The following is a 56,558-nucleotide window of genomic DNA, read 5'->3' as shown; positions in this document are numbered from 1 at the left end:
ACTCATCACCATGCCGAATTATTGCAGTATTATTTGGACGAATTTTGCTATCGTTTTAATCGCAATAAGATGAAGGCAGAAATCTTCGATCATTTGTTGAAGCGAATGGTTCGCCATAGGCCGCGGACCTATTTAGATATTATCCACTAAATAACTAATTATATGGGAATCCCACCCCACCTCTAATCTCAACTCCCTTTAGAAATTTAATTTGCAACCTTTTTTATAACTAAAGGATGATAGGAATCTTTCAATCTTTTTAAATTTAAGATAAATTCTGGATTGCCTATTTAGGATATAGTTATTTGTTATTGAATGATGAACTCCCTACTTATTAATTACTCCATTCTCCACCATCATGAAGGTTGGAAAATGATTAATACTGTTGATAATGGTGAAAGATATTATTTCTGTATTCTAGAAATTTTAATTAATTCAATGCTTAGACTGCCCGATACTGATGATCTCAATTGAGTCCTTAATCAAGTATTATATAATCTGGATTTTTACAAGGAAGGATATTGTTTTATTATCAAAATGTCCTTTTGTTAAACAGATAAAAATCATAAAGTTATCCTGCTAAATTTGCCTAATTGCTACCTAAAAGGTTTTTAATATCTTCTATAAGATAATCCATCTCTAATGATAGAGTTCCATTGTATATACCTCGAATCCGACGACGATCATCCACTAAAACAAAATGCTCAGTATGTAAAAATTCACTGCTGTCTTTACTGTAACCTAATTGTTGTTCAGCGAAATAACTAGTTCTAGCCAAATTATAAATATCGGATTTTGATCCTGTTAGAAAATGCCAATTCTCGTTATTAATATTTTCGTTCTCTTTATATTTCTTTAAAACACTTGGACTATCCCGCCAGGGCATAACAGAATAGGATAATAATACCACATTGGTACTGTCCTTAAAAGCATGACTAATTTTTTTCATATTTGACGTCATATCAGGACATATGCTTATACATGAAGTAAAAATAAAATTAGCAATATGGACTTTCCCTTCAATGTCCTTTTCATTAATGGTTGCACTATCTTGGTTTAAGAAGGAAAAATCACTAATCCGATGAGTTATCGAATCTTCAATCTCTTCAGGATTAGAAATAAAGTGCGGTGTAAAGTCTGCACTATTGTAGTAGGGCAACTCCAGTTGACCGCCATGTTGTTCAATAGTATTCTGACAGTTAAAAGTTATTATACTACTGAACAATAGCAATGCTATCCGATACATTTTTACAATTTTTTGTTCCCAATAAACCATATCTTTTCCCATTGACAATAACGTAGTTGGATTGAATAGAGCCATCTGAATGCCACATCTTTTGAGAGCCTTCCTCTTGACCTTTTTCAAAATGTCCTTCGTGAATGAGATTGCCCTCTTTATCCCATTCTCTTAACCTCCCTTCATAATAGTCATTGACAGTGGTAAATTCAAAACGCTGACCACCATTTTCCCAATAAGCGATTTGCTGACCGTGTTTTCTTCCCCGATGGTATTGCCTTTTTTCTTTCAACTGGCCATTGTTAAACCATAATTTACTACTGCCTTCAAGTAGACCATGCCAGTAACCAGATTTCATAATGGTGTCATTAGAATGATGATCTAATTGATAAACATATCCAGAATAGGGTTGATTGCCAATATACAATGTATCTCCATGCCAATTGAATTCATCATAATCCTGTGTTAATATGGTTTTTGGAATATTTAGATGAGAGGAATCTATATTTATTCCATTGCATCCGAAGATCAGAGTTGTGGATAGAATCATTAAATATTTCATTTATTGTGAAATTGTACCAGGATTGCCATAATATCCACTGCCATTGAGATAGGGAGGATCTGCGGTGAAATGATAGTGATATATACCATTGGGGAAGTCATCTGTAGGGTGGGAGTGTCCATGAAAACTGTCGAGATCATCACTCGTTAGTGTTTTGCCATCTTCTTCTGGCCCATAGACTGGAAATCCATCGAGTAGAAAACCAATTAATCCAGCTCGAGTCGATTTTACTGTAGTGAGATATAGTGGTTCCACATGGTAATGGTATTGTCCCACACCTTGTGGGTGGCCATAATATTGATCGAAGCTGTTGATCTCATGAGTCAATTCAAGGTTATTGGGGCCAGCATATTGGTTGTACAAGGCCACTCCATTGAGTGCTACACCGATAGGGCCCAAAGAGGTAGCTCTATTATTGGCTGCTTTTTCAGGGTTAAGGGGAATCTTAAAAGTTAAATTTTGAGTGACTATGGTATTGGGGTTTTTGCGAAAAGGATTGCCTTCAAAGGTGTTACCCGAAAAGGATTCGTATAATTCATGATTGGTTTCGTAGTATACACTCTTGTGATCTGGCATACCTTCTGTCTTAATAGTAACATAATCACCGTCAATGCTAATGCTTTTTGCACCGTAAATCTTTGAATATACTGAGGGGATGTCTTGGTTGTTTGATGATAATTCCGATGAATCCTTTTCACAATAAGATGAGATAAGGGCAAAGAATAAGATCGCCAAAAAGGATTTAGATAATAATATGGTCTTAGCCATCATGTTGTTTTTGTTTATTAGACATCAAAAGAAATAAAATCCTTCGGACTAGTCTGAATTTTGAGAGATAGATGATGAATTTCCTTGAAGGTTTAATACCGAGATAAATATTCTATTTATGCCAAATAGAGTTTCAGGATTGAATCAAGGCTTAATAAATAGGAAGATTGGAGTTTGATAGAAGTCAAATGTGTTAAAAAATTATAACGATTTTATGTAAATATATTTTTCTATTTTTTAAAAATTTCATGAGCGGTTAGACATTTTAACAGCTGCACTTTTGGTTCTTTAAGTAAATCTTTGTGTACTTAGTGAGGAATATTCCATACCATGAAATCAGCTCTGTAATGAGCAATTAAAACTATTAATCATTAACCATTGCCCATTGCCCATTAACCATTGCCCATTAATCATTAACCATTAACCATTAATCATTACCCATTAACCACTAACCACTAACCACTAACCACTAACCACTAACCATTAACCATTAACCACTAACCACTAACCATTAACCATTAATAATTGACCACTTCCCATTCCTTATTCCGCTTGGATTAAATCGATATATCGGCCTAAATAATAAGGCAATAACCAAAAAACAGGCTCTCGCTCTTGATGAGGATTACCGGCCTTGGCTATAAAGGGGTTAACATCCCATCGAATAGTTCGATATTCACTCACCGGTCGAAGATCCTCTGTTTGAATTTCTTCTAATATCGGACTTCTCCCTAACACAACATCCTCTCTCAGGCTATTGTCTATATGGTAATCGACTAAGTCTAAAGGACTATCTTGTAAAAATGTGATGGATTCTTTTAAACCCTCACGATTGTGACCGAGATAATTATATAAGAAATTAATAAATGGACTGTTGCTCTTTCGATGTAAAACAAACCATTTGTCCAAATGATTTTTGTACTTCCTCAATAGGTCTGGATTCCTTTCTTGCTGTATTAAAACGGGATAGAGATAGGCCGTTAGAAAAATATCAAAATAAGTGTTGAATGCAGGATCCGGTGATAAAATTGACTGTGCATTCTCCCAATAACCGTGTTCATCAATAAGTTGATGATAGATCTCTTCATAGGTATGATTCCCAGTCATAAATGATCCCAACTTAAAAAATGAAAGCAGCTCCATCGAATTTAATGCTCGCTCTGGGGTCCAATCAGGATTGTTATTTAATTGATTTGGAGACCAAATCCCCCATTTCGTCGGTCGACCGTCAACATCGGTTAAATTGAAATCGTTTGCCAATAAATGATCTAGGATTTTGGAAACATGATGAGCTATCTTCTTTTTCTCTGACTCATCAGCTACTAGATTATAATAAAAATAATATCCGAAAAAATGACCGCATATCTCATCACTACTGGTATCGCCCTTCCATCGCCATTGACCATCGGCTGAGACATGCCATCTCTCCTCTACAAACTTTTGTCTGGGATTATCGACCAAAGCATCTGCTCGTTCCTTGATCGGCACAATCCTATTGTGATCGTGCATCACCGTCCAATCTACCGGTATTACCGTACGAGCAAAGAAACCGCTATCACCTGTTACTTCTCGCAGTAAGTACAAAAAATCAAATGCCTTTTTTGCTCTTTCTCTAGATAAGCTGTCTTTGGTCACCGCATAACGCAATGATTCCATAACCAAATAATTAGAGGTGAATTCACCATCATTGTCATCGTCATCCAATCGAAATGAAGTCGTATCTCCAGCATTCTCTAAATGTAGTCTTGCCGGTATCCATGGTGGACGAATAAATCGATTGATGAGCCGGTTATAATAATATTCACTTTTTTCTGCCAAAGTCATGGAATTGCGTTTTATCTGACTAATTCCATTATCAGTGGCTACCCAAACATGGCCTTCGCGATCAAAATCAATATCTCGAACTTGATTGCCTACCAACCAACGCGGAGATAAATACACGCGGTATTCATCTTGCTGCGAAGGGATCCAGCTAATTCCGTAGTCGGTACCGATCCACATCGCTTGATCTGGCCCCTGCTTGACCACCCTAACTTCTCCATTGGGCAAGCCTTCACTAGGTCTGATTTCATGTATTTTATCATCATCTTCCCAAATACTAATACCGCCTAATCCTCCAACCCATAATCTACCGTCACTTGCATAATCGGTACTTCTAATATAGGCACTTATCATATCCTTAGATCCTCGATGCAACTCTGCTTTGCCGTCGGATAAATGGTACAAGCCAACATCGGTAGACACATAGTAGCCATCCGATTTATGAGATTCAATAGATCGTATACTATGAGCCATATTGACATCGATAGCCTTCCATTGATTGTTTATTAGTTGCCAAAATCCCTTTGGTCCCAGAGCTATCACGCCTTCTTCATCAGCTGATATTTTGGCAATTGGGGGCGTTAAGCCTTCCCAGTGATTGAGGTCTTGACCATCGTATGATATAACTCCCATCCACGTAGCCATCCATATCGTACCTTCGCTATCAGATTGAACATCGTAGGCCGGACCGCGAAAATGGCCAGTAGTTATCAATGTCCATTCATTGGAATTTGATTTTTTACAGAAAACCCCATTTTTCGTGGCCGCCCAAACATTGTTCAATTCATCTACGTGGATAGCTCTTACGTCCTTAGTCGATTCATCCAATGGATCAAGAGTATGACCGACATGAATTTCTTGGATAAATGAGGTGTCGTGGTGACCATGATTGGAATCTTGTCCAAAACAGGGACGCAACAATGTAGAAACAAGGATAAGTAGATATAATAATAGTTTAGTCATAATGGATGATTATTGAATCCAATCTTTGGTTATGGAAACATATTTTACGGTTTTACTTTTCTCATCTTCTCTATCCTTGTGGTGATAGCTATATATTATATGGATCCGTCCATCCAAGCCTTCAATTACCGAAGGATAATGACTTGAAGTCCCTTTGTCGAGACCTCGCTCATCATTTTCAATGTTTTTTCTCGTCCATGTTTGACCTTCGTCATTAGACATTGCCACTGAAAGATTATATCTGCCGTCTTCGAGATGGTTGTAAACTAGGATCCATTCACCCGACGCTAGGGTTACACCGTCGAATCCAGCTCCTGAATTGGGAAGGTCGATATCTTTGGGGATAGACCACTGGTCGCCATTGTCGGTTGATATTGAGGCTTGAATTCGCTGAGGAGGTGGTCCGTTGTCTCTGAAATAGGATACTAAATGTCCATTTGATTTTTTAAATACAGTAGCTTGTATACCTGCTCCACCTAGGATAGGATTGCTATAAGTCCAAGTCTCACCCTGGTCTTCGGTTATAGCAAAAATGCTGCAATCCAATCCATCCGAATAGAGGGGAAGAATTATTCTATTTCCCGAAAGGATGGGTTTGTTTTTTGTTTGCCAACCGATTCTTCGGGCTATTGGATATCCTAACTCGGCTTCGTCATATCCACCATCATTTGGAATTCTTCCTTTTCTCATCATGTTCCCACCTCTGGCCAAACTGTCTACTTTTGCTTTGTATTCTTCCCAATGAATCAGATATTTTTCTCTGTCTTCTGAACTGTATTCATTTAAAATGTTTTCGTTGAAATATTCTTCATATTCTCTAAGTTGCTTTTGAACACCTTCCACAAAACGATCACTAGGTTGAATCCCTCGCTCAGTCTTATTGCCCGGTTTAACGAAAATAATATCTTGCCACGACCATTTTGGAGGGCCAGGGTTGAGATAGTCGGTAGATTTTCGATACATCGGGATAGATGTTTCCCATTGGTTGGCCAGCACTGGATACCAAAACAACCATAAGGTTTCATCCTTACCTAGATATAAAACGGGATTAATGTCGGGATAATCTTCCACATCTGCCATTAAAAAGGGTTCAGACCAGATACTGTCCCCTTGCGTTAATCTAGATCCCATAATGACTACATCGTCGGCCCATCGCTCACCAGATCCTTGAAACCAAGCGGAAAGAATATCTCCATTGGGTAATTGAGCAATGGTGGGGCCATGAACATGGTCACCTTGTTCGGGGAAAATAATACTCTCTTCATACGATGTTTTAATGGTCTTCTCCGAACTACTGGACTGACAGCTGGTTAAACAAAATAGAAGGCTTGCTAGGTAAAAAAAGAATTTTAATAGGGGAATAGATCTGTTGTACAACATAAGAAAGTAATTTGGTATAGATTAATTTTCAGTTATTTACTTGATTAATTCTATATAAAAATAGAATTATTAGTCTAAATTAAGTATAATTGAACTTAAGTCAATAAATATTTTGCAAAGGATAAAATTATATTAACATGCGTTATTTTTATACCATATTGGCAATTTTGGTTGCTGTTGTGATAGGTAGCAGCCAAGAAGTCAAGGTAGGAGCGGCCAAGAGAATCATTACCCCATCTCCATTATTACCGGTATCTGGAGGGGTAGGCATTCCCAAACCTGCACACAAGAAGGAGGGGGATTTGTTTGTTCGAGTAATGGTGGTTGAAAAGGGAGGTGAACGCCTAGCTATCGTCGGCATTGACAATCTTGGTTGGCCTTCTTTGTTGGCGGATGAAACAAGGAAATTAGTACCTGAAATTCCAGCCCAAAATATTATCATAGGTTCGAGCCATACTCACAGTGCCCCTGACGCCTATGGATTTCCAGATGAAACGGGAAAATCATCAGCCGACCCGGAGTATTTATCATTTTGTATTCAGCAAATGGCTGAGGCGATTAAAGAGGCTTTGGCCAATACTCGACCCGCCGTATTAAAAGTTAATGTAGGGGAGGCAAAAGGAAAAATAGCTTTCAATTATTATGCCGATGAATTATACGATCCCCGTTGTGGAGTTATTCAAGCCATCGATGCAAAGAGTAATGACGTGATCGCTACCTTAGTCAATTATGCTATTCATCCCGAAGTGATAGGGAATAGTCGTGGCATTCTCTCCCCTGATCTTTGTGGTCCATTATATGATAGAATCGAAGAAAGAGTAGGTGGGGTAGCCGTATTTATGAATGGGGCCCAAGGAGGAATGGTTACTGCTGATAATCGCAGACCGGGAATGCATGAAGTTCAAACCTATGCCGAATGTAAACGCATTGGATATATTCTCGCCGATGAAGCCCTCAGAATAGTAGGAGAGAGTGAAGTATTAAAAGATCCACAGGTTTTTGTTCAGGCAAAACAAGTAACCTTTCCGGTCACTTCCCCATTGATGAAACAATTGATGACTTTGGTCAATTTTGGAGAAGAAAAAGATGGAAATTATTTTGTAAAAACCCAGATGAATTTAATCAATATCGGAACCGCTCAAATTGTTACCATTCCCGGAGAAGCATTGCCCAATATCGGCTATTACCTCAAGCGTAAAATGAAATCCAATCAACCCTTTGTATTTGGACTGACCAATGATGCTTTTGGCTATATTTTGACCAAGGAAGATTTCCAAAGCTTTAAGAGATATGACTACGTATCACGAACCAGTTTAGGAGAAATGACAGGGGATGTATTGGTCAATGAAGCGCTAGAACTTATAAAAAACAATCCAGCAGCAGACGATTTTAAACAATAATAAAATATGGAGAAGACAAAAATTATCCTTTTCAGCCTAGTATTTATTGCTCTATTCATCAGTTGTGGGACGGTAAAAGATCTGTCGATCGAGGAATACTATAAATACGATAGCCAGTTGCCATTAAATGCCACCATTGCAGATAGGAAGAGTGATTCCGATATGAAAACCTATGATATAACATTTGAAAGCGTACATCAGCAAACAGTGACAGCCACGCTAACCATGCCCAATGAGGAAGTCAATAAGCCATGGCCTGTAATTATCTTTATGCATGGCTTGGGTGACCACAAAGAAGCAGATTATATGGAATATGGCAATCAGTTTTTCATTGATCATCAATATGCCGTATTGCGGGTCGATATTGCCAATCATGGAGATCGGGAGACGAAGGATTTCGATTTTAGTTTGACCGATGGATATCGTTATTGGACTAGGGATGTAATGTCTCAAACCGTCTTTGATTTACAGCGAGCCGTAGATTTTATTGAAAGTCAGGCCAATTTAGACAGCGATCGCATTGGCTATTTTGGCATCAGTCTTGGGGGCATGATAGGTACTATTTTTTCCGCTATCGAGAAGAGAATCAAAGTGCCAGTGATAACTTTGGCTGGTGGAAAGATGCATTTTATGTTTGGAGCTAAGGGCTTGACTCCTGCAGTGAAAGCTTATTTTAGTGTGATAGATCCTATCAATTTTGTGGCCGATATTAGTCCTAGACCTTTGTTGATGGTCAATGCATCCAACGATGAAATTGTACCGCCTATCACCTCAAAATTTTTGTATAAAAAAGCAAAACAACCCAAAGAAATAATTTGGTATCCGAATAAACACCGCGATGTTCCACCTGATTTAATCTTTGGAGACGGAGTGGAATGGTTTAAAAAATACCTGTAAGGTCAATATCTTTGTAGACCATAGCCGACCCTATTCAGAGATTTTCAAAGATTCCCAAAAATCAATTTCGCATTGTAAATAAAAAGGGAGGATTGTCACTACAATCCTCCCTTTTCAATATTTGATATTTGTAAAATTTTATTTCAAAGACACAATCTGAATATCTACATCAGACCATGTTTTGCCTTCGTGTAATTCTTTACACGCCTCATTGATCGAGGATAATGCATCGCTGCCACTGAAATCGCTTACGATATCAATAGTTCCACTTACAACTGTAGCAGTGTCATTTAATTCATAATTGAAATCAAATGTTTTTTCTACTCCATTCATTTTAAGAGTAATGGGCATCTTATTGCCTTCTGGCGCACCGTAATTCCCCGAAATAGTGGTGTTTGATAATTTATTGAAAAAGAATTGAACCAATTTCGGATCTCTGATATTGGGCTCTCCTGTGTTGACTGATGCAGTATTGATGGAAAAACTATTCCCTTCTAAACTGATATCGTCAAAGGTTCCTTTGACACCAGCCTTGGCTGGAGTTTTAAATGCCGTCCAGGTTAATGTGGTTTTGGCTAAATCATAACTGGGTACTTTGCTCTCCATCGGAGCTGCTTCCGGAGTCATTGAATTTTCTTCACTTTTTTTAGCATCATTTTTACATGAAGTAAACACTAAAAAGGCAAGAATAGGCAGTAGGTATTTCATAATATTAATTTTTTAACAAATGTATTAAAAAGAATGTGAATCTGTATAATGGTTAAAGTCAATAAAACGCTAAAACTTATTAATAATTATATTAATTATGTCCAAAATTGTGTCAAAAAATAGCCCAGATAAACAAAGATAATACCGGTGAAACCTTGAATAGCAGTTGCTGTGGTATGGGTTTTGTAAGCTGTAAGTATGTCCATGTTGCTAAATTTGGAGACGACCCAAAAATAGCTGTCATTGGCGTGGGATACCGTCATCGCACCAGAACCAATGGCCATGATGACCCAAGTTTTGCCCATGTTGGAATCCAGTCCCAATTCCGGGAGTACTGGAAATAGAATAGCAGAAGTGGTTATTATGGCTACGGTAGATGAGCCTTGTGCTGTCTTGAGAATGGCGGCGATAATAAATGGAATCAATAATCCCAAGGAGGATTGACTTAAATTGTTGCCCAAATAATCTCCTAGAGGAAGTTGTTGTATGATGGCGCCCAATGCTCCACCCATGCCGGTGATAATGATGATTTTGGCAGCATTGCTCAATCCGTCTTCCATCCAATCGGTTAGAGTTGTTTTGTCCCATGAAGGCAGTAACAACATAGCAAAACCTAAACCAATGAGCAATGCATTGGTTGGTGATCCGACAAAGGTAAAGATGGTTTCCAACATGGTATTGCCACTTTCTTTCATCAATCCAGTAGTTGTCCCCAGCGCCATCAGCAAGATGGGAACCAGTATAGGGGCCAATGCCATCCATAATTTAGGAGATGGGATTTCATTTAATTCGGCCATTTGGATCTCGAAATCGTTATCTTGTTGAGGGGCGAATTTATATTTTTTACTTAAATATTTAGCGTAAAGATGACCTACGACCACTACGGGAATTGCTATAATAATACCGGTGATGATAACCATAAATAGGTTGTTCATTTCAAGATTAGCTGCCGCTGCTATAGGGCCTGGGGTAGGAGGGATGAGAACGTGAGGTGCGTACAATCCCGTAGACAAACCTATGGATATGGGAATGAGGGAGGTTTTGGATTTGGCGGCCAAGGATTTGTTAATAGAAGATAGTATTACAAAGGCAGCATCACAGAATACTGGGATGGAGACAATATATCCAATAATACTCATAGCCGATATGGGGCGTTTGTCCGATACCACTCTTAATATGGCATTGCTTATGGTTATGGTCGCACCGGATTTTTGGAGAATTACTCCTATTAGTGTTCCCGCGATAATTACGATGCCGATACCACTTAGGGTTTTCCCGAAGCCCTGTCCGATAATACCTGCAATTTCACTACTGTCAATACCAGTCATAAAAGCAATGAAATAGGCTGATATCAAGAGGGCGAGAAAAGGGTGAAGATGCCATTTGGAAGTAGAAACAATAATAAAAACGATTCCAATGATTAATGGGATAAATATGGTAGCCATTTAAGAATTTTTTGAATTGTATATACGCATTATTTGCTCACTGGTTTGTTCGATGTATTGAGAGCCATTTTTTATGGCTTCTTCCAATGACATCGGCGAAGGAAGGATGGAAAAAATTGCAGTTAAGCCTATGTCATGTAATAATGCAGTCTGAGATCCAACACTGCCCGCCAAACCAATAACCGGTTTGTTGTATGGTTTTGCCAATCGGGCTAGGCCAGCAGGGACCTTCCCGTATTGGGTTTGATGATCTATTTTCCCTTCACCAGTAAAGATGATATCTGCCCATTGGATGTGAGATTTTAAATCGAGAAATTCTTGGATAATATCAAATCCTGATTGCAGCACCGTATTGGGCAAGGCCATCAATCCACTTCCCAATCCCCCAGCAGCTCCAGCACCGGGTAGGTCAACTATTTTTCTGTTGGTAGAGGATTCCAAGTGGACGGCATAATGCTGTAGTGCAGCTTCTAATTCGTCCAAAATTTGAGGACTGCCTCCTTTTTGTGGTCCGAAAGTATAGGTAGCGCCTCCTTCCCCCAGTAGGGGATTGGTGACATCACATGCCACGGAAATCTGACAGTCATTCAGTCTTTCGTCCAAACCTGAAAGATCCAAAACCTGTAATTGGGATAAGGCCAAACCTCCTTTCTTCAAAGGTTGACCACTTTCGTCTAACAACCGCGCCCCCAATGCCTGCAACATACCAGCTCCACCGTCATTGGTCGCACTTCCACCAATGCCTATGATGAAATTTCTACAACCGCGATTTAAGGCATGTAGAATTAGCTCTCCCGTGCCATAAGTGGTCGTAATCCTCGGATCTTTTTCATCTTGAGAGAGCAATTCAATTCCCGAAATTTTGGCCATTTCAATAATGGCCGTCTTGCGATCTTCTATCCATCCATAGGTAGAGGATATTTGTTTCATCCTGGGATCGTGGGCTGTAGTTTTTATCCACTCTCCATGAAGTCCGGAAATCAAGGCGTCAATAGTGCCTTCCCCACCATCGGCAAGCGGTATTTTTCTAATATTAGCTAGAGGGTATACCTTTAGAATACCTTTGGCCACAGATTCAGATACCTCGTTCGCAGTCATGGACTCCTTGAAGGAGTCCGGTGCGATTAAGACATTTGGATTATTTTTCATTAGCCCAATAATCTATTACGAGAACATCATCCAAGTGCGGTTCCAAGACACTTACAAATGCCTTGTGTGCGGGATGAGGTAAGTAAATGGCTCGATCCTCTTCGCTGTCAAATGTGACAAAAAAGCAATGGGTAAATCCCTTGTCCAAACCTTCTGGACTATTATTAATCCCCCATTCGTAATCTTTGATCTGAGATATTTCATTGGGAAGGTTGGAAAAAGCGTCTTTTACACTGGCAATATCTTCTGCAGATGAAGTGGACTTAAATTTAAAGAGCACGACATGTCTCAGTTTTTTAGTCTCTGGTTTCATGGTTTCTGATTGATTTTGAGTCATCGGTTCTTCCTTGGGTTGTGGTGCATTATTACATGCAGATAATAGGATTAATTGACTTACAAATATGTAATAAATTAGCGGTTTCATATCGTCAGTATTTTGTCGATTTATAAAAATATTGTTCTTAAAAATATAATCTCGGTTAATAATAAGATAATCTATTAATAAAATGAAATATATTTAATTTTATGACAGAGTTTTGAGCTGCTAGCAATAACTTCGATTAAACCACTTGGAAGAAGACCAAAAAAAAACTCCAATTCAAATTTCAAGTTGAATTGGAGTTTTAAAATATTTTTGAATAAGTCTATTGGTGATAGGCTTGATTGTGCGCTAAGGTAGATCCACAAGTACTACACGCGACTGCACTTCCACCGCCGCCAGCACATCCATTGGCACAAGTATAGTGCCATACTCCAGCTGCGTTTTGGGCTGGTTCCGGTGCTTTTGGAGGTTGATTTCTAATTGTGGTTTGTGTTTGTGGCGAATTAAACACAGAAGGTTTAAGATTGCCAGGACTTAGACTTTGGCTTGGATTGCCTTGTTGTTGCATATTTTGAATGTCTTGATCAATGGTATGGTAAGCGTCATTGTGTACATAAGCCGTTCCACATACAGGACAATTGCCCGCTGCAGGTCCACCACTACCCACACAATTATTGGTACACATATAATGAGTTATTCCTCTTTGGCCTGGTTGAGCTGCTGCACTACTATTCGCAGATTGCGATGAAGGAGCAGGACTGGTAGCTGATGGAGCCAAGGGAGCTGATATTTGTTGACTGTCTTTCGTCGTGCTTTTGTTGCCATCTTGACAGGAAAAGCTTACCATCATCAAACAGATAAGAAAATACCAAGATGAATGAAAATTTTTAGTATTAAACAAGGTCATAAATGCCATTTATATAGATGTAAAAAAATATTATTATATCAAATATCTAAAATTAGTAACGAAAGCGAGGTGTTTTTATTCTAAATTTTAGTCTTTACTATAATAATAAAAAAATGCAGCCTCGAATAAGACTGCATTTTAATAAATATAACTGATGTTTTGAAATTGGCAATTGTTAAAGATTCAATAATCCGGTCACTGATAAGTCTATGGTGGTCTCAGCCCCAGCTTCAAGTGTTATATCTGTGAGATCTATAGCAGATGAAGTATTTATTTCCAATAACCCGTTAAAGTTAAGCTCATGGGAAAGACTGTCTGCTGTGAATGCTGCAAAATGAATTTCATATTGACCTGGATTGATAAAGTGTAGTCCATAGTCTCCATTCTCCTCCACCAATGTACTGGTAATAGCATGGCTAAACATCACCTCTTGATTGCTGGTGTCAATTTCGGCATTGCTATCAAAACTTCCTTTTTCGTATAGGAAGGCTACAATTTGATCTGCCGTTGTACTGCCTTTGTCACAATAGCCAGTGATAGTACTGGCATTGTCTTTACTGATAATTCGCAATGCATCGTTGAAATTATTAGCCGTTGTCCAAGCAAATTGTTTTGTCGAGTCGGTACTGTTGGTCAGTTGAATGCTTTTTCGAAGATCAAAATCCAATACCAAAGTGGTGGTGCTGTCTTGAGCAATATCAAAATCATAACTAGCTTCCACTTCGTTCATAGTCGATACCAATGCTTGTTTGCTAGAGTCTATGAGTTGTATGTAACTACCGGGGGAATTGCCTTGAGCATCTGATTCATGATCCAATACCAATGATATTTTTTCATATGATTTTTCTGGTAATGTTATGTTGCCCAATGCTTGAGTGACTCCGTTCTGTAAGTCTAAAAGGTTGATAGATATTTTTTGGAATCCCGTAACCGATTGGCCATCTAATTTTAAATCGGCAATGGTGACGAAGGCTGCCGCTACGTTGGCTTGATCAATAGGGGCATCGGTAATTTCTAAAACAAGTTTTCCTGAACTTTCACCTGGATCCACGACTATGTCTTCATCTTTTTGACAAGAGGTGAATAATAAAGTACTCGCAAAAGTTATAAAATAAAACATTTGTTTGATCATCATAAACTGGTTTTTTAATTATTCAAATGAATGAATCAACAAAACGGAGGGTATTTTATTTATATTATGATAATTTATGTTTAAAAATGTTAATTAACTATAGTTAAGATGCTTAGTGTTAAATTTTTTATTCTATGTAATACTTATCTAAGGTTGACGTTAATGCCGGTTATTGAAGTATGTAGATTGTTTTATTATGATAAGTGTTAAAGTAATTAGGGCTGTGCTGTGTTAGGTAAATAAAATATATTGTGTTTTACTATTTATTTTATTTTTATATCAAAGATATTTAGTGCTAATCGACATTTTGACGGATTGGAATAATTGAAATTAACCATGAAAATCCTGTCATCATATGGTGATCATTGATGTGAAATTATCTTATAAATATACTGGTGAGGTGTATTATTCCGAGGGTTCACAAATACCCAAATGCAATATTCGTCCACCAGTTTTGTTGGCCGGACTCTTGCTCTTTCCTATTACGATTCCATCCTCAGGAGCTCTGTATTCACGCAGAATATTGCCAAATACATCTCTCAAAATGGCAATGATGTCACCTTTTTTGACTTTTTCAGTGAGCTCGGGAATTACGGTTAACAACCCTCCGGTATCGGTGTATATCCAATAAGATCTATTGCAGACCACAGTATTTCTGAGATTGGCTTCTATAGGGATGTTTAGCATCTTGAGATAAGACAATACATTGTATATACCCTGCATCCCACTCTTAATCATTTGTTTCTGAAAGGTATTGGGATTACCTACCTCAATCGTGATAGCGGGAATATCTCGTTCTGAAGCCGTGCCCCTAAGTGTGCCGTCTGACGGTGTATTGTGTACAATGATCTCAGCATCTTGAAGTTCGGCCATCTTCCGCGTAATATTGTCTTTGAGGTTGGCTCTGATATAATAGGAATTTATTCTCCCCACACTGGCTGTATGTAGATCTAATAAGTAGTCGAAATGAGAAACCACTTTGTCAATAAATCGATAGGCATAGACCTCACTTTCATTGCCGTTTTCTTTTCCTGGCATGATACGGTTGAGATCTTCACCGTCGGTGTACCTGCGTTGTACTTCTTGATATGCAGGGATATTTACTATAGGTACAGCTATAATAACACCAGAAAGTTGGTCCACTTCTAATTCGTCAAACAATCGCTGAAGGGCTTGTGTCCCGTTTAATTCATCACCGTGAACGGCTGCAGTTAGGCCTAAAGTTGGACCTGCTACTTTGCCTTTAGCTATCATAACCGGCAAATAAGAGGGCAATCCCAATTCGTTATTGATCAGAGTAAGATAAAAATAGTTTTTAGAATTGTTTTCTATGGTCGATAAATCAATTTCTTTAATGATTTGAGATTTGTGAATCATAGTTAATGCATTATTTCATTAATCAGGGTTTCGTCATCATTAATAGAACGAAAATAATCCCATTTAAAATCTCCTTTAGTGGAAATCAATTTTTTACACATTTTATCAATGGCTATCATCGAGAGAACGGTCTGAATGTAGGCTTCAATTAAATCATCGAGTCCTATTCCCAATTTATTGAAATCCCTTCTATCCATTAGCATTAGTCTATTGGAATCACTGGCCCATTGATTTTCACCTAATTTTATAGATAAATTGGTTCCTAACATTTTCCAAGAATCGCTACCGCTATCTAATTCATCGGTCAATGGACTGGCTGTCCTACGGGCGTAGATACAAAGTGGTTTTATTCCCTCCTTTGTAGTGGACGCCATCATTCGCAAATCGGTAACAAAGGTTTCGCCCTTGTGATTGGGTATAGTACCCACTTGATAAAATTTCCCTTTTTTACTGATAGAACTCCAATTGTAATTTCCGATTAAACTCTGAACAATAAATTGTTCGTATCGAAATTCTTGGGCCATAAAACTATCTAATTCCTTTTGATTGATAATGGTAAATACTCCCTGTCCAGCATTGCTATAGGGTATTTTGATCACCCCATGGCCCCCCATTTGGGCAATATGGGCAGGAATTTCTTCTTTTTTGACATCGTAAATGGTGTCGGGGATATTTATTTTTAATCCATTCGCGCTATGTGATTCATTGAACATTTCATATGCTTTGGCAGCAATCATTTTATTTCTTCCCCCTGCCAAACAAGCCACTATAGGATTAAGGATTTTTGTTTTCGATTTAATAGGCAATCTATTCCAAGGTTTTTGGGTTAGGTATCTGAAGATGGCCCTCAATGGAATCCACTCTTCTTGATGATAGACCATTATAATCTCATCTTCCACCTTGACCAGACTACTATCTTCTTCATTGTAATAGGGGATGAGCAATACATCTTCTTTCATGACATCGGCGATAGTAGCTGCGTAACCACTGGTTTCAGTATAGTTTTTATCGTAAAACACCGCAATTCGACCTTCTATCGAAGCGCCATTAATTTTCTTTTTCTTTATTAGAGGCTTGAAGGTTCGCTCGATAAATAGCTTATAGCTGCCCGCTTCATTATTCTCATCTAAAAGCGGCATCGATTTTTGTCCAGAGGGACTGGAATTGTTTTCGATCACAACCATTTCTCGATTGCCATTTTCAGAAGTCGCATTGATGAGGTCGGCTCCACACCACTGGAAATACTTACACTGATAAGTCAGCAATTCGTATAACTTTACCTTGTCAACCCTAGGGTGTAAGTGGCAATATCTGGTAATGATTCTCGTTTTGTCCAGTGAAAAAAAGAAACTCACCATTGGATGAATGGTTGCATTTAATGCTTTGGGATACCAATGATTTTCACTGCTAAAACTACCCGGACTTATCCACTCTATATTTGTATTCACCTTATTTTTTATTTATTTAAGGTTTAATGATACAAGTTTTAATTGTAAACTAACCTCATTTTTTAATCTCTGATATAGATTTAATGTTCTATAAACCTAGTGAAAAGAATTGAATCATTTGACATAGAATGAACTGCATTATTTTTCATCCCAGGCATTTCTCCACGGATATTAAATCCCTGATCTACTTTCTTATTACTATCCCTGTGATACCAGTCTTTTGTAAGATTCTCTGGTTCGGTATCATCGGTATATTTTTGCCATTCCACTAATTTTTGATGTAGATCATCGCGAACCGATTGGAATGAGGGCTGAAGAGCTAGGTTGTTTAATTGTAGAGGATCTTCAATTACATCAAACAATTCCACCGTTGGTCTTGGGGTGACAAAAATGTCGGATTGAGCGGGACTAAGTTGAGCTTTATTCCTAGCCAAAGCTCTAAATGAAGGGCTGTTTAAGGCATCGGCTGGTCCTTGATTGGGTAATTCAGGAAGTTTATTGATTAAGTATAGATACTGATTGGATCGAATCATTCTTTCATACGCTTCGTGGTCATGCCAGTTGTGTTCAGAAAATACATAAGGTCTGATTTCTTTTTGGTGATCTTGTAGTAAGGGTGAAAAGTCGATTCCTTGAAAACTGGCAGGGGCGTCGACTTTCGCCAGAGCTGCCAATGTTGGGGCGAGATCAATACTGCTTACTAGACCAGATACACGTCCGGGTTTTACCTCGTTATTTCCTGGCCAATAGACAATAAATGGTGTTTTCATACCACTGTCATATACTCGAGTTTTGTCTCTAGGAAATGGACGACCATTGTCGGCCATAATAATGAAGATGGTGTTATTTAAATCACCACTTTCTTGCAGTGCCGATTCAATTTCGCCAATACAACGGTCAAACCGAGCAATCTCATCATAATATTTCGCTAAATCCATTTTTGTACTGTCGTCATTGTTCAAGGTAGCTGGTACCGTTAGATCTTTAAATGAATGGGTGTTGGATAAATCGTTTTTGCCCCAAGGTCGGTGGGCATCTAAAGCTGCGAACCAGAAGAAAAAAGGTTGGTCTTTGGGGCGATTATCCAGGGTTTCTAACCATTTGTCTTCACCGCCATTGCCATTGCCTTTTACATGAATAGTGTCAAAATGGGGTTTGATAAGTTCGCCCATATGCCATTTGCCGGCAGAAGCTGTATAGTAATTAGCTTTTTTTAAAGTACTGGCTATGGTGGCTAGTTCTACTAGGGGCTCGGTGTGAAGTTCCGCGGCTCCAGTATTGTGGGGATAACGTCCAGTCATTATGCTGATCCTGCTTGGACTGCAACTGCTGGCAGTCAAATAGGCGTTGTCAAATACTAAACCCTGACTGGCCAGACGCTGAATTATCGGAGTTTTGACCTCTGTATTGCCATATGGACTTAAGTCGTTCCAGCCGACATCGTCAGCTATAAATACGATGATATTAGGAGGAGAGTGAGTCTTTGTGGTTGGTTGACAGGCCATGGCTAAATATATACTGGCCAAGGATAGGATTAAACGTTGCAATGCAATCATTGTTTTAATTTTTTAATACCATTGAAATGCAAAATATTGACAAGGTTTGTTGCCAGTATTCTTTATAGCATGGGGGACATTTGCCGGAATATAATAAAAATCACCAGTTTTGGCAGAAAATTTATTATTACCGATTTCTTCTTCTGTTTCACCCTCTATCATCAAAAGGATTTCAGCCGCTTTGTGGGTATGTGGTTCATGGCTTTTTATGCCTGGATTTAAGGTCGTAATATGCATTTCATAATAAGGACACATCGTGGTAGATGTGTTGAAATAGCTGCGCACCCCTCCTTTGCTGTGACTCTTGTAGGGAATGTCAGGGTAATCTATGACAAAGGATTCTCGCTGTTCTGGTTCAAACTTTTCATCTTGTCTCGATTTGTACTTCATGGTGTAATAGGCTGAAACTTCACTTAGTGCAGAGAGATGAGCTTCTTCACCAGGTAATATTACCGCAACGCTATTTGGTCCAATGGTTTGGCTAGTATTTTTCAAGGTTATTTTAAATTGCCCCTGCTGAATGATAATGATTTGTTCATATTCTTCATTGCTGAGGTCTTTACTTTTTGTATTTAAATCTTCCATTTTATTGTAAGAAAGTTCCATTTGGTCAAAATGTATGGTATGGCCAGAAACTATGTGGTGTTGACCAGCTATGGTCGGTGGGGAGTATGCTTTGCCAGGTATATAGTTAGGTGTCCGATCCTTCCATATCCATTCCAATGCTTGGGGAAGGATTTCACCTCCCATTTTGCCATTGTGTCCACCGGATCCCGATACAAATTGATAATCATAGTTTTTAAAGGCCAATGCAGCAGCCATTTGTTGATTGGCTAAGTACCAGTTTCCATGTTCGTTGTCTAAATCGTTTTCATTGCCTTGTAAAAATACTTTTATGTTTTTATTCTCCGATTTTCGAATCAATGAAGGGTAGACATGTCCTCCCTTGATATTGGTAAAACTCCCGATATGACTAATGACTTTTTGGAATCTTTCCGGATGATGCCAAGCGGCAGTGAAGGCTGCTATGCCTCCGGAAGAAATGCCCACAATAGCAGTCTCTTCCGGTTTATGGCTAATGGTATATGTTTTGCTTACTTCTGGCAATATTTCTTCAATTAAAAACTGACCATATTTGTCGTCCATAGAATCGTATTCTACGCTTCGATTAGAAGCCTTCCATGGATTGGTCAACAGGGTTGAGTCTTTGTGGTGACCTGGGTTGATAAAAATAGCAATGGTCACGGGGATTTTTTCCTGGGCAATTAGGTTGTCCAATACGGTAGTCGTTCTAAAGTCTCCATCTTTTTTGAGATAAGTATGGCCATCTTGAAAGATGAGTACCGATGCTGGTACTTGGTCGGAATATTGTTCGGGAACATAGACTACATATTCTCGAACCGTGTTGGGGTAAATCTCGCTTTCCCAGGTAAAAGTGTAGGTTTGCCCTTTCGGTATCTTGGGATATTCCATAGAATTGGGGCCGAGATGATCAGTGTTTTGAGCTTGGCAAATAAACTGGGTAAGTAACAGAATGAATATCAGACGGTATTGTATTTTAGTCGTGGAAGGTAGTTTGTTCATGTTCTTTGTTGGTTTCGGTTGCTTTGTTTGAGTATTTGTTCGGTTATTATTGGGTGATTCAATATAAAATATATTTACCGCTTAGCCAATATTTATTAGAGTTATAAATTTTTACACGTTGTTTTATTTTAAAATCATGTGTTCTTAATTAATTTTCAGTGTTTTTTAGGAAATGAAATCAAATAAATGTGGTATTTTGTATATAGGAGTAGAATGAAGGGCGGTAATTGTGTTGAATTATGTAAAAATATCCTTGTTTAAAGGATGTGTAATTGAATAAGTTGAAGTGAAAAAAATATTCACCATATATAGATATAGGATTCTGGAATTTATATTTAAACCAGATCGGACAGCCTTTAATCTTTCTTTTTTATATGGGAAAAAAGATGAGGGGAATTTAAGTCAGAGGCCAAATTTTTCAATGGAAATTTCTGGAGGTTATTTGGAGGAAGCAGCCAATGGGGTAACTTATTATGGTCATGATGGACAATTGATATTCTTTCCAGATATTAAGTTGTCGGCCAAATCTGTGAAAGGGACTGCATTTCAATTTTTAGGAGTCATACATATCAATAAATACTGGGCATCAAGTGGATTTAATGTGTATGATTTTACCCACGAATACGGTCACTTTATTCAAGAAAAACGAATAGGGAGTTTTAAATTTTTATTTACCATAGGTATTCTCAGTGTGTGCAGTGTGCTATATGATACGTTGACAAAGTCAAATCTTCATGGCAGTCGTTGGTTTGAAAGAGAAGCCAGTCAGCTTGGATTTGATTTTATAAATGGAGATATTAATGGCTAGTGTTTTAGTTTGACATCATTCTACAGCTTGTTATTTGCGAACACGAATGATTAATTCAGTCAAGTACTGCCATCAATTGGTATATTTTCTGAGCTATTGCCTCAGTTATTTTTATTTACAATCTGTGATGTAGCCGTGATAAATTTTTCTAGAAAGTGTGTGTAATAATCTATACCGTAGTTTTTTAGAAAGATAGGGTTTGTATTTGTGTGGGTAGTTTATTAATTTATGTCGTGCAAGAACTCTTTTTTAATAAGACGTATTCTCCTTTGGCTTTAAAATCGCGAATGGAGCAACCTGCATAGCGCTTGAAGGTTTTTGAAAGGTGACTGGTGTCAGTAAAGCCAAGGTCTTCTGCTATTTCAGCAAGGGTATAGTTGGAATTGAGTAGGCGGATTTCTACCATTTTTAATTTGGATTTAATAATGTATTCCCTTAAAGGAATCTTCATTTGTTTTTTGAAATATTCACTGACATAGGTGGGAGACATTAAAAATATTTTGGCCAAGTGTTCGATCTTAAGGTGATTGGGTTGACTAATGTGTTCATGGATATAAGTGACCATCTTATTGATTCTTTCATCGGTATTGTTTTGGTTCAATTCTTGGAAATTTCCTTTTTTAATGTTTCTAATTAAAATTTCTAAAACACTGGTCATTAAACTGGATATTAGGGAGATGGAATGGGATCCATAATTTCTAGATTCCTGTAGAATGATAGCAATGAGTCGTTGGAGATGTTGTCGATCTACATCGTCTTTGATTATGTCTCCTGGCATTTGGTTGTAGTTGGATAGTAGGTAGGAGGCTTCTTTGAACCATTCGTTTCTGTCAATGGCTACACGATAATTGGTTTTGAAAAAGGCATCGGTGAATTTTAGGAAGATAAATTTTGTTGGCTTTTCAATGTTAAAAGAATGGCACTTGAGTGGAGGTAGCAAAAACATGCTGCCTTGGTGATATGGATATTCATTGTAATTAATGCATTGACTGCCTTCTCCATCAACGATGACTACAAATTCAAAAAAATTATTTTTAACTGGTCGCTGTTTCCATTCAGATAATTCTATTTCTTGTATTTCGAAAGGTTGATAGGCTTCTATTGTTTGCATTTTTCCGATTTTAGACGGTAAAATTAAAATAAATATGGGTTTTATGTGATTTGTTTATAAAAGAAACCTTTAAAACTACCTTTGTTTCCATGTTTTGTACATTATTCTGCTTATATTCTCTGAATATCTTTGCTTGTAGAAGGTGAATGATACCAAATGTATTTGGTATTAAACATAGGATAAAGGTTGTCATTGCGTCGATTAATCTAATCTCTTTTTTTACTCAATTAAACTAACCAACATATGATGATTTAACATCGTGTTGTAATGGATTTATAGATATGATTTTTTATGCCTTCAGTTAAATTAAGATTAGTATAGTTATTTTTTAGAATATATAAAACATTAAAAAACATAAATTATGAAAGCCATTGGATTTAAACAATCATTGCCCATATCAGATAAGAATAGTTTTATGGAATTTGAAATGGATAAACCAAGTCCATCAGGATATGATATTTTGGTAAAAATATCTGCGGTGTCGGTTAATCCTGTAGATTTTAAAGTTAGACAAAATGCAGCTGTAGATGGGGCTTTGGAGGTGCCAAAAATCATTGGATGGGATGCTGTAGGAAGGGTAGAGGCCGTAGGTCATAAGGTTACTAAATTTGAAGTAGGTGATGAGGTCTATTATGCGGGAGATATTACTCGCAGTGGCAGCAATGCGGAGTACCAATTGGTCGATGAGCGCATTGTAGGGCGAAAACCTAAGAAATTGACTGAAGCAGAGGCGGCTGCGATTCCATTGACAGGATTGACGGCTTGGGAGGCTCTTTTCGATCGAATCAAAGTAAATCCTCAAACCGATAAAGGCAAAACCGTACTTATATTGGCTGGAGCAGGGGGAGTAGGTTCTCTGGCTATACAGCTCGCTAAAAAAGTAGCTGGACTCACCGTGATTGCAACGGCATCGAGACCAGAATCACAGAATTTTTGTGAGGCTATGGGAGCCGATTTTGTGGTCAACCATTATAATTTGAAGGAAGAATTGGTGAAAATTGGCCATAGTCAAGTGAACTACGTCTTGGATTTTGTAAATATCAATGCTTATTGGGAAGCCATAGCTGATATCATTAAACCACAGGGACATATTGTTTCCATTACTGGTAGTAGTGAACCATTGAATTTGTCTTTACTCAAGGATAAGAGTGTGACATTTTCATGGGAATTTATGTATACCCGTTCAATGTATTTGACAGAAGATGTCGCGAGACAACATGAGATATTGAATCAAATCGCTGATTTGTTGGATGAAGGAAGGATAGAAACAACTTTGACCACTACATTGGAAGGGTTTACAGTAGACAACCTCAAAAAAGCTCATGAAATGCAAGAATCGGGTAAGACCATTGGAAAAACAGTGATTCAATTTTAACTGAAATAATCATCTGTCGGTGGTGATTAAACGAATGATAATAATTGGTTTATCGATCATAGAAAATAAAGGCAATGCTAAGCCTCTATTTGTTTTCAATATCTTCAATGGTCAACAGTGAGTTTTCGCATTGCTTTCTTGTTTTACTAGAGGTCTTGATCTTCTAATTTGGATAGGATGAATAATATGTAGTATTTAATCTTCGATTGAGTTAGGCTATATTTAAATAAATGTAATTCGCATTATATAGTATGTATGGAGGCTATAGATTGAGGGTGAAATATAGACGGGGAGATGTTTCAATAATCAATCAAACAAATGGCATCTCTAAATTTGTGGAAAATGATTATAAATTTAACTTTGGTGAAACAAACTAACCAATGAATAAATTACTACTTAACCTCGTGCTGGCCATCCTCGTCTTTGGATGTAGCCCAAAACAGAAAATCGTATCTATCAGCTCCAAAAATTTGGCCGCCCAAGCCGTGAAATTAGATGGAAAAGGATGGGAAAATCGCCATCAAACCATTTTGGATAGATTAAATCCCAATGCAGAAATGATCCTTGTCGGAAATTCTATTTTTCATACCTTAGACAAAGATGATCGTTCTAAGGTATGGGACCAATACCTCAATCAATACCATACTATCAATATGGGGATTTCCGGTGATCGCACTGAAAATGTAATCTGGAGATTGGAAAATGGTAGCTTGGAGAATATCAATCCCAAGGTGGCTGTAGTTTTAATAGGAACCAATAATACCGATGGTAATCATTATCTGGAAATTACTCAGCCCAAGGAATTGTCTCAAGGTATTTGGAAAATTTGCTCTATTATCTTGGACAAATTGCCCAATACCCAAATTGTATTGATGGGGATATTGCCCTATGGTAATAAGCCGAATCATCGAGATAATATTAATAAGGAAACCAATTCCATTATTTCCAATTTTCCGGAGATAAATCCAAAAATTCACTATATCGATATTGGATCACATTATTATACAGAGGAAGGAAAGGTGAATTCTAAACTGATGCCCGATTATCTTCATCCCAATGCCGAAGGTCATATGATCATGTTTGAGGCACTAAAGGATGAAATTCAAAAAGCAATGACGAAGTAATAATCAATTTGATTTTTGATTATATGGACGTAAGAGGAATTCAAAAAAATACTTATTTGACTATAAATATCAATAGTTCCATAGACTATGGGGTATGGATTTGAGTTAATCCTTTTGCCTTGAACTTATTGGCCAAATCAATAGGGTAGGAATCTTTAGATTGCGAAATCCAGGGAAAGATAACTACATTGGGTATGAACTATTTGTATTACATTTGGTGGTAGTCTATCAGAATGACTATACTGATGTTGTAAATAAATTGATAAAACTAACCTATGCAAATCATAGCCATCTTCCTCGTAGCGGTCGTTGCCTTAGAACACTTTTATATAATGTATTTGGAAATGTTTGCCTGGGAGACCCTGGGTAAAAAAACTTTCAAAGGCGCAATGCCCGATGATATGTTTAAACCGACCAAAGCCATGGCAGCCAACCAAGGTCTTTACAACGGTTTTTTGGCCTTGGGTTTGACCTGGGGATTGAGTATTCAAGATATTGAATGGTCGACCAATATTATCGTATTCTTCTTGTCTTGCGTTATTGTCGCTGGATTTTATGGAGGATTGACAGTCAGTAAATCCATTCTCTACACCCAAGCGCTGCCAGCCATCATCGCCTTATTTGCCGTTTTAATATTTTATTGACTGAAGAGGAGAGATAATTTAATATGATGAGGCAAATTACCTTGACTAGGGCAACAGAGCTGGATCATATTTTAAGCAAATCTTAAGAATGTCACAATCTGGTTTTAATAAAAAAGTGTAACTTTTGTTCTATGAGAATTCTTATCGTAGAGGATGAGCCAGGAATATACAATTTTCTCAAACAGGGTTTGGAAGAGGAATCTTATGTGGTAGATGTTGCAGAAGAAGGGCGTAGAGGGTTAGATTTAGCGCTCTCTGGGGATTACGATTTACTCCTCCTCGATTGGATGGTTCCCGGAATTAGTGGGATCGAAATCTGTAGACAGTTAAGAAAAGAAGATAAAGAAACCCCAGTTATCATGTTGACGGCCAAAGACACCGTGGATGAAACAATTTTTGGTTTGCGATCAGGTGCCAACGATTACATAAAAAAACCATTTCATTTCGAGGAATTATTGGAGAGGATAAAAGTGCAGTTGCGTCCAAAATCAGGAGAGCATTCGATTTTCAAATTGGGGAGTATCGTCCTCAATACGGGAACACATCAAGTGATGAAGGAGGAAGAGGAAGTCAATCTTACCCAAAAAGAATTTGCACTGCTAGAATATCTAATTAGAAACAAGGGGCGAGTCTGCCGTAGAACTCGTATAATTGAAAGCGTTTGGGACATACATTTTCAATACAATACCGGGGTGATTGATGTGTATATCAATTCTTTGCGCAATAAATTGAAATTGAGAGATGATGAAAATTATATTCAAACCGTAAGAGGGGTGGGATATATCGCTAAGGAAATATGAGTCTAAGTTTTAAAAATAGAATAGCCCTTCATTATATGATTGCTACAGCCATCATTATGGTCGTTGCATTTACTGTCGTTTATTTTGTTGTGGAAGGAACGGTTTATAAGAATTTGGATAGCGACTTGTCCTATGAGGCCAAAAAGCATACAAAGGAGATGCTCATCATTGGCGATAGCGTTAAAATAAGGAATAAAAAAGAATGGGAGGAGCGAGAACATAGAGAATTACAGGTCAACCCTGTCTTTATTCAAATTTTGAATAAGGATGGTGTTTTTATGGATAAGTCTCCCAACCTAAAAGAAAATGTACTCCGTTTTAATCCATCCCAGAATTATGGTGGACATTTTAATGAAACGCTTAAAGATAGGGCCATACGACAAGTGCAAATCCCCATCGAAGAAGATGGACAGGTTAAGGGTTTTATCCTGGCCGCTATGTCTTTGGAGTCGTCCAAAATGGTTCTGAAGAACCTCAGATATGTACTTTTTATTTCATTTCTAATCCTGCTAAGTGGTCTGTACTATATTTCTAGGTATATTGCCGGAAGAGGGATAATCCCCGTCGGGTTAATAACTCAAACGACGAATAGAATTTCCAAAAATAACTTAAGCGAGCGGGTACCCCTTCCAGAGAATAAAGATGAGCTTTATGATTTGTCGTCAGGAATCAACGGTTTGTTAAAGAGGATCGAAAGTGCCATGGAAAGAGAACGTCAATTTACTTCCGATGCTTCCCATGAATTGCGAACACCACTGTCTACTTTGAGGGGAACCTTAGAGGTTTTGATTCGCAAACCGAGGGAGCAAAGTGAATATGAAGATAAAATTAGATTTAGCCTATCAGAGATCGATCGAATGACGGGAATAATAGAGCAACTCCTCGTGTTGGCTAGATTAGATACAGAAGCCGATACGTCGAATGATTATATGATTTCTTTACCTACTTTAATCGATGATAGTCTTTCTCGACAGAAAAAACCAATTTCTGAAAAACAACTCAGCATTGATTTTGACAACAACATCTCAGGTGAATGTAAGGTGCCAAAATACTATACTAAATTGATTTTGGACAATATTATTGGCAATGCTGTGAAGTATTCCAATGAGAAGGGTAAAATTCAGATTAAACTATTCCAATTGGCAGACAAGGTTGTTTGTAAAGTCGTAGATAATGGTATAGGGATTAGAAAAGAAGATTTGGATAAACTGTTTAATCATTTTTACAGATCAGATGCTTTAAATCATAAAAATATTACGGGCAATGGACTGGGCCTATCCATTGCTCAAAAAGCTGCCGATGCCATCCATGCAGAAATCGAGGTTGACAGCACCATTCATGTCGGAACTACTTTTACCATTGCTTTTTAAGGAGATCTTAAGAAAGGGCTTAGCCTGGGTTTAGATAGCGATACTACATTTGGTTTATTATTTTCAATAAACTATCGAAAAATGTTAGAGCGCATTATACAATATAGTATTCATCATAAACTTATTGTATTATTGTTTACCGCCTGTATAGCCGGTTTTGGATTGTTTTCAATGTTTCATATTCCCATCGGAGCTGTTCCCGATGTAACCAATAATCAAGTCCAAATCATTACTACCTCTAGGAATTTGGCGACTGAAGACGTCGAAAAGTTTTTGACCTATCCGGTGGAGTTGGAAATGGCCAATTTGCCAGGGGTTCAAGAAATTAGATCCATCTCTAAGTTTGGACTATCAGTAGTCACCGTGGTCTTCGAAGACCATATGGGTACTTATCTGCCGAGACAATTGATTGCCGAAAAGATAAAGAGTGCAGAAGAAAAAATTCCTGCCGGTTTTGGGAGTCCTTTTATGGGACCAGTCACCACGGGATTGGGGGAAATCTATCAATACGTCATTGAGGTAGATGATGCACACAAAGATATGTACTCCCTATCCGAAATTAGGTCTATTCAAGACTGGGTAGTCAAACGTCAACTTTCAGGTATACCAGGAGTTGTGGAAGTAAATACCTGGGGAGGATATTTGAAAACCTATGAAGTGGCCGTCAATCCCGAACGCTTAAGGGCTATGAAGGTCTCTATTTTTGATGTCTTTGACGCTCTAGAAAAAAACAACAGTATAGCGGGGGGTAGTTATATTGAAAAGACGAATGAAACCTATTTTGTCCGAGCCGAAGGATTGATTACCTCCTTGGAAGATGTTCAAGATATAGTAGTAACTTCTAAAGATGGAATTCCCGTATATGTGAAAGATATTGCTCATGTGGGATTTGGTCATGCCAATCGTTTTGGTGCCATCACCGGTAATGGTGAGGGAGAAAAGGTCATGGGGCAAATAATGATGATTAAAGATGGCAATTCTAATGCCGTCTTGGATGCGGTGAAACAACGCGTGGCTCAGATTGAATCTACCCTGCCAATAGGAGTGTCGATTAATCCGTTTTTGGAGCGCAGTGAACTCATCGGAAAAACTACCTATACTATTGCAGAAAATCTCATTCTCGGCTGTCTCATTGTCATATTTATTGTCGTCTTACTTCTAGGTAATTTGCGATCGGGATTGGTAGTCGCATCGGTGATTCCATTGTGTTTGTTATTTGCCCTTTCATTAATGTATATTTTCGGTGTTGATGCCAATTTAATGAGTCTCGGTGCTATTGATTTTGGTATTATCATCGATGGAGCTGTGATTATCGTTGAATATATCGCCTATAAAATTACCAACCAACGGCGCCAATTATTGGCCTTGCCAAAGAATCAACGTCAGGGAATGATCGATGCTATAACCTTTCAAGGGGCATCTAAAATGATGAACTCGGCTGTTTTTGGTCAACTCATTATCATTATTGTATTTATTCCAATCTTGTCATTGGTCAATGTGGAAGGGAAGATGTTTCGCCCAATGGCTCTGGTGTTTTGCTTTGCCCTTGTTGGAGCAATGTTATTTTGTTTTACCTATATACCTGTCATGGCATCTATTTTTATAAAACCAAATAATTCTAATAAAAGAACCATTTCAAGCAGATTGATGTCATTTTTGGAGAATAAGTATCAGCCTATTATGTCATGGGCATTGCGCCATAAAGTATGGGTGTTGGCTATGGCGATTTCTCTTTTATTGTATACAGGTTATTTGTTTTCTACCATGGGGGGAGAATTTGTGCCTACTTTGGACGAAGGTGATTTTGTCATACAACCCGTGCTCAAGACGGGAACTTCATTGTCTAAGACCATCGAGGCGACCACTCAAATGGAGAATATATTACTAGAATTTCCAGAAGTAGTCCAAGTTGTTAGTCGCATTGGAGCCGCCGAAGTGCCTACCGATCCCATGTCGCTGGAAGAGAGTGATGTGATTATTAAACTTAAGCCCAAAAAGGAATGGGTCTCTGCAGAGACCAAGGACGAACTCGCTGATCGATTTAAGGAGGCACTTTCGGTCATCGCCGGTGTGGATTTTGAATTTACCCAACCCATTGAAATGAGATTCAACGAATTGATCACTGGTGTTCGAGCCGATTTGGCCATAAAGGTTTTTGGAGAGGATTTAGACCTTCTTTATCGAAAAGCATTGGAAATCGAAAAAGCCATTCAAGGTGTTGAGGGGGCAGCAGATATTTCTGTTGAAAAAACAGCAGGTCTTCCCCAGATGACGGTGGAATACAATCGTCAAAAAATAGCAAAATACGGACTCAATATTGAAGACCTCAACAAAATTATTTCCATGGGATTTGCTGGAACGGCAGCGGGAACTGTATTTGAAGGAGAAAAACAATTTGATTTAATGATAAGATATGATGAAGCCCATCGAAAAGATATACAAAATATTGAGACGGCTTCCATAAGTCTGGTCAATGGCCAAAGTTTACCATTGAGTGAATTGGCGACGATAGAATATAGTAAAGGTCCTGCGAAAATATCGAGGGACAATACCAAAAGGAGAATTGTAGTTGGTGTCAATGTAAGGAATAGGGATCTCGAATCCGTGGTGAAAGATGTGCAAACCATTATCAATCGAGATATAAAATTACCTCCAGGGTACTCCATTGATTACGGGGGGCAATTTGAAAATTTAAGAACTGCTACCTCTCGACTAAAATTAGCGGTGCCGATTGCCCTTGTATTGATTTTTGTTCTTTTGTATTTTGCTTTTCACTCTGTCTCAGAAGCTTTAATGATATATACTGCTATTCCGTTGTCAGCTATTGGCGGTGTAATGTTACTCTACATTCGAGATCTTCCATTCAGTATTTCTGCCAGTGTGGGCTTTATCGCCTTGTTTGGTATCGCGGTATTAAATGGTATTGTATTGATTGAAGAATTCAAAGAACTCAAGGCTCATGGAATTTCCAATATCAATAGAAGGATACTCATGGGGACTAAAAATAGATTGCGTCCTGTGCTTTTGACCGCTTTGGCTGCCGCCTTGGGGTTTTTGCCTATGGCTGTTTCTACGCTAGCTGGTGCTGAAGTACAGCGCCCATTGGCTACTGTAGTCATTGGGGGGCTGATTTCTGCAACCTTATTGACTTTAGTGGTTTTACCCATACTCTATGCCTTGCTGGATCGTGATCATCGGGATGTAGGTACTAAAGTCAAGGTTGACCTTAAGATGTTACCTGTGATCCTGTTGGTTGTCCTTCCTTTTTTAGCGACAGCTCAACAAGATAGAATTACCGTAGATGAGGCCGTATCTATTGCTTTGACGAAGAACAAATCTCTGCTGGCTTCCTCAGGTAAGGTAACACAATCCAAACAGTTGATTGAACGTGCTTATGATGTTGATAAGACTGAGTTCTATCTTCATTCCGATGAAAACAATATTGCGGAAAATGGTCGACCATTGAGGGTCTTGGGTGTAAGACAGTCGATCAAATTTCCTACGGTCTACGGTGCCCAAAAAAAGGTGGAAGAAGAACGTGTAGAAATGTCGATTCAACAACATCGTTTGACGGAGAGAGCATTGGTCAAGGAAATACACCAGGCCTATTACGAAGTGGTTTATTATAGGGATTTGTTGAGACATTACAGTTATTTGGACAGTCTATATAGCCAATTTGTAAAAGTAGCCAACAAAAGATATGCAGTAGGAGAGACCAATTTATTAGAGAAGCTCACTGCGGAAACTAAACAACGAGAAATTTCAATTTTGCGAAAGCAAAATGAAGAAAATGTTGCCAAATCATATACGCATCTTCATCAATGGCTGCAATCTGATACTGTGTTTAGGGTGACTGAAGATCGCCTGTATCCCCTGTCGTTATTGACATGGTCCCAAGAAGATCATCCTGGGCTTATGGTGTATCAATCTGCCGAAAAAGTAGCTTCAGCATCTGCTTATTTGGAAAAGCAAAGACTTCGTCCAGATTTACATTTTTCAGTATTCATGGGAAGTAATGCTGGTGAAAATTCTAAGATTTATCCTGGATTTGAGGTCGGTCTTTCATTGGCTTTGTGGAGAAGAGGTCAAAAAGCAAAAATAAGTGCAGCAAAAACAGAGTCCATTATCCTCAGTCACGAAAAGGAAAATTTTAAGATTCATCTGGATGCCAAATACAGGGCTTTGCTGTCCGATTTGAAAAAGTATAATGAAGGCATCCAATATTATAATGACGAAGGAAAAAATCTCTCCCTAGAACTTATGTCCAATGCTTCCAGCGCTTTTCAAAACGGGGAGATCGATTTTCTACAATATGTACAATTGTTGGAAAGTGCTAAGGATGTAGAAATCAATTATTTACAAAACCTATATAATTATAACTCAACGGTTTTAGAATTAAATTATTTAATCAATTAATGATGGGAACAATGTTTGACCAAATGAATTGTATTGCTATTAGATTTACTTATGTTGTTTTGATGCTGATTGGCTTACATTCTTGTATTAATCAAGGACAATCGGGAGTGATTGAATTGGATACCCCATCAGATGATGAGGATGTAGTAGAAATATCTCCTCGTCAGTTTGCCGCAGGCCAGATGGAATTGGGCCAATTAACCCCAAGGGATTTTAATACCGTGGTGAAAGCCAACGGAATGCTAGCGGTTCCCCCTCAAAATCAAGCCGAAGTCAGTGCTTATTTTACGGGATATGTGAAAAATTTGACCTTGTTGCCCGGCGACTATGTCAAAAAAGGTCAGGTGTTATTTACGATTGAAAACCCCGATTATCTTCAAATTCAACAAGATTTTCTAGAAATCAAGGGACAATTGAGTTATTTAAAGTCCAATTTTGAGAGACAAAAGGAATTGATCATCGACAATGCGACTTCCGAAAAGAATCTTCTCAAGGCCGAGTCGGAATATAGGGTAAGTTTATCCCGGTTTCAAGCCTTGGAGAAGAAATTGACTTTGATGAATATTGATCCCAATGCCCTGACAGGAGAGGAATTGACAGCGGTGCTCAAAGTGTTTTCTCCCATATCTGGTTATATAACTTCTATAGAGGCGGGGAGGGGAATGTTTCTGAACCCCTCTGATGTGGCTATGACTATTGTAAATACAAATAACCTTCATATCGAGCTCAAAATATTTGAGAAAGATTTACTCAAGGTCAAGCGGGGGCAAGAGATACGGTTTCGGTTGCAAAACGATACACAAAAAGTCTATAAAGGCAAGGTTCATTTGATAAATAAAACGGTTAATAGTCAAACAAGGACGGTAGATATTCACGGAGACTTACTGGGTGATGAAGATGTGAAAAATTTTGTACCTGGGATGTATATTGAAGGTGAAATATTGACGGAACAGTCAGAACGCCTTGCATTGCCGGAGGAAGCCATTGCTGACATTGACAATGATTTTTTTGTGTTGGTTAAAGAAAATGATACTATCTTTAGAAGGAGGTTGGTCGAGACGAGACTTGGTAGTGAGGGCTATGTGGAAGTATTGAATGCCGATGATTTTGAGGAGGGAAGTGAATTTTTAATTAAAGGTGGCTACAATTTAATTGTCGAATAAGTATTGAAGTGTACGGAGTAGGAGGGATTGACTTTTTCTTTGTGTATGCCGGTTTTATTTACTAGTTGGATTGAGAGGGTACTTTTTATTATATATGGTTGAATAAAGGGAAGTTGCATGGATATCGACAGATGAATTATTTAATTCAATTGTAATAGGTGTAAAATGGAAAAGGTTAAGAGTGTTGATGGTTATATAGCGAATGCTGTAGAGGAAGCGCGACATATTATGGTCGAACTAAGGGCGATTATTAAATCGACCATTCCAGAATCGGAAGAAGTCATCAGTTGGAATGTACCGATTTATAAATATCATGGAATCTTGGTTGGATTTTCTGTGGCCAAAAAACATGTGAGTTTGGGAATAGATACTTTAACTATGGAAGACCGTGAATTATTGGCGGAAGGAGGCTATAAAACGGGTAAAAAGACGATTCAGATTAAATTCGATCAAGAGGTGCCGGAGGATTTGATTGTAAAAATAATAAAGGATCAGGCGCAGATAAACCAAGGCCTAGTGAAATAAAATCAATACAGATGAAAAATTCAATCTTAGTCGATCAATTTTTAGACCGAGCTTCTAGATGGCAGGAGGAGATGACGCTGTTGCGGAATATTTGTCTTGAATGTGAGCTCGATGAAGATTTTAAATGGAAACATCCCTGTTATACATTTCAGGGAAAAAACATTGTCATTATTCACGGATTTAAAGAGTATTGTGCGCTGTTGTTTCACAAGGGTGCGTTATTAGATGATGCAGAAAATATATTGATTCAGCAGACTGAAAATGTTCAAGCGGCTCGTCAAATTCGATTTAAGAATTTGAAAGAGGTTGTAGCTCAAGAATCGATTATTAAGGATTATATTTTGGAGGCTATAGAAGTTGAAAAGGCGGGATTAAAGGTGGATAATAAGCCTACAGCAGCTTATGAAGTGCCTGTGGAATTGTTGTCGAAATTTGAGGAAGATCCGGAACTGGAAGTAGGTTTTAATGCTTTGACTCCGGGGCGGCAGCGAGGGTATTTGTTGTATTTTTCCCAGGCCAAACAATCCAAAACTAGGTTGTCGAGGATAGAGAAATCCAGAGACAAAATAATGGCTGGAAAGGGATATAATGACCGAATGTAATTGGTATAAATTAATATCATGGTCTCATAGGTTCGAAATTAATATGTAGACTTTCGACTCGTAAATAATTGATAATAAATAATTAACCATTAACCATTAACCATTAACCATTGGTAATTAATCATTAACAAATTATGTTCTTTGGATTTGTCATAATTTTTGTCCTTTGAGTAAAGCATTTTGTGTTGATTATACATAGGGGAGTGAAATATTCCCTACCTCGGAAAGTTTATTTTAGTATTTGAAACTATTATTTCATCTGACTTTAAAATATAAAAATGTCTCCCAATGCGGAATTTAATCGTGTTGTATATGGTTAATTTATCAGGTGCTATCTCTTTTTGGGATGATATGGATTTAAATTTCTAAAATATTGATTGTAAATCCATATAGCCTCTCATTCTGGAACTGGTAGTGTTAATCAAAACCATTGGCAAACCTCAATATGGAATATTAACTGAAAGTAGATCTATACCTACTAGGGTAAATCAGTTGAGATGAGGATAAATGATTATGACTTTAAAATGGTTGAACAAGGGCGAGGAGAAACCCTAATATTTGTTCACGGTTCAGTGAGCGATTATCGGACTTGGATCCAACAACAAGATTTTTTTAGTAAATTTTTTCACACTATAATATATAGCAGGAGGTTTCATTGGCCCAATGCTCAGATTTCTGAGTCTGAGGATTACGCTATGTACCAACATGTAGATGATTTAGCAGGCCTGATCCGAAGGCAAAACAAAACTGTCCATCTTGTAGGACATTCCTATGGAGGATTTATATGTTTATTGCTGGCTATGAAATCCCCTGAATTAATTAAAACCCTAGTTTTGTCAGAGCCTCCTGTCATTACTTTGTTTGTGAGTAATCATCCAAAACCACTGGAGATATTTACTCTATTATTGTCAAGACCAAGAACAGCTTTGGCTTTAATAAAGTTGGGGCGAAAGGGGATGATGCCAGCCCAAAAAGAAATGGAACGGGATAATATAGAAAAAGCGATTGAATTATTCGGAAAAGCAACCCTCGGATCAGCATATTATAAAAATCTGTCCGAGTCTCGGATGGATGAAATATTCGATAATTTTATAAAATCTGAATTTTTAGGCTCTGGATTTCCTTTATTGTCCGACCGGGTAATTCAAAAAATTAACAAACCTACACTTTTGGTCTTAGGGCAAAATAGCCCTAAAATATTTCTGTATTTACAGAAGAGGTTGTCTGAACTTATTCCATATGCCGAGTTAGAAATTGTAAAAGACAGTTCTCATATCTCTCATGAAGACAATCCATTGGGATTTTGTAAAACCGTTGTGTCATTTATTCGAAAAAATACTCCTAGACAGAAGGTCGAGTCTGATTTGGTCAAAGTCTAGATTATACAAAGTGTAATTATGTTGTGATATCATAGGCCTAAAATTAAATAAGTCATGAGAAGATTTATATCGATAATATTCTTGACCCTCTTGATAGCTTGTAATGGTGATAAATCAACTAGATTTGATTTTTCTAGTCAAGAATTACTCATCAATCAATCGATTGAGGATTGGGACAAAGCCTGGAATGATAAGGATGTCGCCCTGGCATTGAAACACTATTCTGACGACATCGACTGGACCAATGCGTTTGGGCATAGAGTGCTATCAAAGAAAGAATTAAGGGAATTGCTCACAGGAATATTTGAAATGGAATTCGTGATGGCTGGGGAAAATAATTATAAAGAAAATGATATTTCATTCTTGAGCGATAGTACTGCAGCGGTTCGGTCTTTGAATATTAGGGAAAATCAAAGGTGGCCAGATGGTCGAAAAATGGATGACCGCAGTATTAGCCATTTAAGAATATATCAAAGGAAGGAGGGGCGATGGCTTATTACCCACCACATGATTAGTCAAGCATGGCCAACGGACATCGAATTGGTAGATAATGCTGAGGTTGATCAATGAATGTTGTTTTGTAAATGACCTGCCTACATTAATATCAATTGCATTTATAATTGTCGGTTAAGAATTTGTTTGGAGAATGTTGAAATGATATATCTTAGAGATAGAACAAGTTATCTTTACATTCAAAGGTTTTTAAATCGAGTGCCATAATAAAAATTTTAGATTAATGGGAAATATAGTCAAACAACTAGGCAGTATTGACCGTCAACTTGGGAAAAAGGATATTCAAGGTTTGGCGGAGGAGAATGCCCGAGCCATCATCGAAAGTGGTAAATACGATATACTTAAGGTGTATGTCGAACTCAAACGTTATGAGGTGTATCTCAAAAGCCTTATTCAGAATTTAAAAGAATCTGCCTTCGAGAAGGCCAATGAGACGGGGCAACCTTCATTCGGCTACAATTATGCTCGGATCAGTCTATCTGCAAGGACGAAGTGGGATTTTTCAGTGGATCAAAAATGGACGGAACTGGAAAATCAAATTCAAACCCTAACCAAGGAAAGGAAGGATAGGGAAAAATATCTCAAGGAAAGTAACCAAATGGATGAATTTGTCGACGAAGAAACAGGAGAAATCCGTGAAGCCTTCGAATTGCCAAAAGAGATTAAGTATGGTCTGACGGTTCGCCTGTAAATAGTTAGTGTCATTACATTGGCTATTGAGGTATTAGAATTTATTGATTAGCGTTTTGCAAAAGCCATGAATAGGATGGACGATTTTATATTTCATGACAGATGTGAGTGTCTATTAGTATTGCGAACCAACTGCCAATTGTTAATATGAGCGAAGGAAATCAAGATGGCACCGATGACGGTGAAGATGATTTCCCACGACTCTGTAATATTAAACTTTCCCATGCCCAAGATGGTAAATCCCAAAATTGAATTCAGCAATGGACTTATTTTTCCATGAACATTTCTGTAACTAGGCCATAGGGATATCGCCACCAATAACAGTCCAAAAATTATAAAAAACCATTCGATACGGTGATGTCCAATAAAATGTAAACTGCCGAAGGATGTGAATGAAAGGAGAATAGGGATAGCGGTACAATGCAGAGCGCAAATTATGGAACTGCTTAAAGCTATTAGATCTAGAGTTTGACTTTTAATTTTCATAAAGTTTTTTTGATTAAAATGATTCAGAACAGAGTTCCATATTTAATGCCGCACCTGCAAAATTGCCTGTATACACCGAGGTCGCGATAGAACGCAATCTCGAGGTGCTGTCTCCACATGCATAAACACCAGCAACGTTGGTTTTCTGAAAGGTATCTACTTGAATATATCCCTCTTCGCTGAGTTCGCATCCTAGATCCATTGGTATATTGGTATGTTGTTTAAAAGGCAGACCTGCATAGATGGCATTAAAAGATCTAGAATGGCCGTCTTTAAAGACTACTTTTTCTACATATCCCTGCTTGTGTTGAATTTCTTCAATCTCGGTTTCAACTACCTCGATCTTGTGTTTTGCCAATTTTTTCAATTCCTCCTCTGAGAAATCTGCCTTGCCTGAGGTAAGCACGGTTAAGTTGTCTGTTAAATTGTTGACCAATTGAGCCAAGTGATATCCGTGGTCTCCATTGATCATGATGGCTGTCTTTTTGTTCACAAACTCATAGCCATGGCAATAGGGGCAGTGAATGACGGAAATTCCCCAACACGCTGACAAGCCTTTAATGTCTGGCATAATATCTTTAACTCCGGTAGCAAAAATCAACTTCTTGCCTATATGTGTTTTTCCATTATTGGTTTTTATTTCAAATCCTCCATCAGTTCTTTTGCCCGATAGAGCTAAGTCATTTTGAAAATCTACAGTTTTGTACTTCAGTACTTGAGACTTTGCCAATTGCGATATCTCTGCAGGTGTTTTTCCATCTTGAGTTAAAAAATTATGAGAATGAGGGGTGGATGCATTGCACGGCTTTCCGCTATCTATGATCAATACATTTCTACGAGAACGTCCCAATGCCAAAGCGGCAGAGAGACCAGAATAACTTCCTCCAACAATGATGACATCGAATATTTTATTTTTTTCCATAGGTTTAAATTTCTTATAATTAACAATAGAAATCGGTAGCGCGAGAGCTGTAAAGATACCTCCGCCACGAGTGATGGCCTGTCGTCTGTTGATCTTCATGTTTTACGCTATTTAATGATAGGACTTTTTTCTAGTTTATATTTTAGATTGCAAATATAATGTTCTTTTCTACAAATGCAACATTGTTGCATTTAAAAAGTTCAAAACTAAACTTTGGAGTTGTATTTAGAAAGTAGGTAGAAATGATCTAGTAATAGTATGTTAATTAGAACAAAAAAATATCGACAGGGTTTTTAAGTAAAACTTACACGCTACTGAGTTTTTTGCCAAATTATCATATGCCCTTGGTATTCTTCTAATTCTTTCTCGATTTCAGCTTCTTCTTCTTCTTCTTCAAGAACAAATACATGCTTTTCTGAACACTACCAATTTAAATTCTACTTGAAATGCAAAGTATATTACTAATAAACGTGTTTTTCTTATGGATTTCAATCCTTAGTCAAGTAGATGATCAATCTTTAATCTGCTAATAATCATCGATTTAAAACTGCAATAAAAGTTTTTTAGTTGGCCTTTATTATCATCAGTAAATTAAAAAGAAGATTAGGGGGACAAATAGGGGATGAAACGGTGAATAAAGAAGGGAAAATTAATGATTTGAGCATTCATAATTTGATTGACCAATTTCTAAATCAATGAATGTAAATAATCTGCCGTATTGTTTAGTCCGTTGTTTCTTAAAATGTCAAGAACCTGAAATTCGTCATAGGGTGGATTTTTCTTAATAACCACCAAATCTCTAAACGCTTTTATACTCACATCGTGGTTCAGATCAATAATGTCAGTAAAGAAATCATCAGGATCTTTGGCAGAAAGCCCAAAATCTGATAAATATTTCTCGGGAAAATCTTTCAAATTATTGGTTACGATCAAATTTGCATTTGTTTTTATTGCAGCAGCCAAAACATGCTTGTCCTTTTCATCGGGTAAATCCAATGAATTAATGATGAATTCATAGTTTTTGACTAACGCATCTGGAAAAGCTTCATCTATTGCCTTTGTTCTTTTTATAGCTTCTGTTTCAGAAATGTTATTCCGAAGCATCACATCAATCCATTCGTCAAAAATGTGATTACTCCATTTGGGAGTATATAGCTCATGATAAGCAAACCAGAGTAACAAATCCCTTATCCATAATGGATAGATAACGTTAGTATCCAAAACACAAGTAAATCGAACACTATGAATCATACAATCCCGCTTCTTCGTCCAATTCCATGATTCTACTTATAGTCGCTTTTTGCTTTGCTTTCAAAGCATTCTTGTATTTAACTACATCCTCATACTTCACTCTACGGTGCTTACCGATCTTTGTAAATTCAATCTCCCCTTCCTCCAATAATTTAACCACATGAGGCCGGGAACAGCCTAAAAGTTCAGCCGCCGCTTGAGTCGTCATTTCTGTAGCGATGGGGACGATAGAAATCGGATTGCCCTGACTTAATTCCTTCAAAATATTTACCAAGAGCTTTAAAGCACTTCTGGGCACATTTATCCTTTCCTCTGTTTCTTCTATTTCTATCTCCGGATTATCCGATCGCAAATGTTCAATTGTAGCAGACAAGGCATTGTATGATTCCATTGCTGCTTGTTGTTCCTCTTTTGAAGGTTTCTTCGCATTTATTATTTCCATATCTTATACCTGTTTTACTTGTTCACTTACAATAGTAAACGAAATAAACGAAAAAGAGTTTCTTTAACAAGAGAATTTTTCATCAACATTTCAAGCTTCCTTGGGAGAATGTACTCTGCCTTCTTCAAAATCCTTCAAGCCTCAATATATAAAATCATTTTCTTTTTGAGGAGCAAAAGAACTAGTAGGAACATCAAAAATTAACATATAGTCATTCTTCTTCTTTAAACCTGTTATAACTGATACTGCAAATAAAATAGACGTGTACATTGTGGTCTTTAAGGCTTGATTTGGACTTGATATGAAAGTATCATTCTCATCTTGCAAGGCAATTCGTGCAGTGTCGTCAGTTGTTTTTATTATTCTGATTATTCCATAAAAACCATCAAAATTAAGTTTTATACGAAATACATTTTATAATGACGGAAAAGATTTCGAGAATATTTGGAGTTTAACAAGGCTAAAAACACAGGCATAGCCGTAGCTACGGCGAGTATTTTAAACGAAGTAAAACTTCAAATAAATCGAAAGATTACCGTTAATTATAAATGTAATTCGTATTACAAGGTATTCATTAGCCTTGTTCCATAATAGAGTTAAAAAGTCTTGTATATTAGATTCTTTAGCATTTTTGAATGCGCTTTTTATCTTATCTAATGCCACTATGGAATTTACTGTAGGTGGATGCTACTGAGTTTTTTGCCAAATTATCATATGCCCTTGGTATTCTTCTAATTCTTTCTCGATTTCAGCTTCTTCTTTTTCAAGAACAAATACTTGCTTTTCTGGATATAGTATAAAATTTAAATTCTACTTAAAATTCAAAGAATATTACCAATATACGTGGTTTCTTATGCATTTCAATCCTTAATCAAGTAGATGGTCAACCTTTAATCTGTTAATAATTAGCGATTTAAAACTACAATAAAAGTTTTTTAGTTGGCCTTAATTACCACCAGTCAATTTAAAAGAAGAATAGAGGGACAAATAGGGGACGAAATACGCATAAACCATAGAATACAAAGAAATATATTCTTTAGATTAATGTATAAAACCTTGATTTGTAAATAGAAAATCTGTGTGTGATGAGATTTGTTTTGCCAAATGGTACCGAAGGGGGGAATCGAACCCCCACTCCCTTGCGAGAACTGGATTTTGAATCCAGCGCGTCTACCAGTTCCGCCACTTCGGCAACTTCCTTCGCAATCGTAGCACTTACGATTGTTGGGACGGCAAATATATCTAATTTTTTAAAACTGCACAATTATTTTTTCATTTCGATGAAATTATTTTTTGGGTATAAATTTATACACCATGGTGTCCTCGGGAATAGAGGGTAGTTGATAGCCCCCAGTATCTAGATCTAATGCGGGGTATTGCTGTTGTACGGCAATTAATTCCTCATTATTTAGATTGGTTTGATAGAGAAAAATCTTTTTTAACTCCGTCCATTTATTCAATACTTCTAGGTCAGTGGGGCTAATGTTTACACCAGTTAGGTTAATGGTTTTTAATTGGTTCAAATTAGCCAGGTTTTGCAAACTCGTCTCGGATAAACTAGAGTGTGCCATATTGATCTTGGTCAATGTGGTTAATTGATTGACAAGGGCTAGTTTTTCTTCGGTTAATTCGCAGTTGGGCATTTCCAACCATATGACTTGCTCCACAAGCCCCAGTAATGGTTGTAAGGCTTCTACTTCAATATCCCTGGCATTGATAAGCGATACTTCAAGAAAATTGGAGTTCTCCCCAACGGGTTGAATCAAGATATTTGATGATTGCAGTTCTTTAATTACATTTTCATCTGCTTTACTCACTGATTGTTCGGGGATTAGAAAATTGTCGAATAGTTTCTGATCGGACAGTTCATCTTCGTACCATTTGTAGATGGCTGCATTGGGCTGGGCATCCTGTACTAAGAGATTGATATCACCTCCGTTACTCACCCAATCACCGATGGCTTCGATCTGAAACACGCTCAATTGGGTCTTGCCTTTTGGCGGCATATGTAAATCGTCTTCCATAGGTGCAGTCAGGGCTTTGTAGAGCTGACTTTTGGAAAGATCGCTGTGAAATAAAGGTTCTCCGGACTCTCCACCTTGGTGGATATATTGAATATCGTCTAATCGCAAATCTCCTTTTTGCTTTTTGTCGCTGTGGCAGGTATAACAACGAGCTTCTAATATGGGTTGCACTATATCGTGGTAAACCATGGCACTATCAATATTGGAAATGTCAAAAGTCAGGGCAATGTCCTTATCCTCTCCACCGAGGATGTTGCGCAATTGCGGTGGTAGACCTTGGAGTAAATATCCTTTGCCGTGGGTGAGATCGCCTCCCCAATGTCCAGTGAGTAGTAATAAAAGACCAGTTATGCCAAAACATAACCTGTTATATTTTGAGGAAGAAGAATTGGTCTCTAACCAATACCATCCTATGGTTGATGCTACAAGAGCTAAGCCGCCGTACATATGAAAATTAATGTCGCGATCGGGGTAATTGCCGCTGCGAGACAGTAAAAATCCCGTAATACAGGCGGCAACACTGGCCAAGATAGAAAGTCGTAAAATTAAAACAAAGGCAGGGCGGTATCTTTCTTCCTTCTTAAAGATCTCTAATGACTTGAGAATTATAGCGATTAATATAAAGCCGATGGGAAGATGTACAATGAGGGGGTGAAATCTTCCTAAAAGCATTTGAATGTCAAACATGTAGTAGGCTTAATTGGGTGAATCTGCGATTAAGCAAGAATTTGTTTAATAATATTTCCCTCGACATCGGTCAGCCTAAACGGTCGACCCTGAAAGTCGTAAGTGAATGCTTCGTGATCAAATCCCAAGAGGTGGAGCATAGTCGCATGAATGTCGTGAACACTGACTCTGCCTTCAACTCCTGAAAATCCCACCTCGTCCGTCTGTCCATAGCTCACACCCTTGGCTATTCCTCCACCGGCCATCCACATAGTAAAAGCATCGGTGTGATGATCGCGTCCAGTAAAAAACTGGACTTTGCCCTCCCGGTTTTCTTGCATTGGTGTTCTTCCAAATTCGCCACCCCAAACTACGAGGGTGTCATCTAGTAATCCCCTCTGCTTAAGATCTAATATAAGTGCGGTGATCGGTCTATCGATTTGCTGACATTTGTTTTTAAATCCATAATTCAATGCCCCACTTTCTCCTGTACCGTGGGTGTCCCAGCCCCAATCAAAAAGTTGAACGAATCGCACTCCTTTCTCTACCAGTTTTCTGGCTAGGAGGCAATTGTTGGAAAAACTTTCCTCTCCGGGCTTGGTGCCATATAATTCGTGGATGTATTCGGGTTCATCATTGATGTTCATGACTTCTGGGACGGCTATCTGCATTCGGTAAGCCATCTCATATTGGTTGATTCGAGCGAGGATTTCAGGGTCTTGAAAATTTTTGAACTCATCGTGATTTATTTCATTGATGGCATCAATGGTTTTCTTTTTTAACGAACGATTGAGTCCTTTCGGGTCTTGGATGTATAATACGGGATCTCCCTTCGATCGACACTGAACCCCTTGGTATACTGAGGGCAAAAATCCACTGCCCCATACACTTTTTCCGGCATCTGGAGTTTTACCTCCAGAGGTCAGGACCACAAATCCAGGTAGGTTATTGTTTTCTGACCCTAGACCGTAAGTGGCCCAAGAGCCAATACTTGGGCGGCCTATTCGAGCACTTCCGGTATGCATAAACAACTGAGCCGGGCCATGATTAAATTGGTCGGTATGGACGGCCTTTAAAAAACTTACTTCATCGGCTATGGTAGCAAAATGAGGCAGGTTGTCTGATATCCATGCACCTGATTCTCCTCTTTGCTTAAAGGAAGCTTGTGGTCCCAACATATTGGGAACTCCTCTGATGAAGGCAAACTTTCTTCCTTCCAGAAATGAAGCTGGACAAGGCTTATTGTGAAGCTTTTCGAGGTCGGGTTTGTAATCAAATAACTCTAATTGTGATGGTGCACCAGCCATATGCAAGAAAATTACACGTTTGGCTTTGGGAGCAAAATGCGGGGTAAGAGGTGCTAGAGGATTGAGATCTCTTGCACTTAGAGGTATAGATTGTTGGCTGGGTTTATTACAACTTTCCAGCATTAATGAAGCCAAGGCCGCACTGCCTAATCCCGTCACACAGTCTTGCATGAAATGTCGGCGTGTAGTAGCTTGAGCTTTTCTATTTTCTAATTCTTGAATCAGTTTTTGAATATTCATTTCTTAGGATTTTGTAATAAACTCATCTAAATTCATAATCGCATTACATACCACAGCCAGAGCTGCTATTTCTTTGGAATTACCAGTTATATCTTTTCGGTAATTCAAAAATTCTTCGGTGGCATTCTCTTCATTTTCAAAGTGTTGGTAGGCTTCGTTATAGAGGGCTTCAAGAGTTGCCATTTTGTGGTCGTCGATCTGATTGTATGTTGCCTTGTTGTAGGCCGATTCGATAGAGGCTTTGAAATTTGACTTGTTTATAGCCCATATATTTTCGGCCATATGTATAGCTGCTTCTAGGTAGACAGGATCGTTTAAAGTGACCAATGCTTGAAGCGGGGTGTTGGTTCTAAGCCGTTGGACTTGGCAGATCTCTCTACTGCCAGCATCGAATGAAATAAATGAAGGGTAGGGGCTGGTTCGTTTTACATAGGTGTATAAGCCGCGACGATACTGATCTTCCCCTTCACTGGTTTCCCATTTTTCACCACTGTATACGGTCTGCCAAATGCCGTCTGGTTGGGCAGGCATCACGCTAGGACCATACATCTTAGAGCTCAATAAATCGCTGACATATAGTGCTTGGTCTCTTATTTGTTCTGCAGAAAGTCGGAATCTAGGTCCCCTGGCATAAAATCTATTGTAAGGGTCAATGTAACGCAACTCCGTATTGGTTTTGGAAGATTGGCGATAGGTGCCCGACATGACCATGTCTTTAATTAGCGCTTTGAGATCCCATTGATGAACATGAATGAGTCGATAAGATAAATAATCCAACAATTCTTTATGGATTGGAGTAGGTGATTGAGTGCCCATATCTTCTACCGTAAGCACCAAGCCTTGACCAAATATTTGCTCCCAAATGCGATTGACTACCGTTCTCGAAGTCAGAGGATTGTCTGCATCCATTAGCCAGTGTGCAAAACCCAATCGATTGCGAGGTTTGTCTTCAGGGAAGTCATTGAGGGAAGCGGGAACATCGGGTTCTACTTCTTCGCCCAAGGACATCCAATTTCCGCGTTCAAAGACGTGGGTAGAACGTTTTCTATGTGGTGGGTTTTCTACCATGACAGGCATTAAATCCCTTTGGCCTTCTATGAGGTTGGTAAACTTACTTTGAATATCTGCATAGCCAGGTAGATTTTTCCCTGGAAGAGATTTGTGGAAGGCTATCCATTCAATATAGAAGGAATTTTGCTGAGGTCCTAGAGCTGGATTGCTGTATTCGAAGTACAAGTCTAGGTTGCCAGATTGAGGTTTGAACGGGAATATTTTAATTTTTTGACCATTGGTATTGGTCATATGTATAGTGGATAAAATTTGACCAGATGCATCTCCTTCTCTGATATTGAGTACGCCATCTTTTTCCCAACTATTGTATTTTATGACCAGTTCATCCTCATCTTGCAATCTAATGTTTTTAAGCATGCAATGACCATTGTTCAATAAACCAACCCATACTGTATTGATCAGTTCGCCCTTGACAAAGTCCGAAAACTCATCTGGGTTTAATTTGGGTTCCAGTGTTTTAATAAATAGGGTCTCATCGTGCAATTGTTCTTCTTTTCCCTGGGATTTGATCCAGTCTGCAATAGCGGCAAATTGTTTTTGGTCTTCTTCGGTGTATATTCTTAAATTGGGTTCATTGTCGTCGGTATCCTCATCACGACTGTTGTTGAAAAATGCCATTACTTCGTAGTATTCTTCGTGAGTAAATGGATCGTAAGGATGGCTGTGGCATTGGATGCAGGCATATGTTGTACTTTGCCAAACTTCAAAGGTCGCATTGACCCGATCCAATACGGCGGCTACACGGTACTCTTCATTATCCGTACCACCTTCTGTATTGTTCATGGTATTGCGGTGAAAGGCGGTGGCTATCCATTGTTCGTCGCTGGGGTTGGGTAGGAGGTCACCAGCTAACTGTTCAATGGTGAATTGGTCAAAGGTTTTGTTGTCGTTAAAGGATTTGATGACGTAATCTCTATACCGCCACATTAGTCGTGAAGGATCTTTTTCATAGCCTTTAGAATCTGCATATCGAGATAAATCCAACCACCAATTGGCCCATTTTTCTCCATAATTTTCATCGGCGAGTAAACTGTCGACTACATTCTCGTATGTCAATTCACCATTAGTATATTGCCGAGTTAGTTCTGGTGATGGAGGTAGACCGATAATGTCCAACGCCAGTCTACGCAGCAATACCATAGAGTCTGCTTCAGGTGAAGGTTGTAAGTCCTGTTGTTGGAGGACGTTGTAAATAAAGGTGTCAATTTTGTTGTTTAGAAAATGATTTGTACTTCCTTCCAGAGATGCAATATTGGTCAGATTTGGAGTTTCAACTTCTTCTAAGCTGTTGTAGGCCCAGTGTTTTCCCCATTTAGCCCCTTGGTCGACCCAATTCTCTAAGATTTTGATCTCAGTTTTTGACAGCGGCGGTTTTTTATAGGGCATTCTCAACTCTTCATCGCTTTCCTTTAATCGTTGAATAAAAGAACTGGCTTTTGCATTGCCAGGCACAATGGCTGGATGGCCATTTTCAGTAACAGCCAATGCCTCTTTCTCAAAAAGCACACTAAATCCGGCATTCTTTTTTACCCCTCCATGACAGGAAATGCAATGCTTATTGAGGATGGGTTTCACTTGGCTACTAAAGTCGATCTCCTCTGTACCCGTCGTAAAGTAAAAGATAAAACCACCTAGGGTCAATATCGCAATTAGTACAAGTGATCTTTTTTTCATCTATTTATATTGTTGGAATATATAAAGTGTCAATCTTACAAAAATAACGGATTATTTTGGTTGTGAACAATTACTTTAACTTAAAATAGTAGTTTGGTGGTTATTGTTTGCTTTAATATAGGTGAAATTTTCAAAATAATGATTAAAAATTTGGTGTGTATATGTTGTTTGGTGTTTATTAGGTTCTGTAATTGTTTTGTGGATTAATTAGGTAAGAATAGGGAAGAGAGCCGTAATTGATATTGTAATTTTATGTGATTACCTAATTTTAACAAATAGTTGAAAAGTATGTTTAATGCCTTTAAGAAAAAACTTAATGCAGTAACGGAATACGAACGAGAGCCGGTTCCCTCTAAAAAATGGAAAGGTTGGTGGAGTTTTTTGGGACTATATGCCGGAGAGCATACGGCAGGGACGGAGTTTGTCATTGGTCCATTGTTTGTGGCTCATGGTGTAGCGGCATTTGACTTGGTTGTTGGGTTGTTGATAGGCAATTTACTGGCCGTTTTGAGTTGGGCCTTTCTCTGTGGCCCTATTGCTGTTAGAGAGCGCATTACACTGTATTTTAAATTAGAAAAAATTTGTGGTAAAAATTTAACGACTATATACAATTTGGTCAATGCACTTATGTTTTGTTTTTTAGCAGGATCGATGATTGCTGTTTCCGCTACCGCTGTCGGGATTCCATTCAATCTACCCATGCCCAATTTGGGTGATTGGTTGCCCACCAGTGTGATGTGGGTCGTGATTGTGGTGGCAATAGGTATGATTACTACTGTAATTGCTATGTTGGGGTATGATCAGGTGTCTAAGTTTGCCAACTTAGCTGCCCCATGGATGATACTCATATTTATAGGAGCGGCTGTGGCCGTTTTGCCTGAAATCGGTGTTAATAATTGGTCGGAATTTTGGCCAGTAGCCGAATCGCGGATTTGGACGGGAATTCCATTGGAAGGGCAGTCGAAATTTTCGATTTATCACGTCATCTTTTTTGCTTGGTTTTGCAATATGGCCATGCATATAGGTATGGCAGATATGTCGATTTTGAGATATGCTAAAAAGTCTTATTTTGGATTTGCCTCTGCAGGCGGAATGTTTGTAGGTCACTACATTGCTTGGTTGGCATCTGGTATATTGTATGCGGTTTTTCTATATAAAAGTCAAAATAGCCTGGAATTTGCACCTGGGCCAGTAGCTTATTATGCAGCTGGTGTCGCTGGAGCTATCTGTGTTATGGTTGCTGGTTGGACGACGGCCAATCCTACCATATATAGAGCTGGATTGGCGGTGCAATCTATATTGCCCAATATCAAGACTTGGAAGATTACCTTTATAGTTGGAGCCATTACTACATTGGCCGCCTGTTTTCCTGCCTTGGTAATGAAACTTCTGGAGTTTGTGGCACTGTATGGATTGTTGTTAATGCCAATGGGGGCGATTATAATTATAGACGTATATGTTTATCCTCGCATGGGACTTAAATCGGAATGGGCTTTGGATCGTGGACTTCGATTTAATGGGGCCGCTGGACTTACATGGGTATTGTCACTGTTGGCTTGTTATTGTTTGAGCTTTTTCCTGGGATGGGAGATTTTCTTTTTAGGCTTGCCCGGTTGGTTTGTGGCTGCTCTATTGTATATTCTATTGGGGATGTTGTTTCAGCAAAGGTTGCGGACAGCGTCCAATATATAGTCTTGCTATTTTTAGAATTGAATCATTTTAATAAAAATTATGAATACTGTATTCTTGCTTTGGATTGTTGCCTTTATAGGCTTATTGCTCACCATTATACCTCCATTTTTAGTTTTTTATGGGGCGATTTCCTTGGAAGACAATTATCAATGGATGGCCATAGGAATGGTGGTTTATTTTGGTTCTAGAATCATTATACGGCGAATAGTTGTCGATTAATTTTATTGAAATTCTCTTACATTTATTTTATGTTTGAAATATAATGCCAAATACGTTTATAATTGTCGGTTATATTTCGAATTATTTTAGAGTTGCAATGCATTGCGGCTTAAGTAATTTGGATTGAGAATTAATGATTTACTGGTAGTAGGAGCTTAAACAGGATATACAGGGCAATCGCGCCTCGGCATGGTAGCCTTGGTTAAATATCCTCGGTATAATGGTGAACCCACCCGAAACACGGAGGTTTCGGTTCCCTCACCATTGATCCATTAAGGATCTATGATGCTGCGCATATTGTTCGGTCAACTTCGCCAAATGACGATTTTCGGCATTAGGTGTGACTAAAGGGCAACTATCTTCAGTCATTCAATATCTTAACCGACATCATAAAATGTAATTGGTAAAAATCATATTCATGCAAATAGGAAAGTCTGTTTTCTAACCGACATTGGATGGAGTCCGTGACTTAATTTTGCATATCATTATTCCTTAAATTCTCTTTACACTATTTAAACAGTAGGTTCTATGATGAATATAAAAAATACAAAATTCTTTTTTTTCGCTTTAATTTGTATGGTCAGTCAATCATTGTACGGTCAAGCGGAATATGTAGATAAAGTTTACCCTTATTTGGATGCAGCCAATTCTCGATGGTTTTATTTTTCTTCAGCGAGTCGTCCATTTGGCATGGTGAATCTAAGCCCTGATATGGTTATCGATGGAGCATGGAATTCTGGATATCGTTACAACGAAGACAGTATTCGTTTTTTTAGTCATATCCATGCCTGGCAGATGTCCGGTATTCCAGTTATGCCTACGACTGGAACCTTTAAAGGTCATAAGGGGCCAGATGCTTATGGATCAAAATATAGTCACGATACCGAGGTTGTCCATCCCGGATACCACAAAGTTGATCTGTTGGATTATGGGATTACAGCTGAACTGACTTCTACCACCCGTGTGGGGATGCATCGATATACCTTTAATAATAAGGACGAAGAAGGTCATGTATTGTTGGATTTGGGCACAGTGCTTGGACCTTCTGGTACAAAGTCTGGTTATGCCAAAGTAGTGTCTAAGTCTGAAATAGAAGGCTATGCATTGATGGAGGCTACCAGCAGACGTCCCAAGCCTACCTATGTATACTTTGTGATTAAACTCAATCGCCGTGCAAAGACGGTGTCTGCATGGCAGTCCGGTGACTTGTTGGGCAAGGTTAAAGAGTTTGAAGGATCTGACGGAGGAGTGTATTTTACCTTAAAAAACGTAAAGAAGCCCCTATTGATGAAGGTGGCCATTTCTTATACCAGTGTTGAAAATGCGAGAAAAAATTTAAAGACAGAGCTTAATCACTGGGATTTTGATCAGGTAGTGGCATCATCACGCAGTGAATGGAATGAAAAGCTGGGTCGAATCGAAGTGTCTGGCAATACGGAGAAACAACAGCAAAGATTTTATACCGATTTGTGGAAGGCTCTACAAGGACGACGAATTATAAGTGATGTCAATGGCGCGTATTGCGATATGACCGGTGATCGTCCTCGAATAGGTCAAATTCCCTTGGATGAAAAGGGACAGCCGAAATTCAATCATTACAATTCCGATTCATTTTGGGGTGCTCAGTGGACGATCACCACATTGTGGCAGTTGTTGTATCCAGAGATAGCTTCCGAGTTTACTCAATCAATGTTGATGATGTATGGTGATGGAGGCTTGATTCCCAGAGGGCCTTCAGGAGGGAATTATACTTATGTGATGACAGGTGCTTCATCCACCCCGTTTATGATTGGCGGTTATATGAAGGGCATTAGAGATTATGATGTGTCGACTATGTATGCTGGTCTCAAGAAAAATGCCATGCCCAATGGGATGATGGCCAAGGCAGGTTACGAACACAAAACTTGGAAAGGAGGAGGTGTAGAGCACTATATCGAGAAGGGTTATGTGCCTTATCCCTTGGGACCCAAGCGTTGGGCCGGTCATCAAGACGGCGCGGGACAGACCTTGGAGTATTCGTTTCAAGATTGGTGTTTGGCGCAATTGGCTGACAACTTAGGGAAGAAGGAAGATTATCAATATTTTATGAATCGATCATCGAATTGGAAAAATATATTTGATGAATCCATCGGTTGGATTCGTCCCAAGGATGGTTATGGTTCATGGATGGAAGACTACGATATATACGAACATCAACATGGGTTTGTAGAGTCCAACGGTGCGCAAGCCACTTGGTATGTTCCACATGATCTAGCTGGATTGGCTCATAAAATGGGAGGAGCACAAGCGGCCGCGAACAAATTGAATGCTTCTTTTGAAACGGCATCTAAATTGGATTTTACAGCGGGTAAATCTCACTCCGCAGAATTAAATGCGATCAATCGCCGAATACCCATTAATTATGGAAATCAACCCAGTATTCAAACAGGGTTTGTATTTAATTACATACAGAATCCATGGTTGACCCAATATTGGACACGACAGGTCTTGGATCATGCTTTTGCTGATTTGTCGCCGGAAAGAGGGTTTAATGGTGATGAGGATCAAGGTTTGATGGGTTCTTTGGCCGTGTTGATGAAGATAGGTTTGTTTGAAATGCATGCTGGTTGTGCCCAGCGTCCTTTTTATGATATTGGCAGCCCTATTTTTGACAAAGTGGTATTACACCTCAGTCCGGAGTATTACCATGGAGGAAGTTTTGAGATATCGACCATAGGGAATTCTTCTGATCGCGTATATGTGGAAGATGCTTCATTAAATGGTCAGTCGCATAAATCGGCATATATTTTTCACGATGAGTTGATTAAAGGTGGGAAATTGGAGTTGAAAATGTCAGATTTGCCCAATACTTCTTGGGGTGTTGATGGTGTTGTGTCGCCTAGTGAATTGTTGCAGAAATGATCATTGGGTGCTGAATATTGATTTAAGTCCAGTGGTTTGTTCTATTTTATAATAGCTGCTCTTGGAATAAATTTGGAGGTCAATACAATGTTGAAACTAGGCTTAAATAAGGCTAGGGGGATTAATAATTAAGATTGATTTTATTTTTTTAAATACTTTAGTAAATAATTTTCTTGAAAAATAATCAATTTTTTTGGATAAAAATATAATACTATGTCGGTACAACGGAGAACCTTTCTTCAGCAATCAACCTTTGGGATGACTGCCTTGTCTTTATTCCCATTTACGAGTTTGTCAGATAGCGAATCGGCAAAACCTCTGTTGCAATATGACGATTTATTGACTCGATTGATTGCTCTTAATGACAAGGGGATTGCCTTAATGTTGTCTCGTCAGTTGAGTGAGGATAAAGGAGAATGGGCTGGAGGCTCAATGAATCAATATGAAATCCCCAATGCTCATAGTACGGCTTCCATGATTATGCGAGCAGCCATCGCTTTGTCGAACAAGGACTCGGATTATTACAATAATAAATATTTAAGGGAGGCATTGGAAAGAGCGACTGCTTGTATGTTGCGCATTCAATACGAGGATGGTAGCATCGATCTGTATTCCACCAATTTTCATTCTACTCCAGATACGGCTTTTATTGTCAATGATTTTGTGCCGGTATATAAGATGTTGAAAATGGCTTCACTGTCTTCTCTGAATCGTAGTATTGAGAATATATATACTTTTTTAATCAGAGCGGGTAAGTGTCTGTCGGTAGGGGGGATCCACACCGCTAATCACAGGTGGGTGGTTTCCTCGGCATTGGCTTGTCTGTATTCTATTGATAAAAAACAGAAATACGTTGATCGCATCGAGGAGTGGTTGTCTGAAGGTATCGATCAAGATGAAGATGGGCAATATGCAGAGCGAAGTGTAGGGGTGTATTCTCCGATATGTAATCATATGTTTACCACGATTGGTCGACATTTAAATCGGCCAGCATTATTCGATGTTGCGCGAAAGAATTTGGATATGTCCATGTATTATATCCAGCCTGGAGGAGAAGTGTTAACTGAAGCTTCTGATCGGCAAGACAAAGCTTTTGAGGCCTATGTGTTTCGATATTATTTGCAGTACCGGTATTTTGCGATAAAGGATAATAATCCTCAGTACGCAGCGGTGTGTCAATTAATAGAAAATCAAAATTTGCAGAGTGTGTTGAGTTTGGTTCCAGATTTAATCGCAGATGATATATATCGACAAAAAGTTGTGGAGCCTCAACCCATATCACAGGATTATTTTAAACATTTTAAGGTGTCCGGCTTATTGCGCATCAGAAGGCAAGAGAAAGATATATCTGTGATAGGTAAAAATCCTACTTTTTTGGTCTATATGAATGGAGCTAGTGTCTTGCAATCCATGCGATTGAGCGCTGCATTCTATGGTGGTTTGGGGCAGTTTGTTCCTGAAAACATGAAAATAGAAGGCAATAGGATTGTATTATCAAGGTCAGTCACTCATGGATATTTTCAACCCATTCCAAAGGAGTATCGGACTGGGGTGGATGGCTGGCATGAATACCCTCGAAGCAAGAGGGAGATGTCAGAGAAGCAGACCATGAATTACGAAGTCGTCATTGAGGAAAATAATGGTGTATTGACCATAGAAATGAGTATATCGGGAACAGATAATGTACCTGTATCTTGTGAATTGAATTTTCGTGCTGGAGGATTGTTGAGTGGGGTAGAGGTCGATGAGATGGCAGAGGATAGTTATTTTCTCACTTCGGAGGAAGCACGGTATACTGTTGGTCATGATGAAATCGTTTTTGGCCCCGGAAAGGTGGAACATCGTTGGGCTCAGATGCGGGGTATGTTGCCGAAGCAAAACGGAAAATCGGTGTATTTGACGGGTTACACTCCTTTTTTACATAAGTTTACCATTGGGGGATAGTTGTAGTACTGAAATGGATTGTCTATAGAGGTGATATACCAATTGCATTTATGATAGATATTTTATAAAGAAGTCCTCTAGGGGCGACATATTAGAATCGGGTGAATTCCTGACACATATTCTTATCTTTTAATATCAAAACCACACCGTCTGTTTTCATAAATACTAGTCATGCCGCAGCGGATGAACGAGCGAAGAGCACGACTGAATGTAGTTGCTCAAAGAGCAACTTCATTATTAGATTAGCAATTAGTATTTCGTTCAGTCATTAGCAATCTTATCCGTCATTGTAAACGCATTTGGTAATAGGACCTTTTTACAAAGGGATTACTTCCTAAGTGGAGCGAGACTATTCCATAGATTACTAGTTAAATATCCTGTGGTCAAGGCTGGATTAGATGTTGATAATCGCTTGCATTCTCGTTATTTGACACAATCTGGCTATGTTTAAGAAATACCATACATTTCATATATTAAACTAAGAATACTTGCTATATTGGGATGTTGCTAAATTTATGGAATTGTGCTATGTTTGAAATGTACCATAAATAACAGGAATTGTACTTTTTTTTATAGTTGGCAAATAATATTTTTGGTGACTAGGGGTTCTAAGTATATTTTAATAGTCAAATATTTCATTTTCATAATTTAGGAGTGAATATTGAAGTTGAATGGGAAGATGTATAAATACTTGTTTCTCCGTCGTTAATGTGTTTAAAATTTACCTCAAAATCATTAGTTAATTGTAATATGAATCAAAAATCATCAATGAGTCATCGCCTTTCTAAATTTTTTCTTAGTATTTGTTTGGGACTTAGTTTCATCTTCACGATGACGTCTTGTAAACAAGAAGTTCATGATGTTATCGTAGAGAATCATTTTGATTCTCTACAATTAGCTCCCTTTGTAGAGAGCGATTTTCCTTTTATTACTGCATCTATCGATTTGAGAGAATTGGGGGAGAGATATCCCGGTGACAATGCCGTGGTAAGAGGATTAACTGTACAGCTGGGCAATGAGGCTTATGCTTCGTTTGATACAGATTTGCTCAGATGGTCGGTGGCGTGGACCGGTGAGTTTTTGGACTTGCTAGGGATGGCACATGTTTCCTATGAAGACTTTTTTAATAAAAAGAATCGAATACCTTTGGTCAAAGGTCAACCTCAGATGGCGACCGGGATGTATCCTGGGTGGACGACAAAAGCCTTTGCCCATGAAGATCCGCGGAAACCCAATATGCGAGAGGGGGGATTTAAATGGGGACCAATACCTCCAGACCAAGCCGCTTGGCAAGGTGTATATGTAAACGGCCATCGCGTAATGATGAATTATGAGGTAGCTGGTGCCAAAATTGAAGAAATGCCTGGTAGTTATGCTTTTGGCAATCAGGTAGGCTTTTTGAGAACTATTTCTATAGAGGATCAAAGTCAAGATTTATTCCTTAATCTAGCTGAAGTATTGGATGGGAGTAATGTTGAGGAGAAAGAAGGTCGTGTGTATTTGTACTCTGGACCAGAACAGGATACCGTTACTGCAGTTGCAATTCTCAATGGTAGTTCAGATATTTCACTTTTACATAAAGATCAACGGTTTCTCGCTGCTCAATTTGAAAAAACAAATAAAAAGACCAATCAGACCCTTGTCATTTGGAGTGGAGATGTAGCGAACCTACCTGCATTCGAAGCCAGTTTGGATACTATAAAAGTGGAAAAACCAGTCTTTGATAAAGGCGGATCTCCATATTGGACTGAAGCGGTATATACCAAAGGCAAATTGTCACCAGATACGGCGGCTTATGTGTCTGACGAAATAATTTTGCCCTTGCCCAATCCTTGGAAGAGGAACTTTAGAGCTGCCGATATAGACTTCTTCGAAGATGGTCGTGCTGCTGTGGTAACGTTTTCTGGAGATGTGTGGTTGGCTGAAGGCATGGATGGAGATTTGACTGAGATAAAATGGACGCGTTTTGCATCTGGATTATATGAACCGATGAGTGTGGTTGTAATAAATGAGATGATTCACGTATTTGGAAAAGATGGGATTATTCAATTGCACGATTTGAATGGCGATGGAGTGGCTGATTATTATAAAAACTTTTGTAACCTAATGGAGCAATCTATAGAATCGAGAGAGTGGGCAGCCGATATGGTTTTAGCTCCAGATGGCAGCATTTTTGTAGCCAAAGGGGGAACTTTAAATGCGGGGCCAAAATTTTCACCCCTAGCCACAAAAGGATTTAGAGTGGGCTCGAATCAAGATGGAACCGTGCTCAAGATTTCATCTGATGGCAAGACGGTTACTCAATATGCCAGCGGATTTAGAGGGCCTTATTTGGGGATGAATCCCAAGACAGGATATTTGACCGCTTCGGATCAACAAGGTAATTACGTGCCTTCCTCCCCTATAATGTTGATCAATGAAGGAGATTATTATGGTGTGCCATCGACTACGCATAGATTGGATACTCCAGCCATCACCAAACCATTGTTGTGGGTGCCACACAATGTAGATCAATCGGGATTGGGGCAGGTATGGATCACAGG

General features: G+C 38.5%; 43 protein-coding genes and 1 tRNA gene (1 of these 44 cut by a window edge). 20 read left to right on the top strand and 24 right to left on the bottom strand.

The window, feature by feature from the left end:
- Positions 1–589: 589 nt before the first annotated feature.
- The 5 genes from LVD51_RS07545 to LVD51_RS07525 form a co-directional block, all read right to left on the bottom strand.
- Positions 590–1,246: an SCO family protein gene (locus LVD51_RS07545; protein ID WP_236970601.1), complete on the bottom strand. Its 657-nt coding sequence runs from the start codon at positions 1,244–1,246 to the stop codon at positions 590–592.
- On the bottom strand, positions 1,215–1,799 hold the full coding sequence (locus LVD51_RS07540) for a toxin-antitoxin system YwqK family antitoxin (protein ID WP_236970600.1): 585 nt from the start codon (positions 1,797–1,799) through the stop codon (positions 1,215–1,217). The genes LVD51_RS07545 and LVD51_RS07540 overlap by 32 nt, the downstream gene beginning before the upstream one ends.
- Positions 1,800–2,570, bottom strand: coding sequence for a YHYH protein (locus LVD51_RS07535; RefSeq protein WP_236970599.1), 771 nt, complete (start codon positions 2,568–2,570; stop codon positions 1,800–1,802).
- 540 nt (positions 2,571–3,110) lie between these two features.
- Positions 3,111–5,351: a ligand-binding sensor domain-containing protein gene (locus LVD51_RS07530; RefSeq protein WP_236970598.1), complete on the bottom strand. Its 2,241-nt coding sequence runs from the start codon at positions 5,349–5,351 to the stop codon at positions 3,111–3,113.
- A 9-nt stretch (positions 5,352–5,360) separates the two neighbouring features.
- Positions 5,361–6,731 carry a sialidase family protein gene (locus LVD51_RS07525; protein WP_236970597.1) on the bottom strand — a complete coding sequence of 457 codons (1,371 nt, stop codon included), beginning with the start codon at positions 6,729–6,731 and terminating at the stop codon, positions 5,361–5,363.
- Between the two features lie 137 nt (positions 6,732–6,868).
- Here LVD51_RS07525 and LVD51_RS07520 point away from each other — a divergent pair, with 137 nt between their 5' ends.
- Positions 6,869–8,131 carry a hypothetical protein gene (locus LVD51_RS07520; RefSeq protein WP_236970596.1) on the top strand — a complete coding sequence of 421 codons (1,263 nt, stop codon included), beginning with the start codon at positions 6,869–6,871 and terminating at the stop codon, positions 8,129–8,131.
- 6 nt (positions 8,132–8,137) lie between these two features.
- Complete coding sequence (locus tag LVD51_RS07515) at positions 8,138–9,028, top strand: alpha/beta hydrolase (RefSeq protein WP_236970595.1); 891 nt, start codon at positions 8,138–8,140, stop codon at positions 9,026–9,028.
- A gap of 138 nt (positions 9,029–9,166) precedes the next feature.
- Here LVD51_RS07515 and LVD51_RS07510 read toward each other — a convergent pair whose 3' ends face one another.
- From LVD51_RS07510 to LVD51_RS07465, 10 genes are all read right to left on the bottom strand, one after another.
- The gene (locus LVD51_RS07510) at positions 9,167–9,736 is read right to left on the bottom strand and encodes a YceI family protein (RefSeq protein WP_236970594.1); all 570 of its coding nucleotides are present in this window, start codon (positions 9,734–9,736) and stop codon (positions 9,167–9,169) included.
- 95 nt (positions 9,737–9,831) lie between these two features.
- On the bottom strand, positions 9,832–11,181 hold the full coding sequence (locus LVD51_RS07505; protein ID WP_236970593.1) for a GntP family permease: 1,350 nt from the start codon (positions 11,179–11,181) through the stop codon (positions 9,832–9,834).
- Complete coding sequence (locus LVD51_RS07500) at positions 11,182–12,330, bottom strand: glycerate kinase family protein (protein ID WP_236970592.1); 1,149 nt, start codon at positions 12,328–12,330, stop codon at positions 11,182–11,184.
- A complete protein-coding gene (locus LVD51_RS07495) occupies positions 12,320–12,667 on the bottom strand; it encodes a Dabb family protein (RefSeq protein WP_394803161.1) in 348 nt (115 codons plus the stop codon). The genes LVD51_RS07500 and LVD51_RS07495 overlap by 11 nt, the downstream gene beginning before the upstream one ends.
- A 307-nt stretch (positions 12,668–12,974) precedes the next feature.
- The gene (locus LVD51_RS07490) at positions 12,975–13,559 is read right to left on the bottom strand and encodes a hypothetical protein (RefSeq protein ID WP_236970590.1); all 585 of its coding nucleotides are present in this window, start codon (positions 13,557–13,559) and stop codon (positions 12,975–12,977) included.
- Positions 13,560–13,734: 175 nt separating this feature from the next.
- On the bottom strand, positions 13,735–14,694 hold the full coding sequence (locus tag LVD51_RS07485) for a DUF4382 domain-containing protein (protein WP_236970589.1): 960 nt from the start codon (positions 14,692–14,694) through the stop codon (positions 13,735–13,737).
- A 402-nt stretch (positions 14,695–15,096) separates the two neighbouring features.
- Positions 15,097–16,068, bottom strand: a complete 972-nt coding sequence (locus LVD51_RS07480) for a succinylglutamate desuccinylase/aspartoacylase family protein (RefSeq protein WP_236970588.1) — start codon at positions 16,066–16,068, stop codon at positions 15,097–15,099.
- Positions 16,069–16,070: 2 nt separating this feature from the next.
- Entirely contained in the window at positions 16,071–17,516 is a 1,446-nt protein-coding gene (locus LVD51_RS07475; protein WP_236970587.1) for an ATP-grasp domain-containing protein, read from the bottom strand.
- An 80-nt stretch (positions 17,517–17,596) separates the two neighbouring features.
- A complete protein-coding gene (locus LVD51_RS07470) occupies positions 17,597–19,072 on the bottom strand; it encodes a sulfatase family protein (protein WP_236970586.1) in 1,476 nt (491 codons plus the stop codon).
- Positions 19,073–19,084: 12 nt separating this feature from the next.
- Positions 19,085–20,656: an alpha/beta hydrolase-fold protein gene (locus LVD51_RS07465; RefSeq protein ID WP_236970585.1), complete on the bottom strand. Its 1,572-nt coding sequence runs from the start codon at positions 20,654–20,656 to the stop codon at positions 19,085–19,087.
- Positions 20,657–20,942: 286 nt separating this feature from the next.
- Between LVD51_RS07465 and LVD51_RS07460 the strand changes: the two genes are divergently transcribed.
- A complete protein-coding gene (locus tag LVD51_RS07460; protein WP_236970584.1) occupies positions 20,943–21,464 on the top strand; it encodes a hypothetical protein in 522 nt (173 codons plus the stop codon).
- A gap of 226 nt (positions 21,465–21,690) precedes the next feature.
- Here LVD51_RS07460 and LVD51_RS07455 read toward each other — a convergent pair whose 3' ends face one another.
- On the bottom strand, positions 21,691–22,575 hold the full coding sequence (locus tag LVD51_RS07455) for an AraC family transcriptional regulator (RefSeq protein ID WP_236970583.1): 885 nt from the start codon (positions 22,573–22,575) through the stop codon (positions 21,691–21,693).
- A gap of 361 nt (positions 22,576–22,936) precedes the next feature.
- On the opposite strand from LVD51_RS07455, the gene LVD51_RS07450 reads away from it, so the two are divergent.
- The 12 genes from LVD51_RS07450 to LVD51_RS07395 all read left to right on the top strand — a co-directional run bounded on the left by LVD51_RS07450 (position 22,937) and on the right by LVD51_RS07395 (position 37,177).
- Positions 22,937–23,950 (top strand): zinc-binding alcohol dehydrogenase family protein, encoded by a 1,014-nt coding sequence (locus tag LVD51_RS07450; protein WP_236970582.1) that lies wholly within the window; start codon positions 22,937–22,939, stop codon positions 23,948–23,950.
- A 380-nt stretch (positions 23,951–24,330) separates the two neighbouring features.
- The gene (locus LVD51_RS07445; protein ID WP_236970581.1) at positions 24,331–25,074 is read left to right on the top strand and encodes a GDSL-type esterase/lipase family protein; all 744 of its coding nucleotides are present in this window, start codon (positions 24,331–24,333) and stop codon (positions 25,072–25,074) included.
- A 275-nt stretch (positions 25,075–25,349) separates the two neighbouring features.
- Complete coding sequence (locus tag LVD51_RS07440; RefSeq protein ID WP_236970580.1) at positions 25,350–25,718, top strand: DUF1304 domain-containing protein; 369 nt, start codon at positions 25,350–25,352, stop codon at positions 25,716–25,718.
- 131 nt (positions 25,719–25,849) lie between these two features.
- Positions 25,850–26,518 (top strand): response regulator transcription factor, encoded by a 669-nt coding sequence (locus tag LVD51_RS07435; RefSeq protein ID WP_236970579.1) that lies wholly within the window; start codon positions 25,850–25,852, stop codon positions 26,516–26,518.
- The gene (locus LVD51_RS07430; protein WP_236970578.1) at positions 26,515–27,888 is read left to right on the top strand and encodes a sensor histidine kinase; all 1,374 of its coding nucleotides are present in this window, start codon (positions 26,515–26,517) and stop codon (positions 27,886–27,888) included. Before LVD51_RS07435 ends, LVD51_RS07430 begins: the two co-directional genes overlap by 4 nt.
- Before the next feature lie 81 nt (positions 27,889–27,969).
- A complete protein-coding gene (locus LVD51_RS07425) occupies positions 27,970–32,304 on the top strand; it encodes a CusA/CzcA family heavy metal efflux RND transporter (protein ID WP_236970577.1) in 4,335 nt (1,444 codons plus the stop codon).
- 23 nt (positions 32,305–32,327) lie between these two features.
- Positions 32,328–33,467 (top strand): efflux RND transporter periplasmic adaptor subunit, encoded by a 1,140-nt coding sequence (locus tag LVD51_RS07420; RefSeq protein ID WP_236970576.1) that lies wholly within the window; start codon positions 32,328–32,330, stop codon positions 33,465–33,467.
- 165 nt (positions 33,468–33,632) lie between these two features.
- A complete protein-coding gene (locus LVD51_RS07415; RefSeq protein ID WP_236970575.1) occupies positions 33,633–33,992 on the top strand; it encodes an iron chaperone in 360 nt (119 codons plus the stop codon).
- Positions 33,993–34,003: 11 nt separating this feature from the next.
- Complete coding sequence (locus LVD51_RS07410; protein WP_236970574.1) at positions 34,004–34,594, top strand: YdeI/OmpD-associated family protein; 591 nt, start codon at positions 34,004–34,006, stop codon at positions 34,592–34,594.
- Positions 34,595–35,091: 497 nt separating this feature from the next.
- A complete protein-coding gene (locus LVD51_RS07405; RefSeq protein WP_236970573.1) occupies positions 35,092–35,973 on the top strand; it encodes an alpha/beta fold hydrolase in 882 nt (293 codons plus the stop codon).
- 54 nt (positions 35,974–36,027) lie between these two features.
- A complete protein-coding gene (locus tag LVD51_RS07400; RefSeq protein ID WP_236970572.1) occupies positions 36,028–36,543 on the top strand; it encodes a YybH family protein in 516 nt (171 codons plus the stop codon).
- Between the two features lie 166 nt (positions 36,544–36,709).
- Positions 36,710–37,177: a hypothetical protein gene (locus LVD51_RS07395; protein WP_236970571.1), complete on the top strand. Its 468-nt coding sequence runs from the start codon at positions 36,710–36,712 to the stop codon at positions 37,175–37,177.
- Between the two features lie 92 nt (positions 37,178–37,269).
- Here the strand turns inward: LVD51_RS07395 and LVD51_RS07390 are convergent, their stop codons facing one another.
- The 8 genes from LVD51_RS07390 to LVD51_RS07355 form a co-directional block, all read right to left on the bottom strand.
- Positions 37,270–37,662: a MerC domain-containing protein gene (locus LVD51_RS07390; RefSeq protein ID WP_236970570.1), complete on the bottom strand. Its 393-nt coding sequence runs from the start codon at positions 37,660–37,662 to the stop codon at positions 37,270–37,272.
- Positions 37,663–37,675: 13 nt separating this feature from the next.
- Positions 37,676–38,584 (bottom strand): NAD(P)/FAD-dependent oxidoreductase, encoded by a 909-nt coding sequence (locus LVD51_RS07385; RefSeq protein WP_394803160.1) that lies wholly within the window; start codon positions 38,582–38,584, stop codon positions 37,676–37,678.
- Positions 38,585–39,271: 687 nt separating this feature from the next.
- The gene (locus tag LVD51_RS07380; RefSeq protein ID WP_236970568.1) at positions 39,272–39,835 is read right to left on the bottom strand and encodes a PIN domain-containing protein; all 564 of its coding nucleotides are present in this window, start codon (positions 39,833–39,835) and stop codon (positions 39,272–39,274) included.
- Positions 39,825–40,277, bottom strand: coding sequence for a helix-turn-helix domain-containing protein (locus LVD51_RS07375; protein ID WP_236970567.1), 453 nt, complete (start codon positions 40,275–40,277; stop codon positions 39,825–39,827). The genes LVD51_RS07380 and LVD51_RS07375 overlap by 11 nt, the downstream gene beginning before the upstream one ends.
- A gap of 1,105 nt (positions 40,278–41,382) precedes the next feature.
- Positions 41,383–41,469 (bottom strand) — tRNA-Leu (locus LVD51_RS07370).
- Between the two features lie 94 nt (positions 41,470–41,563).
- The gene (locus LVD51_RS07365; protein ID WP_236970566.1) at positions 41,564–42,988 is read right to left on the bottom strand and encodes a c-type cytochrome domain-containing protein; all 1,425 of its coding nucleotides are present in this window, start codon (positions 42,986–42,988) and stop codon (positions 41,564–41,566) included.
- A gap of 29 nt (positions 42,989–43,017) precedes the next feature.
- The gene (locus tag LVD51_RS07360; protein ID WP_236970565.1) at positions 43,018–44,514 is read right to left on the bottom strand and encodes a DUF1501 domain-containing protein; all 1,497 of its coding nucleotides are present in this window, start codon (positions 44,512–44,514) and stop codon (positions 43,018–43,020) included.
- 3 nt (positions 44,515–44,517) lie between these two features.
- Positions 44,518–47,259 carry a PSD1 and planctomycete cytochrome C domain-containing protein gene (locus LVD51_RS07355; protein WP_236970564.1) on the bottom strand — a complete coding sequence of 914 codons (2,742 nt, stop codon included), beginning with the start codon at positions 47,257–47,259 and terminating at the stop codon, positions 44,518–44,520.
- Positions 47,260–47,547: 288 nt separating this feature from the next.
- Here LVD51_RS07355 and LVD51_RS07350 point away from each other — a divergent pair, with 288 nt between their 5' ends.
- The 5 genes from LVD51_RS07350 to LVD51_RS07330 all read left to right on the top strand — a co-directional run.
- The gene (locus tag LVD51_RS07350; protein ID WP_236970563.1) at positions 47,548–48,951 is read left to right on the top strand and encodes a purine-cytosine permease family protein; all 1,404 of its coding nucleotides are present in this window, start codon (positions 47,548–47,550) and stop codon (positions 48,949–48,951) included.
- 39 nt (positions 48,952–48,990) lie between these two features.
- Complete coding sequence (locus LVD51_RS07345; RefSeq protein WP_236970562.1) at positions 48,991–49,170, top strand: hypothetical protein; 180 nt, start codon at positions 48,991–48,993, stop codon at positions 49,168–49,170.
- A 528-nt stretch (positions 49,171–49,698) separates the two neighbouring features.
- A complete protein-coding gene (locus LVD51_RS07340) occupies positions 49,699–52,071 on the top strand; it encodes a GH92 family glycosyl hydrolase (protein ID WP_236970561.1) in 2,373 nt (790 codons plus the stop codon).
- A gap of 213 nt (positions 52,072–52,284) precedes the next feature.
- Positions 52,285–54,015: a prenyltransferase/squalene oxidase repeat-containing protein gene (locus LVD51_RS07335; RefSeq protein ID WP_236970560.1), complete on the top strand. Its 1,731-nt coding sequence runs from the start codon at positions 52,285–52,287 to the stop codon at positions 54,013–54,015.
- Between the two features lie 768 nt (positions 54,016–54,783).
- Positions 54,784–56,558 carry the 5' portion of a DUF6797 domain-containing protein gene (locus LVD51_RS07330; protein ID WP_236970559.1) on the top strand. It continues 1,003 nt past the right edge of the window, so only the first 1,775 of its 2,778 coding nucleotides appear in the window; its start codon is at positions 54,784–54,786; its stop codon lies beyond the right edge, outside the window.

It is taken from the genome of Membranihabitans marinus, assembly GCF_021729155.1.
Taxonomy (GTDB): Bacteria; Bacteroidota; Bacteroidia; order Chitinophagales; family Saprospiraceae; genus Membranihabitans; species Membranihabitans marinus.
Note: the sequence above shows the minus strand (reverse complement) of the source record. Positions and strands in the feature narration are given on the sequence as shown.

Coding starts and splice junctions, on each gene's coding strand:
- LVD51_RS07545 (WP_236970601.1), bottom strand. CDS start 1,246: ATGTATCGGATAGCATTGCTATTGTTCAGTAGTATAATAACTTTTAAC.
- LVD51_RS07540 (WP_236970600.1), bottom strand. CDS start 1,799: ATGAAATATTTAATGATTCTATCCACAACTCTGATCTTCGGATGCAAT.
- LVD51_RS07535 (WP_236970599.1), bottom strand. CDS start 2,570: ATGATGGCTAAGACCATATTATTATCTAAATCCTTTTTGGCGATCTTA.
- LVD51_RS07530 (WP_236970598.1), bottom strand. CDS start 5,351: ATGACTAAACTATTATTATATCTACTTATCCTTGTTTCTACATTGTTG.
- LVD51_RS07525 (WP_236970597.1), bottom strand. CDS start 6,731: ATGTTGTACAACAGATCTATTCCCCTATTAAAATTCTTTTTTTACCTA.
- LVD51_RS07520 (WP_236970596.1), top strand. CDS start 6,869: ATGCGTTATTTTTATACCATATTGGCAATTTTGGTTGCTGTTGTGATA.
- LVD51_RS07515 (WP_236970595.1), top strand. CDS start 8,138: ATGGAGAAGACAAAAATTATCCTTTTCAGCCTAGTATTTATTGCTCTA.
- LVD51_RS07510 (WP_236970594.1), bottom strand. CDS start 9,736: ATGAAATACCTACTGCCTATTCTTGCCTTTTTAGTGTTTACTTCATGT.
- LVD51_RS07505 (WP_236970593.1), bottom strand. CDS start 11,181: ATGGCTACCATATTTATCCCATTAATCATTGGAATCGTTTTTATTATT.
- LVD51_RS07500 (WP_236970592.1), bottom strand. CDS start 12,330: ATGAAAAATAATCCAAATGTCTTAATCGCACCGGACTCCTTCAAGGAG.
- LVD51_RS07495 (WP_394803161.1), bottom strand. CDS start 12,667: ATGACTCAAAATCAATCAGAAACCATGAAACCAGAGACTAAAAAACTG.
- LVD51_RS07490 (WP_236970590.1), bottom strand. CDS start 13,559: ATGACCTTGTTTAATACTAAAAATTTTCATTCATCTTGGTATTTTCTT.
- LVD51_RS07485 (WP_236970589.1), bottom strand. CDS start 14,694: ATGATGATCAAACAAATGTTTTATTTTATAACTTTTGCGAGTACTTTA.
- LVD51_RS07480 (WP_236970588.1), bottom strand. CDS start 16,068: ATGATTCACAAATCTCAAATCATTAAAGAAATTGATTTATCGACCATA.
- LVD51_RS07470 (WP_236970586.1), bottom strand. CDS start 19,072: ATGATTGCATTGCAACGTTTAATCCTATCCTTGGCCAGTATATATTTA.
- LVD51_RS07465 (WP_236970585.1), bottom strand. CDS start 20,656: ATGAACAAACTACCTTCCACGACTAAAATACAATACCGTCTGATATTC.
- LVD51_RS07455 (WP_236970583.1), bottom strand. CDS start 22,575: ATGCAAACAATAGAAGCCTATCAACCTTTCGAAATACAAGAAATAGAA.
- LVD51_RS07450 (WP_236970582.1), top strand. CDS start 22,937: ATGAAAGCCATTGGATTTAAACAATCATTGCCCATATCAGATAAGAAT.
- LVD51_RS07445 (WP_236970581.1), top strand. CDS start 24,331: ATGAATAAATTACTACTTAACCTCGTGCTGGCCATCCTCGTCTTTGGA.
- LVD51_RS07440 (WP_236970580.1), top strand. CDS start 25,350: ATGCAAATCATAGCCATCTTCCTCGTAGCGGTCGTTGCCTTAGAACAC.
- LVD51_RS07435 (WP_236970579.1), top strand. CDS start 25,850: ATGAGAATTCTTATCGTAGAGGATGAGCCAGGAATATACAATTTTCTC.
- LVD51_RS07430 (WP_236970578.1), top strand. CDS start 26,515: ATGAGTCTAAGTTTTAAAAATAGAATAGCCCTTCATTATATGATTGCT.
- LVD51_RS07425 (WP_236970577.1), top strand. CDS start 27,970: ATGTTAGAGCGCATTATACAATATAGTATTCATCATAAACTTATTGTA.
- LVD51_RS07420 (WP_236970576.1), top strand. CDS start 32,328: ATGAATTGTATTGCTATTAGATTTACTTATGTTGTTTTGATGCTGATT.
- LVD51_RS07415 (WP_236970575.1), top strand. CDS start 33,633: ATGGAAAAGGTTAAGAGTGTTGATGGTTATATAGCGAATGCTGTAGAG.
- LVD51_RS07410 (WP_236970574.1), top strand. CDS start 34,004: ATGAAAAATTCAATCTTAGTCGATCAATTTTTAGACCGAGCTTCTAGA.
- LVD51_RS07405 (WP_236970573.1), top strand. CDS start 35,092: ATGAGGATAAATGATTATGACTTTAAAATGGTTGAACAAGGGCGAGGA.
- LVD51_RS07400 (WP_236970572.1), top strand. CDS start 36,028: ATGAGAAGATTTATATCGATAATATTCTTGACCCTCTTGATAGCTTGT.
- LVD51_RS07395 (WP_236970571.1), top strand. CDS start 36,710: ATGGGAAATATAGTCAAACAACTAGGCAGTATTGACCGTCAACTTGGG.
- LVD51_RS07390 (WP_236970570.1), bottom strand. CDS start 37,662: ATGAAAATTAAAAGTCAAACTCTAGATCTAATAGCTTTAAGCAGTTCC.
- LVD51_RS07385 (WP_394803160.1), bottom strand. CDS start 38,584: ATGGAAAAAAATAAAATATTCGATGTCATCATTGTTGGAGGAAGTTAT.
- LVD51_RS07380 (WP_236970568.1), bottom strand. CDS start 39,835: ATGATTCATAGTGTTCGATTTACTTGTGTTTTGGATACTAACGTTATC.
- LVD51_RS07375 (WP_236970567.1), bottom strand. CDS start 40,277: ATGGAAATAATAAATGCGAAGAAACCTTCAAAAGAGGAACAACAAGCA.
- LVD51_RS07365 (WP_236970566.1), bottom strand. CDS start 42,988: ATGTTTGACATTCAAATGCTTTTAGGAAGATTTCACCCCCTCATTGTA.
- LVD51_RS07360 (WP_236970565.1), bottom strand. CDS start 44,514: ATGAATATTCAAAAACTGATTCAAGAATTAGAAAATAGAAAAGCTCAA.
- LVD51_RS07355 (WP_236970564.1), bottom strand. CDS start 47,259: ATGAAAAAAAGATCACTTGTACTAATTGCGATATTGACCCTAGGTGGT.
- LVD51_RS07350 (WP_236970563.1), top strand. CDS start 47,548: ATGTTTAATGCCTTTAAGAAAAAACTTAATGCAGTAACGGAATACGAA.
- LVD51_RS07345 (WP_236970562.1), top strand. CDS start 48,991: ATGAATACTGTATTCTTGCTTTGGATTGTTGCCTTTATAGGCTTATTG.
- LVD51_RS07340 (WP_236970561.1), top strand. CDS start 49,699: ATGATGAATATAAAAAATACAAAATTCTTTTTTTTCGCTTTAATTTGT.
- LVD51_RS07335 (WP_236970560.1), top strand. CDS start 52,285: ATGTCGGTACAACGGAGAACCTTTCTTCAGCAATCAACCTTTGGGATG.